Here is a 57,671-nt window from a genome sequence, read left to right as displayed (position 1 = left end):
TCAAAATCCCGGGTTTCTTGGCCGATTGTTTTGCAGGCGCAATGGCCATTCCGTTGAGTTTTTGCGAACCATCGGAGTAAGCCACAGTTTTGAGTTGGGCAAAAGTTGCCGTCGTAAGCACGAGCGCAACTGCCAAGGCGATTTTTTTCATGTTATTTCTTTCCTGAAATGGTGTCGGATGCGATCCGGCCTTTTACGTTTTTCTTGGTTTCTTCCATCTTGGCACGTTTTTCGGCACGAGCCTTTCTCATTTCCTCTTCGGCTTTCTGGCGGTTGGCCTGGCCTTCGGGAGTAGGTTCTGATTTTACGGACGGCTGCGGTTTTTCGGCTTCCGTCTTTTTCTTCGGCCTGTCTTGGGCTTGTACGGTGACGTAAGCGCCCAAAAGCAAAGCAGCTAAAAACAGCATCTTTTTCATATTGAGGATTTTAGGTTTTAAAAATAGCATTTTCAAAAGCACATAGTCAATTTCGATGCCAAATATTTTTGGTCCTGTCTTTGTCCCAAATATACCACATGCAGGCTAAAGTTTCCACGATAAAAGATTTATGTCGCGACTTTGATTCCGTATGGGTTTATAACGCAATTGGTCGACAATGACGCCTCGGTTCAATCTATTGCTGCCAATTCGTTTTGCAGCGAAGCGACTATTTGTGGCGACCCGTTTGGCTTTTTTCGGCATCCCAATCTTTGGTGCTGTCGCCTTGGTCGCGCACGTCGTCTTCGTTGATTTCTTCGACGAATCCGGCAGCATCGCGTTCTTTTCCGCCTTTTTTGTCTTCTTCTTCCGAACCTGTTTCTTTTTCGGGCGTTTTGTCGGCCAATGAAGCCGATTTTTCATCGATCTGCGGAAGCGGATCGGTCACATCGTCAAATGGTTTCTGGTGGAAATTGCGGTCTTGCTTTCCGTCGAAGGCGTGTTTGTGGTCAATATCGTTCATGATTTCTGGATTTTTATGGTTTTTCGGTTATTTGGATTGTCGGACTGTCGGTTTGTCGGATTTCAGTTTTTCAGATTTCGGATATACTGCAGATCAAATTTTATCGGCAGGCATTTCCGCTTCGGATTGCCTTGGCGGAATGACGTCAATTTTTTTTTCAACCTCATGTTCTTCCACGTAGACTGCATATTCCGCCGGACGGATTTTCGCTCCCGTGAATTCGCAGTAAACGCGCGTGAATTCGGCTCCGAAATAAAGGATCGCCGCCGTGTAGTAGACCCAAACGAGAATCACGATCATCGATCCGGCAGCGCCGTAAGCAGTTCCAGTGCTCGTCGTCTGAATGTAAAGTCCGATAAGGTAACGTCCTATCATGAACAGACAGGCCGTAAAAAACGCTCCCATTCTTACATGTTTCCAGTCGATGTAGGCATCGGGCAAAACCTTGAAAATGATTCCGAACAACACCATTATGACAAAAAACGTGATCCCGACGTTCAAAACCTGGAAGATCACCAAAGTGATTTCAGGGAAGAAACTTTTGAGCCAGTCGTTGAAAGCCATCAGCGCGCCGTTCACGACCAGCGAAACGACCATCAGAAACCCGAGTCCGATAATCAAAGAGGAAGACAAAAGCCTGTCCTTGAGCAGTTTTACCCAACCGCGTTTCGGTTTGGCCTTGACTTTCCAGATGATGTTGATCGAGTCCTGGATTTCTCCAAAAACCGTCGTCGCACCAACGATCAAAGTCACGATACCGATGATGAGCGCGACGTTGGTCTTGCCCGAAAGTTCCATATTGGTGATGATTTGCTGGATTTGTATCGCGGCCTGGTTCCCGATCAATCCGTTGATTTCCTTGAATACGTGGCCTTGCACGGCTTCGCGTCCGAAGAAAAATCCGAAAAGGGAAATCATGAGCAACAGCAAAGGCGCCATCGAAAAAACGGTATAATAGGATAGGGAAGCGCTCAGTTTCAGCGCTCTGTCGGCTATAAAATTCTGGAAAGTGCGTTTGAACATTTTCCAGATTTCGATCAAACCCTGTTTTTTTGTGATAAGCATATCGGTCAGATTAAATGAAAAACACCGAATGAATGACTCGATCCGGTGTTCCTTTTTGGTGTTTTATCGGCTTAATTCAACGCCGCTTTGGTCGTGTCGATGTTGTGTTTGAAGTCTGTCACGTCTTGGCTGATCATATTTTCGAACAAAGGATTCAGCAGTTTTGCGGCGGCTTCCCCGGCGATTCCGAGCGGTGCGTGATAAGAGATCGTGACCTCGATTTCGGTTTGTCCGTTTCCTATGTCGTTGAACGTGACTTTTCCGGCGTTGTCGATCGTCGAATCAGGAAGCGAGTGCCAACTCAGGACTTTTCCCGGTTCCTGCATCAGGATTTCGGCTTTCCAGCTGATCTGTCCGATTCCCGCCGGACCTTTCGCCGTCCATTGCGAGCGCAGGTGATCGATCTCTTCGACCTTTGACAGATGTTTCATGAATTTCGGAAGGTTACTCAGATCTCTCCACTCGTTATAAGCTTGGTCGGGCGTTTTGTCGACTGTCACTTTGGTGTTGATGTTCACGTTTTTTCCGGACAGTTTCGGGTTGCTTCCCACTACGTCATAGACCGGACAATAGCCACTGATGCCGCGCGCCAGCATCGTTCCGCCGGCGATCCCTTGTGGAATGCTTTTCTTTTTGCCCGATAAGGCCTTGTACAAAAGATACGAACCTGCCGCGATCATCGCGATTCTTTCTACGGTCGAGACGTTTGGCTTGTATCCGAAATTATTTTTGATTTCCCCGAGGTAAGTCCTGGCTTCGTCAGAATTGGAAACACTTGCATATCGGTTTGGATCGGTTCCTGAAGAATCGATTTTCGAGAAGTTTCTCTTGGTGTCGGTTGCGGTTTTCATAATGGTCTGATTTGTTGTTGTTACAAATTTAGACCTGACCCCGTGCGATTGCCTTACAGGATAATATGGTTTTGTTGTAGGTTTTTTTCGGATAACCCTTTCATTTTTCGCCCTTTTTCCTAAAAAAAACCAAAATAACATAGGGGTAATGTTGCCAATTCGACCCTAATGCTAACTTTGTTATTCCAAAAACCAATTATTTTCCACTAAACCTAAAACGACTATGCTGCGCCTCTTTGCTGCCGAAACGTTTGAGGAAATCGTTATTGACGCGCCACTACGCAAGCGTTATGCGGTTTCCAATTATGGACGTTTGCTGAGCTTTACCGAAAAATTCGACGACGGTACGATACTGAAAGGTAGTTCTACCGAAGGATACCGAGTCCTTGCCTACAAAATCAACAACGGTGAAAAAATCACCAACAAGATCATTTTCCTCTACAAGCTCGTCGGACAATTTTTCGTCGACAAACCGTCAGAAGAACATGTTCACCTGATTCACCTTGACAGACAAAGGGCGAACGATCACCACAAGAACCTGAAATGGGTTACCAAAGAGGAATTCCTCGATTTCTACAAGAAAAGTCCTTACGTTCAGGCCGCCAAGAAGAAGCAGCTTGAAGACCGAAAGAAGTCAGACGGCCACAAGCTGACTATCACTCAGGTCATCCGCCTCAAAAAACAAATCATGGATCCGAACCGCAAGACGCGCCTCAAGATTCTCGCCAAACAGTTCGGCGTGAGCGAGATGCAATTGTATCGCATCAAGAGAGGCGAGAATTGGGGACACATCGAAGTATAAGATTTTTTGCAATACAATGGAAAGCAGGTTTTTAGCCTGCTTTTTTTATTTGACATAGTCGGTAAACGGTAGCTTGATTTGCGTAACTTGTGGCTTCCGAAAACACGGTTGGCAGGCGGAGCGTTCCTCCTCAAATCCAAGTCAGTCAAAAATCTCCAGATATGAAACCATTCCGAATCGGTCTCTGCATGGCCGGAGCCGTATCAGCGGGCGCATACACGGCGGGCGTCATGGATTATTTGCTCGAAGCGCTCGAAGATTGGGAGAAAAGGCGCGGTCAAGCCGATGTGCCTTCGCACCAGGTCACGATCCCGATAATGGGCGGAGCGTCGGCCGGCGGAATGACCGCGATGCTTGCGGCAAGTACGATCAACCGCGAAATCAAGCCTGTTACGGTTCCCGAACCTTCGAAACTTTTCGACGAACATCCAGAGAACAAACTCTACAACAGTTGGGTCGATCTGACGCACCGCGACATGTTCCCGAAAATGCTCGAGAATTCCGACATTTCCGAAGGCAATATCGTATCGCTGCTCAATTCGAGGTTCATCGATGAAGTCGCCGAAAAAATGCTGTCGGCCAACAAGGGCAATCTGCGTGCCACTCCCAACTATTTCGAATTGCCCGTTAAGGTTTTCACGACGCTGTCGAACCTTGGCGGATTTCACTACAATGTCGATTTCGTATCGGGAAGGCACAAGGAAAAATACAATATGTCGGTACACAACGATTATGCGTGTTTTGAGGTAACCGATGCCGGAAAACCCACGAGTCCAGGTTGGATTCCGCTCGATTTCTCGAAGGACAATCCGAGCCTGAAAACGGCGAAAGATGCGGCAATGGCAACGGGCGCGTTTCCCGTCGGACTCCAATCGAGAATCGTTGAACGCGAGACCAAATATGTGCAGGAAATTCCGTGGCTTCGCGACATCTTCAAAAACAGTCCGCTCGTTGGGCAAACCGTGAAAACGCTCAACGTCGACGGCGGAATGATCAACAACGAACCCTACGAAAAAGTGCGCGATTTGCTCGACGACTTCACGATCGAGACGCGATCGCTGCAAAATGCCACGATGGAACAAAGGCAGGAAACGCTCACGACGGTCAATTCGATGTACGAATCGTTTGAAAACACTGTGTTGATGATCGATCCGTTTCCAAGCAAAGATCCCGAGGAATTCAAGTTCAGCCAGGGACTTTTTTCGGTGATTGGAAAAACGTTGTCGGCCATGACCTCGCAAATGCGCGCCAAACCAATCGACTATCGCGCGGTGATGCTTATGTCGGACGCAAGTCGTTTCATCGTTTCGCCCGCAAGGGAAATCCGCGACAAGAACGGCAACGTGACCAACGAACTCTTTGGCGAAAAAGCGATCGCTTGCGGCACTTTGTCGGGTTTTGGAGGCTTTCTTTCGAAGGAATTCCGAATCCACGATTATTATTTGGGACGCTACAATTGCGAGATTTTCCTGAGAGACTATTTTACGATTCCAGAAACCGCTCTCGAACAGAACCCGATTTTCGCCCAAGGTTATGCCAACGTCGACAAATCGCGATTCGCCTCGAACGCCACCGGGGAAATGCGGTATCAGATCATCCCGATTTTCACCGCGAGTCCGGCGCCGGGAACGATCAAAATGCCAGTGTTTTCCAGTGGATCGACCTGGCCAAAAATCAAGGAATCCGAAATTGACAAATTGTTGGGTCCGATAAAGGACAGAATCCAGAAAATCCTCATGAATGCGACGGAACTCAATTGGTTCACCTCGAGTTTGCTGTGGATTGGCGCCAAAGTCGTGCTTAACAAATTACTCGGCAAAAAAGTCCTCGAGGCCATAAAATCGAGTCTCAAAGATTGGGAACTTTTGAGATAGGCTGTTAAGTTTCTGGGCATTTCCGATCGTGAAGTTTACCTTTGCAACAATGGATTCCAAAACGCAACTTCGCTTGAAACTGCAAAGCATCAAATGGGCAAAATTGCTCGGAGTGGCTTTGCTCATCGGATTTTTGTCAGGCTTCGTGGCAATCGCCCTAAAATGGATTACCGAACATTTCGAGGAAATCCTGTTCGAAAAGGCTTTTCACCACCAAATCCTGTTTTTCTTATTCCCGATAATCGGGCTAGGACTGATTTATCTCTTGAGACGAAATTTGTTCCGAAACAAGAAAAACAAAGGAATTTCGGAAGTTTTCGACAGTCTGGAATCGGGCAAAGGTTTGCCATTGTACAAAATCCCTTCGCATTTCGTGAATGGTTTCCTGACCGTGATTTTTGGCGGACCGACCGGAATCGAGGTTTCGACTGTTGTCGCCTCGGCCGCTGTAGGATCGGTCACGCACGACAGGCAGCATTTCTTCCGAAAGTACAAGACCGAGATGATCTGCGCGGGCATCGCATCCGGCTTGACCGCACTTTTCAACAGTCCGTTGGCCGGAATCTTGTTTTCGATCGAGGTCGTTTCCAAAAAGAAAACCTTCAAATCATTGCTGATCATGGCCTTTGCGTGTCTGTCGGCTTTGATTTTGAGCCATTTTTTGTCGCCCGCAAATTTGTTCGACGTAAAGGTGACGCGTTGGAACCTTTCCGCATTGCCATACTTCGCAGTCTTCGGATTGTTTGCCGCGCTGAATTCGGTTTACATGACCAAAAGCGTTTTGTGGTTCAAATCGAGATCGGAGATTTTTTCGCGTGCCGAATATAAGATTTTGCCCGCGGCTTTTCTCATCGGACTCGGACTTTTGGCGTTGCCGCAACTTTACGGAGACGGTTACCACGGACTCGAACAGTTGTTTGTTGCGAGTTCGGGCGCATTTTCTGTCGGATTCGTCGTTTTGCTCATCGCACTTTTGCTGGCGAAACCACTTTTGACCGCAATCGCGCTTTGGGCAGGCGGAGACGGAGGCGTTTTTGCACCAAGTCTCGTCACTGGCGCGGTTTCAGGACTTTTGTTCGCCTTGGTCTGCAACCACTTTTTTCACGCCGACCTGATTGTCGTGAATTTTATGTTGGTTGGAATGGCGGCCGTTTTGAGCGCGACGATACAAGCGCCGTTGACCGCGGTTTTCCTCGTTTGCGGCATCACCGGAAATTACGTTTTGCTTTTGCCGTTGCTGCTCGTTTGTACCCTGAGCGAATTTTCGGCCCGAAAACTTTATCCGTTTACGGTTTACACTTATAAGACGAACTGATGCCGATCGAAAGACTAAAACGCACTTTCCGAAAGACGAAATATGTGTTGTATCGCGAAACTTTGGTCGATTTCCGCGAGCATTTCTGGGCGTTTTTGGGCGCGTTTGTAGGAATGGGAATCATTTCCTATTTGCAGTATCGCGCATTTCCGAATGAAGATTATGTATTTCTCATCGGGTCGTTCGGAGCTTCCTGTGTGTTGGTTTATGGTGTGATTCAAAGTCCTCTGGCGCAGCCTCGCAATTTAGTCGGCGGACATCTGGTTTCGGCAATCGTGGGCGTCACAGTCACGAAACTGATTCCCGAAGTCTGGATCGCCGCACCGCTCGCGGTTGCCTTGTCAATCGTTTTGATGCAGATTACCAAGACGTTGCATCCGCCCGGAGGCGCGACAGCCTTGATTGCCGCAACGGGTTCGCCTCAAATCAAGGCGCTTGGATTTTACTATGTTTTGTCGCCCGTTTTGAGCGGTGCGCTGCTTCTGCTTTTGGTGGCTTTGGTTTTTAACAATGCTACGAATCGTCGGCACTATCCAAATCATCACAAGGTTTTGCTTTTGAAACGGAAATACCTTTTCCGATCGAGACGTAGTTCTGCTTCGAATTGATTTTTACCGCGGATCGGCGATTTACGTGAATCTTTACCACAGATTTTTTCGCCACGAATTTTTCGATGTTTTGGCCACGAATGCACGAATGATAGCGATAAACGATAACTCGTTGCTTTAGTAAATTAGGGAGACGTTTTTAGCGCTTATGTTTAAGCCGCGAATTCGCGAATTTTATAGGCGATCCGAAGCCAATTTGGCGGGAAATTCTACGAAAAAGTGGGCTTACATCTTTCCCATAAACTGTTACAACGCCTTGTTTGCGGCAAACCGCATCTGTAATTTAGCCCAAAAAGATTACAGATATGAAAACCCAATTCCCCAAAATCCTATTTGCGCTTTGTGCCTTTCTTGTCCTTTCGTGTAAGAAAAATGACGGACAACTTTCGCAAGATCCAAAAGACAGATACGAACTCGACTCTCAAAAAGTTACCGAATTCTATTCCAAACATCCTGAATTCAAGAACAGCGAACCAAAAATCGGGCAGCTTTACAAAGCCAGCGCCAACAAAATGCTTTGGTATGACAAAGACGGGCGTATCGACTTCTCTGAAGTTTTGTACGACAAAGCACTTCAGGTTGAAAAAGAAGGCGTCGTGGTCGATTTGCCTTATAAATCAGAATATGCCGATCTGTTCGACACCCGCGATACCAAAAAACCTACAACCGAAGACGACCTGTTGATTTCGGCACTTTATATTTTTTATGTGGACAAGGTTTACGCCGGAGTTCCACCTGCCGAAAGCCGCAAAATGGGTTGGTTTTTGCCGCGCCAAAAAGTCTCTTACGTGGCTTATCTGGATACTCTGATGAAAGATCCGGGTTTGCTCAAGGACGACAAACGCGAGACTTTTTCGCAATATGACAATCTGCGAAAAGCGCTCGGAAAATATCGCGAGATCGAGAAAAAAGGCGGTTGGGCAAAAATCGAGCTGCCAGCGAAAAAGACTTTCAAAAAAGGCGATTCCGATGCGATCGTGGCCCAAGTTCGCAAGCGTTTGGTGGCTTCGGGCGATCTGAAATCAGATTCCCAAAACCAGACTTTTGACGAGGAACTGGAAACGGCGATCATCGGCTATAACAACAGACGCTTTATCGACAACAAAACTATCGACGCCGATCTTGTCAAGAATCTAAATGTTCCGGTGGCCGAAAGAATCAAGACGTTGGTCGTGAACATGGAGCGTTGCCGCTGGATTTCACCCGATTTCGAGAAAGCTCCTGAATATGTGGCGGTGAACATTCCGTCTTATCATTTGAGTTATGTCAAAGGTGGAAAATCGGCTTTGGAATCGAATGTCGTAGTGGGCAAAGCGCTCAACAAAACCGTGGTTTTCAGTGGGAAAATGAGCTATCTGGTTTTTAGCCCATATTGGAATATCCCGAAATCCATCGTCAAAAAAGAGATCGAACCGAATATCGCCAAAAACGGAAATTACCTCGAAAAGGAAAACATCGAGAAAGTGGGAGCGAACTATCGCCAGAAACCTGGCCCCAAAAATTCGCTCGGCCTGGTCAAATTCATGTTTCCGAACCAAAACAACATCTATCTGCACGATTCGCCTGCGAAAAGTCTGTTCAACAGGGATGAACGAGCCTTCAGCCACGGTTGTGTGCGGGTGCAGAAAGCCAAAGAACTTGCCTACCTCATTTTGGATGACGACAAGAAAATGTCGCGTTCGAAAATCGACGAGTACATGAATTCCGGAGAAGAAAAGCAATATCCGTTGAACCGAAAAATTCCGGTCTACATCGCATATTTCACAGCGACTGCCGATGCCAACGGAAACGTTGCGTTCTTTGACGACATTTACAATCGCGACGGACGACTGGCAAGTTTGCTCTACCAATAAAAGTATTGACATATTAAAAAGCCGAAACGAATCTGGATGGATTGGTTTCGGCTTTTTCGTTTTCACGGATTTGCGGATGCGGAAATTATTTTGGTTGATTCCCAGAATTCCGGGCGTACGCGCGAGGGATGCCGCCTTTGTTTAAGCTCTTTGGCCAGCCCTTGAAGCTGGACAAAAGCGAGTGGCTGCAGCCCGACGGCAGCTTTTTGAACTTGCTTCAAAGCCAATGTGAAACTGCAACTGCCACTGAAAAACCGCTGCCGGCGCGCCCTAAAAATTCTTCAAAACTTCCTTCAGATCAATCGCATCTTCGAAAAAATTCGCCCACAAATCACCTTTTTGCTCGAGTCTTTTTGGCAACGTGTTGATGTTGAAAGCCTTTAAATCGAGTTTGTCGTTGATTTCGTCCCAATCGAGAGGCGTGCTCACACCGGCGCCTTCGCGTGGACGAAGCGAGTAGATGCTTGCCATGGTCTTTCCTTTTCCGTTTTGTAGAAAATCGAGGTAAACCTTGCCCTGACGTTTTGATGGCATGCGTTCCAGACTCGTGATTTCGGGTAAATCGCGGTGCACGATCTGACTGACCAAATGCGAGAATTCGCGCGTTTGCTCGTAAGTGTATTTCGGCTTGACCGGAATGAAAACGTGCAGTCCGTTTCCGCCCGATGTTTTTATGTAGGCCGGAACGCTCAGTTTATCAAGCACTTCCTTGACTTTTTTGGCTGTTTTGACGATATTTTCTGGAGGCGCACCTTTCGGGTCGAGGTCGAAAATGATGTAATCGGGATTGTTGAGCGAACCCACGCGCGAACTCCAGGGATTGATCTCGATGCAACCCATGTTGGCCATGTAGAGCAGCGTGTCCTTGTCGTTGCAGATCAGCCAAGTCACCGATTCGCTTTTGGAGTCTGATTTTATCTTGCGCGTCTTGGCCCATTTCGGAGCCGAACCTTCGACATTTTTCTGGAAAAAACCTTCCGATTTTATGCCATCGGGCGTTCGCCGCATCGATTGCGGACGGTCTTTGAGATAAGGCAGGATGACGTCTGAAATCGAATTGTAGTACGCGATTACGTCGCCTTTCGTGATTTTTTCGGTCGGCCAAAAGATTTTGTCCAAGTTCGTGAACTCGACTTTATCGGACAAAGATTTGAGGTCGGAAACTTTGGTTTTTTCGATTTTCACGGCAGTTGATTTAGCGAATTTTTTTGAGACCGATTTGGGCTTCGGTTCGTGCTCGATTTCTGATTTTGCTTTCGAATTTGGAATTTTGGTATTGGAATTTGCAACCTGTGGCAATTCCAGTTGTACGTCCGAAGCTTTTTTATCCACACGCAAACCCTGGTAAACCGGATGGCGCATCGAATTCGTCTCGGTAAATTCCGAAAACTTGATATTGGCGACGAGTTTCGGCGTAACCCAATGCACGTTTTTTTCCTCCGGCGGATTTTTGAAAGCCGGCGTCTTTCGTTCGAGTTTGTCGAGTTTTTCCCGCAAATCACGAAGGATGTCTTCAGTATATCCACTTCCGACTTTTCCCGAGTACATAAAATCGTCTCCGTCGTAATAACCGCAAAGCAAAGCACCAATTCCCACGCGGCTTCCCGAAGGTTCGGTGAATCCGCCAATGACCATTTCCTGTTGTTTTTCGGTCTTGATCTTGAGCCAGTCTTTGGTGCGTTTTCCGGTTGCGTACCTTGAGGCGATCCGCTTGGCGATAATACCTTCACCTTGGGCTTTTTCGGCTTTTTGGAACGCTTTTTTTCCGTCGCCGATGGTATGATCGGAGAAGACGATATTTTTCTTTTTCGGAAGGACAGCGTTTAGGATTTTCTTTCTCTGAAGCAAATCGAGTGCGCGCAGATCGTAATTTCCGAAGTACAAAATGTCGAAAACATAGAACTTCATCACGCCGCGATCTGGGTTTTCATCGCGATTCTGCAGCCATTGGAAGTGACTTTTTCCCTTAGAATCCTCGATCACGATCTCGCCGTCGAGAATCATATCGGTTGGGACATCGGAAAGCAAATCGACGATTTCGGGATACTTTTTGTTGAACGAAATCCCGTTTCTCGAGACGAGCTCGCATTTGCCGTCGTTGATTTGTGCCAGGGCGCGATAGCCGTCAAATTTCGTTTCGAACAACCAGTCGTTGTCGTCGAAAGGTTCGTCGGCCAACGTCGCCAATTGCGGACTCCAACTTGTCGGGAACTTGTCGATTTTTTCGGCAGACGCGAGATCTTGTGCAGAAAACGCTTCTTTTTTGACCGATTTTTTTTCGGAAACCGCTTTAGGCAATGCCGCTTTTTGTTCCGCCGCCGATTTTTTCGTACCGTCTTTTTTTCGGTCGGACGTCCAGATTTCGTCTCCTTTCGCAATTTCGTCGAAGTCGCGTCCGCTAATGATCGAATAAGGATTATACTCGATTTTCGCGCCCGAGAATTCGTCTTTGTGCTTGATCAGCAACCACTGGTTTTCACCTCGTCCATGCATTTGGACAAGCGCCCAACTGCCCTTGAGTTTTTCGCCATGAAGTACGATCTTTATGGAACCCGATTCGTGCATTTTCTTCATCTCGGACATTTGCTTCGCAGCCGGAAAATCGCCTTCAGGTTCGTACGTTCCTATGTCCCAAACCATGACAGTTCCTCCTCCGTATTCGCCTTTCGGGATTGTGCCTTCGAAGTCCATATAGTTCATCGGATGGTCTTCGACGTGCATTGCCAGACGCTTGTCGGCAGGATTCGCAGACGGCCCTTTCGGAACGGCCCAACTCACGAGGACGCCGTCGATTTCCAACCTGAAATCATAATGCAGATGCGAAGCCGCGTGTTTTTGGACCACGAATCGCAGTTTTCCGTTCGAAGGCTTTTTGACGCCTTTGGGTTCGGCGGTTTTCTTGAAATCGCGCTTTTGGTTGTACTTTGACAGTGTCATTTTTGGGAGTTTTAAAAATGCTATCTAACTTATAGGAACACGTAGCGGAAGATTTTAAACTTTAACAATTTTTACGGATTTTCTGTAATCGGGCTATTTTTTTATTTTGTAGGGATATGCATTCGCCCCTTCCCTGAAGGTAATTTCGGGATTTCCCAAATACCGTCATTACAGAAAAAATGTACATTTTGTTAAATTTTATTTCATACCAAAAAGTATCCTGATTGCCGCATTGTGCTAATTTTTGATCGCCTCAAGACTCGCTCTCAATTGATCGAGCAAATCATCCGCCGGATGCCGTTCTTTCTTGGCTTTGGGTTCGGCAACGGCGACTTTTTTGCCCTTTGCGGCCGACTTCTTTTTGATAAGCTTGATCAATTCGGCTTTGTACGTGTCTTTGTATTTCTCGGGCTCGAATTTGTCGGTGAGCTGGTCGATTATCGTCATGGCCATATCGAGTTCTTTTTTGGTGACCGATATTTTGGCTGTCGGAAGTTTGAGCTCGTTGGGATCGCGCAAGTCTTCCTCGAACCTGATTTGCACCAGGACGATAGCGTCGTCTTGCGGCGTAAGGATTCCCAGGTGTTCCGACGATCTGATGATGAACTTGCACAATCCGACCTTTCCCGACTTTTTCAAAGCGTCCCGCAACAAAGCGTAGGTTTTCATCGCGATTTTGTCCGGCTCGATAAAATACGGTTTCTCGAGATAGCGAGACGGGATTTCGTCTTCTTTCACGAACTCGAAAATGTCGATCGTCTGGGTTTTTTCGGGCATGGCGCTCGCGATATCGGCTTTGTCCAGAATTACGTAATCGCCGTTCTCCTTTTTGTAGCCTTTCGCAATTTCATCCCAAGGCACTTCCTTTCCGTCTTTTTTGCAGACTCTCACGTATTCGATTTGGCATTGGTCCTTCTTTCTGATCATGTCCAAATCGACGCGATGCGACTGCGATCCGCTGTATAATTTTACGGGAATGTTTACCAGCCCAAAGCTGATTCCGCCTTTCCAAAGTGCTCTCATCTGTCAAAATTTTTCCAGACAAAGTTCTGACTCTGAACAAAATTCGGCTTATATCGTTCGCATCAAAGCTTGCACCTTTAGCGGTTGATGCCGTAATCATGCAACGTGCGACAAGAATCCTGTAAGAAGTTTCAAAATTCGAAGCCTCAACTTTGCATTCAACCAAAAACAAAGGTCATGAATGCCAACAATCCACTCAAGGTCATCGGTTCGAAACTATGGTTGCAAACGAGAATCAGTTTGCTCAAAGTAAGATTTGCCGCTTCCGGAATGATGCGAAGTTAGCGTTCGGCCTATCCTAAAAAAACGTATTTTAGTACTACTCAATTTAATCCCCACCAAGCAAAATGGCTTCCCCAAGGCGATGTTTGTTTATCGATGACGATGTGGACGACCAGGAATTCTTTTGCGATGCGGCAACGACCATCGATCCTGAAATCCTGTGCACGTTCGCCTCAAACGGAGTAGAAGCGATCGCCAAGCTCAAGGACGATTCTTTTACGCCCGATTTCATCTTCATCGACATGAACATGCCAAAAATGAACGGGAAAGAAACCTTAGAGGAAATAAGAAAAATGGAGCGACTCAACGAGGTCGCCGTTTTCATTTACTCGACGGCTGCCGCTCCAAGAACGACAGAGGAAATGATGGCCTTAGGCGCCACGGATTTTCTCATAAAACCGTCGTCTGTGCAAGGTTTACAGGATTTATTGGGAAAAATACTAAAATAACCTATGACTTCACATCCTGGCGCATCTTTCCTTCAAAGCGGAGGAGAACTTGGCGAATTGATCCGCAACAAAGATTGGGGAAAAACGCCTTTGGGAGAACCATCTTCTTGGCCACAGCCGCTTAAAACCGCCGTCCGGATCATCCTGACATCCCGTCAGCCGATGTTCGTTTGGTGGGGAAAAGAACTGATCAACATCTATAACGACGCTTACAGATCAATTGCAGGAGGAAAACATCCGGAGTCGCTCGGGCAGCCCGCGTTCGAGGTCTGGAAAGAGATCTGGCACGAAGTCGAGCCGCGCGCCAAGCAGTGTATCGAGGAAAATATCGGTACGTATGACGAAGCTTTGTTGCTGATCATGGAGCGAAACGGTTATGCCGAGGAAACCTATTACACTTTTTCATACAGTCCGATCGCAGACGAAGACGGAAAGCCTCAAGGCATCATTTGCGCCAATACGGACGATACGGCCAAAATCATCGGGGCACGCCAAATGCGGACATTGCGCGATTTGGCCAAAAATCTCAACCACCAGAACAACCACGACATTTATCGGTCGACGCTTGAGATCTTATCCGAAAACCCAAAAGATTTCCCATTTGTTACTTTATACGAAGTGAGCGAGGACGGAAGCGAATTGCGCCTCAAAGGCAAGTTGCCGCAAAATTTGCCTGACAGTCTTTCGCAATCGTTCGTGCCTTTCGGAAAAGAACGGCAACGTTTCCCGGAACTTACGCGTGCCATTCGCGAAAGTTCAATCGAATCGGTTGGCGATTTGCGCAACAGGTTCGGAAATATTCCAACGGATATTTGGACGGAATCGCCAAACGAGGCGTTATTGGTTCCGATTTTACAGACAAACCACGAATTTCCTTTTGCCCTGCTTTCCATCGGACTCAATCCATATCGATTGCTCGACGAGGAATACAAGGATTTTTTCAGGCTCGTGGGCGACCAGATCGCGGGCGCACTGACGAACGCTTACGCCTTGAAACGCGAGCGGAAAAGGGCAGAGGCGCTGGCCGAAATAGACAAGGCAAAGACGATTTTCTTCAGCAACATCAGCCACGAATTCCGCACGCCGCTCACTTTGATGCTCGGTCCGCTCGAGGAAATGCTGAACAATCCGAATTCAAAGCAATCACAGGACGATCTCAAAAATATCGAAATCACGCACCGGAATGCGATGCGACTTTTGAGGCTCGTGAATTCGCTCCTGGATTTCAGCCGGATCGAGTCCGGGCGCGTGCAGGCCAAATTCCGTGCGGTTTGCCTGGGACAATTCACCAAAGATCTCGCGAGTTCTTTCCAATCGCTTTTCGAAAAAGCCGAACTGGAATTCGAGGTTTTCACAAATGTCAGGTCAGCGGCTTATGTCGATTCCGAAATGTGGGAAAAAATCGTGTTGAATTTACTCTCGAATGCTTACAAATACACGCTTTCGGGCAAAGTTTCCATAGCTGTCACAGAGAGAAGCAACATCGTCGAAATGAAGATTTCAGACACCGGAATCGGAATTTCGCAAGAAGAGATGTCGCGGCTTTTCGAGCGTTTCCACCGCGTCAGGAATTCGGGCGGACGCAGTTTCGAAGGCACGGGCATCGGACTTTCGCTCGTAAAAGAACTCGTCAAACTGAATCACGGAGCGATTTCCGCCCAAAGCGAATTGGGAAAAGGCACGACTTTTACGGTGACGATCCCAACGGGAAAAGCACATCTGGACGAATCGGACATCATCGATTCAGACATTGCGGCTACCGAAATCAGTCCGAACAGGTATGACGACGACGTGATCCGGTCGATCGCAACCGAATCCGAATCAGAACAAAATCCAGGAGATTCCAACCAATTCCTCAAAATCCTCGTGGTCGACGACAACGCCGACATGCGCGATTATGTATCCAAACTGCTTTCGAGCCAATACATCGTGGCCAACGCGACCAACGGAATCGACGGTTTGCAAAAAGTGCGCGAATTTAATCCGCATCTCATCATAAGCGACATCATGATGCCCGAAATGGACGGCATCGACATGATGCGCCAACTCAAGTCTGACAAGGCATTTTCGCAGATTCCCGTCGTGCTTTTGTCGGCAAGGGCCGGAGAAGAAGCCAAGATCGAAGGCTATGAACTCGGTGCAGACGATTATCTCGTCAAGCCTTTTTCGGCAAAGGAATTGCTCGCCAGGGTAAAATCGCAGTTGCAGCTTTCAAGTTCGCGCGAGCACGTGAATTCGCAACTTCGCAACGTTTTTCTTCACGCTCCCGTGGCGATATGCTTGCTCAAAGGACGCGACTTTGTGGTAGAAATAGCAAACGATCGCATTCTCGAGATTTGGGGAAAACCCCGAGAGAAAGTGCAGGACAAGCCGCTTTTGCAAGGTTTGCCCGAAGTGGAAAATCAGGGTTTCCGCGACTTGCTGGAATCGGTTTTCGACACGGGAATTCCGTTCGTAGCCGACGAAATGGCTTTGGAAATCATCGAAAACGACGCCTCGAACAAGATTTACGTCAAATTCGTCTACGAACCTTATCGCGATGAAAACGGCAATGTGGAAGGAATCATGGTCGTGGCCGACGAGATTACCGAAAGCGTCATGGCACGCAAAAAAATCGAGGCCGGCGCCAAGCGATTCCAGCTCGCGATAGAAGGCGCGAACATGGGGAATTTCGAATGGGATTTCACGTTGGACGATTTCAGTTATTCGGGTCGTTTGGCCGAGATTTTCGGCTATCCGGATTCGAACGATTTCCATCATACCGATTTCATCGGGAAAATCCATCCCGAAGATTTGCCATTGCGCAATGTCGCGATAGCCGAGGCGATAAAATCGGGCAAATTGTTCTATGAGGCGCGCATCATTTGGCAAGACGGAAGTTTGCACTGGATTCGCCTGAACGGCAATGTGGAAACCGATGCCGATGGAAAACCCCTGAAAATGTTCGGAACCGTACTCGACATCACCGACGAGCGACTCCAAACAGCGATTCTCGAAGAAAAAGTGCAGCATCGCACAAGCATTCTGGCCGAAAGGAACCGCGAACTCAAACAAAGCGAGGAACGCTACCAGCGCATGACCGAGGAAGTCCAGGATTACGCGATATTGTTGCTTGATACCGACGGGACAATCCTGAACTGGAACAAAGGAGCCGAAAAGATTAAAGGCTATTCGGACAAGGAAATCGTCGGGAAGAACTTCACGATTTTCTATTCGCCAGAAGATCAGGCAAGCAAATTGCCGCAATCGCTTATAGAAGAAGCCCAGAAAACCGGACGCGCGACCCACGAAGGTTTCAGGATTCGCAAGGACGGCACCGTTTTTTGGGCGCTTGTCGCAATCACGGCCTTGCACGACGACCAAAACAACGTCATCGGATTCTCGAAAGTGACGCGCGATCTCACCGAACGAAAGCTGGCCGAGGACAGAATGCAGAGATACAACGCCGAGCTCGAGTTCCAGAACCGGGAACTGGAACAATTCGCCTATGTCGCTTCTCACGACTTGCAGGAACCTTTGCGCAAGATCCAGATGTTTTCGGGCATGCTCGAGCGCAACCTGCACGATGCCGAGGTTGCCGCGAGATATTTCGACAAGATCAATTCGTCGGCGGAAAGGATGAGCGAACTGATTCGCGCGGTGTTAAATTACAGCCGATTATCGCGCATCGACGAGCATTTCGTAAATGTCGACCTGAATGAGGTTTTAAAGAACGTCTTGGTCGATTTTGAGTTACTCGCGGAAGAAAAAGGCGCGGAAATCAAAGCCGATCTTTTGCCGACGATCACCGCGATCCCGTTGCAGATCAACCAACTTTTTTCGAACCTGATAGGAAATGCGCTCAAGTTCACCGAAGTCGCGCCTGTGATTACGATGAAGGCGCGAAAAGTTTTGGGAGCCGATCTCAATTTCGAGAACGTGCATTATCCCGAAAAAACTTATGTGGAACTTGTTTTTTCGGATAATGGAATTGGGTTCGAGCAAAAGTACGCCGATCAGATTTTCACGATTTTCCAGCGACTCAACCAACGCACTTCGTTCTCCGGAACGGGAATCGGGTTGGCTTTGTGCAAGAAGATCGTCGAGAACCACCAAGGTTTCATCAAAGCCGAAAGCCAGACCGGGAAAGGCGCCTCCTTCTATATTTATCTTCCAGCTCAGGATTTTTGACGTTGGGAACTGATTTGCGTGTACCGTTATTTTCTTACGAAGAAGTTTTGGTTTTTTGAGACCTATCCAGCCCCGATGCTGTGGATAGCCTTTTGAAGGAAACGCCCTGTTTTTGCCTTTTGGCCAAAGCGACCAACGGAAGCTCTTGGGCAAAAGTCTGCAAAAACCGGCGGTTTCGAGAAAGCTAGGAGCAGGCAGCGGGATTGGCTTCAAAAAAAATCAGATTCAGTTCGAGATCCTGTTGAAAACATTTCGGTCATTTTAAAATGTTTCTTGGATTCGAATCCCCAAATTTGCATAAAACACGAAAGATGGATTGGATCGTTTTGATTGTCGCAGGCTTGTTTGAAGTCGCTTTTGCGTCTTGTCTTGGAAAAGCCAAAACCGCCTCGGGAACGGAAATGTATTTGTGGTACGCGGGATTTCTGGTGTCGCTAACCGTTAGCATGTTGCTCTTGATGAAAGCCACCGAAACCTTGCCGATTGGCACTGCTTATGCGGTTTGGACCGGAATCGGAGCGGTCGGGACCGTTTTGGTCGGGATTTTCGTGTTCAAGGAACCGGCCACTTTTTGGCGTATGTTTTTTATCGCGACTTTGGTTGGATCGATCGTTGGATTAAAGGTTGTTTCGCATTGATAAGCACTTGCTGAATCTCAGAAAGGATAGCCGATGGCGAGGTTGAAAACTAGATTTTCCTTGCGCCAGCCCGCGTTCCCGAATTCGATCTGGTCGATTACCCAACGTTCGTTTTGCGGAAGCCACGGTTTTCTGAGCGGAAAGGCCAGATCTGTCCGGAGCACCAGAAAAGAAAGGTCGAATCTCAAGCCAAGTCCGGTTCCGACGGCCATTTCGCTAAGGAATTTGCTTGTGAATTTTGCACCCGGAAGCGGATCGTCTCCCGTGCCGTTGTTTCTCAGCCAGATATTTCCCGCGTCGACAAAAACCGCTCCGTGCACGATACTGAAAAGTTTCTGACGGATCTCTGTGTTCATCTCGATCTTGATGTCGCCCGATTGATCGGGCAGGAATTCGTTGGTGTCGGTCTCCGCGCGATACGTTCCCGGCCCGAGCGATCTGGCGCGGAATGCCCTGATGCTGTTTGTTCCTCCGATAAAAAATTGCTTGATGAAAGGAAGTGAGGTCGAGTTGCCGTAAGCGTAGCCAAAACCTCCAAAAATGCGGCTGGCGAGCTGTGTGTTTTCGCTGAATTTCCAGTAATGACGGAAATCGGCTTCGACTTTTACATATTGGCTGAACGGCACTCCGAAGACTTTTGTGGTATCGCCTTTTTGCACGTTTGCGCCTGTCGCGACTCCGGCAATGGTTCCGGCCACGTCCAAAATGCCTTTGAAATAGATTTGGTGTTTCAGGCGTTGGCGCATTGTATTGGTGTAGGTGTAACTGTACGAAGGCCCGAAAATGAGTTGTTTTTCAATGACTTTTTCAAGCGTTCCCGTATTGTCTTCGCGAATCCTTTCCATGTATAACTCCGTTACGTTTCCGGGATTTACGTAGGTGATTTCGGTGAGCTTGAGTTCGTGGTCGCGTCGCGGATTGTCTTTCCACAGGTAACTGAACGAGCCCTTGAACGAATTGAGTGAGTACAATTGCTGGCGCATCTGGTATTCGTAACCCAGCGTGGCTTTGGTTCTCGGCATGAATCCGCTTGGCGTATCGAGTTTGAAAGGCGCGACAAAACGCGGCCAGACGAGATTCGTTTCGCCACCGACGCGATAGACGTTGAAGCCTTTGTTCTGTCCCGAAACCTGTACTTCGAGTCCGCCGAAGGCCGTTATCTGAAGTAATTCGGCACCTTTGAACGTGTTTCGGTTGCTCCAGTTCACGTTGAGTTCCGTTCCTGTGTAATTGGCCGAATTCGTTTTGGCGAGTATTTCCACGCGGATCGATTTCTTCGGAAGCGGCGTGAGGTAGTAGAACGCATCGAGTTTGTCGCCGGCCTCGTCGTCCACGACCTTGAAATCGTTCTTCACGAACTTGAAAACGCCAAGGTTCGTGAGTCGGCTCAACGTCAGATTGTGGTTGTTGCGGCTGTAAGTGTCGCCTTTCTTGAAATACATCGTCCGGTCGAAAATGCGCGGCCTGAACATGTTTTGTTTGTCGATTATGACAAAATCGTGGTAATAAGTCACGTCAGTCGAGTCGATTCCGACCGTGTCCCGTCTCACTGAAAAACTCGGATAGATGAAAATGTCGTTGATCTTGTAGACTTTCTTGGCGGCGTCGGGCGTTTCGTCCTTGACCTTGACGAAAAGGTCGACTTTGTGTTCGCCAATCGTGCTGTCAACCTGGACTTTGAGGAAATCGGGACTGAAAAAGAAATAGCCTTTGTTCTTCAATCGCGTGTCGATGCGGTCGCGCTCGTCCTTGATCACGTCGAGGTCGAATCCGTCACCGACTTTGAGCAAACTGCGGCGTTGCGTCCTGGCGATCGTGCTGTCGAGATCGGAGTCGATCGAATCTTCAGGGAACGTCACGCTTTTGATCGTATATCTTGGACCGGGCGTAATCGTATACCTGGCCTTGGCTTTTTTGCCGCGACGCGTGGAATCGGCCGATACGACAGCTTTAAAATAGCCTTTGTTCTGGGCGTAACTCTGTAGAACTTCGGCGTTGTAATCGAGGTCGACCTGATGGAAAAGTACAGGCTCTTCGCCTACTTTGTTGCGAAGCCAGTTACGGAAACCTTTGTCTTTCTTGGGTTCGCCGGCCAAATTCCAGATGTAGAGCTTCGGGCGCAATCCCAAAATGGCTTTGTTTGGCCGCGGACGCGTCAGTCCTTCGAGGTCTTTCTTGAGTTGCTTGCGGTTCTTTTTGGGCATGGAGTCGGACTTGATTTCGACATCGGCTCCCAAATACAGCAATTCGCCTTCTTTGAGATATTTGGTGTTGGAACACGATGCGACAACGAGCAAGGCCAGTGTCGCCGCGATGTTTTTTAGGGTCGGACGTAAATTCACGGTCGGGATTTTAGTCGGTTTTGCTGGCGGATTTTGTTTCGCCTCGGAATTCTTGCGCCACGCATGTGGATTTAAAGTGGATACAAATTCGTGCATTGTTTGCGCCAATTGGCGTCGCACGGGTCGCAACTCAATGGGTTTTGGCCACAAATACACGAATATTCTGTTCGTGAGGCTATCTGACGGATTTCTTTTGCCGGATTCTTTTAACCGCGAATTTGCGAATTTATGCTCGTTACGGTTATCGGACGAATTTTCCGCCTCGCTTCCGGATCTATGCGAATATTGTTCCGCGAAAGCTAAACCGTCGCTACAACTGTTACTGCAACTGCAACTGCTTCCTCCACTGCAACTGCAACTGCAACTGCGTCCGCCACTGCCACTGCAACTGCCACTGCCACTGCAACTGCGTCCGCCACTGCCACTGCAACTGCCACTGCCACTGCAACTGCAACTTCTCCTGAACAGACTAATCCTTATCCTCATCCGGCTCGGTGTTTTGGATTTCCTGAAGCTTGGCATCGTTCGCGGCTTTTTTGCGTCTTTCAGCTTCCTTCAATTCCTGTTTCTTGCGTTTTTCGTCTCTCAGCATGCGTTTTTCTTCGGCGCTTTTGTGGAAAAGTTCACGGAATTTGTTGTAATCCATCGTGATCGTGAAGGCAACTCCGGTTTCGATGACCTGGCCTTGCAACGCCATTTGGTACTCGTTTTTGCGGTAAGCCCGAACGGCGTAGCGCCCGTCTCTCGTGAGTTGGTATTCGGCCGACAAATCTCCGGCGATGTTGTTGGCTTCCTCGTTTACCTGTTGCGGGCCTTCGAGTCCGAAGTTGCTTCCGACGGTGACCTTGAGCCTGTCGTTCAAAAGCGTTTTGGAAACCGCGACGTTCAGGTCAGTTCGGTTTTCTCTAGCGCCTGTCGTGTAATCGTCGGTTGATTCCAGATCGAAATTCACCTCGATTCCACCAATCAGTTCGGCGGCGAGATTGTTCAATTGCTGCGACAGAATCTTGCTGACCGATTGTCTGGCGAAAGTTTCACCCGAAAGTCCGCCGGCTTGGCTGGAGAAAGGATTTTCCCCGATGAATCTGTTCAAAAGCAGCAAAGCAAAAACCTGTTTGTTCAACTCGGCCGGATCTTGCCGCAACTCGGCCAATTTGGTTCGGGCCGCGTCGACAATGTCCGATGAAACGCCGTAGTTCTTGTCCGGAAGGTCAATGTCAAATGAGATTTCGGGTTTCAGAAATTGTCCCTTCATCATCAGTTTGGCCTGAAACGGAAGTCGTTGTTTGTATGTATTTCGCATAGAAGCCGATGTTTCTCCGCCCAATTGGTTTCCGACCAAATCGATAGGAGCGGTGTTCGCCGTGTAAATCGCGGTGATGTTGATGTCTGCAGATGTCGGATCGCCCGTCCAAAGCAGATAACTTCCGTCGGCGATCTCAAATCTGCGTCTGATCAGATTGAACGACATCTCATACGCACCTTCGGACAATTCGTAACGTCCGGTAAGCGTCGTTTTCCCCGACGGATCGATGCCACCGTTGAGTCGCGCTTCGCCTTTGAGCTCGAGATAGTCGCCGTTTCCTTTGTCGATCACAAGCGACAATTTGGCTTCTTTGTTGACTTCGATATTCACGTCGACGTCCATTCCCTTAAAGCGCGATGTTTTTAACGAATCGGCTTCCGTCATGAGTTTTTCGGTCAATTCGGGATTGTCGACGTCGATGAATTCCACGATGCCTTCGCGGTCGGCGATTCCCGGATCAGGTTGCGGCAGGACGACGGTAAAATCGGTTTTTTCGTTGATCTTGAGTGAACCTGTCACCACCGGCTGGTTCAAATCTCCGGCGACTTTTAGGTTGGTGTCGAAATACAGTTTCCCGTAAAACAGGTCGTTGTCCTTTTCGGTGGAATTCACCGCACGGAAATCGTCGGCGCGAATCGTCATGTCGAATCCGAAATCGCGATAATTCGAGGTCAGGATTTTCCCGTTCAGGTTGAGCGTGTTCTTTTCCTCGTCGGTAAACGAGAATCTGTTGAAGACGATGCCTTCGTCGGTAAACGAGATTTTCTCGTCATTCACTGCCAGCGCCGAACCCAATTCGGTAACGGTAAATTTGGTGTCGTTGAAGACCAGATCGCCGTTTACGTCTGGATTGTCAGCCGTTCCCGTGATCTTGAGTTTGCCCGACAAAAAGCCGCTCGATTTGGCAATCTGTCCGAAAGAAAAAGCCTGCACGCTTTGCATCTGCAGTTTGTTCAAATTCAGGTTCAGATCGAAAGTCTTGGCGGCGCTGTTGTAATTCCCGTCGAGTTTCACGTCGTTTTCGTTGCCCGAAATCGTCACGTCGGCGCGATAGGTGTTGGCGAGTGTGTTGTCGACCTTGATGTTCACGTTTCCAACCGTGTCCTTGCTGATCTTGAGGTTTTCGATAGTCAGATCTGAAGTGAAAACCGGATTCGTCTGCAAGTCCTTGAGATTGGCTTTGCCGTTGAGATTTCCGCCGAGCGAAAAACCGTCTTTCGTTTCCTTGGAAATCATCTTGGTGATCGTCTCGATCTTGAAATCGGTGAAAGTAACGTCGACCGGAGCGTTCATGTCCTGGCTCGCCGATTGCAGTTTGATGCTGCTTCCGTCTTTGGAAAGCTCGAAATTCTGCGCATTCACGCCGCCGTTGGCAAGTTTGATCTTGTTTTCCGGACTCAGATTCCAAGGATCGTAATTCAAAGTCAATCCGTCAGGATTCAGATGGATTTCGTTGATCTGGTCAATCGATTTCAGGTCGCCCGCAATCTTGTAGTGTTCTTTTCCTTCGAGATCGCGCACCACAAGGTTGTAGGCGATCGTATTGTCTTTGAGGCTTCCGCTCAAATTGGTGTCGGGAAGCTGGAAGGTCTTGTTCTCGATATTGTCGATATTGATGTTGTAGACGATCGAATCGTTTTGGGTCTTGATGTCGATTGCGCCTCCGGAAATCGTGTTTTCGCCGTAAGTCAAACGCGGAATCGTGCCTTTTACCGAAATACTGTCGTTGGCCGATGCGTATCCGCCTTCGATGTGGATCGGTTCGAGGCGTTTGAGCTCGGGAACCAACTTCTGCAAAACCGGATCGTTGTGGACGTCGGCCCGGAATTCAAACGATTGGTCGCCCACGTCTTCCTTGCGCGCCTCGGCATTCGGTTTGGTGTTGTAATATTTTGCCACCGATTGGTTCAAAGCTGTCCCAACCTTGGTCAACTTGAATTTCCCGTTCATTTCGGCTTTCACAAATTGGGAATTTACCGCAAGTTTCGTGGAATCGGCAGTGGATTCGGCCGTCGCGTGGATGGAATCGAGCTGAAACTGGTCTTTCTCGGTCGCGATCACGAAATGGTAAGCCGAGACTTTTCCGTTAAGCATGTCGGGATTGGCATCGGCCACATCGGCTACGACTTTTCCTTTGAGTTTCATCGGGCCGGCGTGAAGATTGAGTTTCTCGAGATCGGCCATGTCGACGTTGAGTTTGAGTTTTACGTTCGACGGATATTTGTCCTTGAAATTCCCGCTCGAAACCAGATCGAACGTCAAATTCGGATCGCTCATATCAGCAATGGCGTTGAACTGGCCATTTTTGATGTCGCCTTTGAGGTTGAGATTGCGATAGGTGTAACCGTTGAATTCGGCTTTTTGAAGTTTGCCGTTGAGTTTTGCGATGGCGGTTTTGGGATCGAATCCGGTTCCGATGACTTTCGCTTTGAGGCTGATTTTCCCGATCGAATCGTTCTTGATGAGCTTTCCGACATCGAAATTGTCAAAAGTCACATCGGCGTCGTATTTCTCGCGATTTTTGATGCGACCGTCGAAAAAGCCTTTGACTTTGGCATTTCCGAACGAAGTTTTTACATCGAGATTGGCCACGAGGTTTTCGGCCGAACCTTTGAAAGTCCCGGCAAGATTGATCTTTGACGGCAATTGGATGTTTGCCGGAATCGTGCCTTTCGGAACAAAGCCGTAAATGTCTTTCGCGGTTGTCTGGACTTGTTTGATGTTCAGGTCGAAACGCGCCGTCTTGGCATCGGGCAAACCGACAATCCGTCCGCTGGCCGCGATTTTTGTGCTTCCGATTCCGCTAACTTCCAAATTCGGAATCTGTAAATCCTTGAGTTTTCCGTTGATTTTCCCGTTGATGAAAACCACGGCTTTTGGATTGTCCTTGAACGGATTCGTGTCTTCCAGAGTCGGGACGAAAAGCAAAATGTCTTCAAAAGCGATTTTGGAGTTTTTGAGATCGGCGTCCAAAGTCAGTTCGCCCGGATTGGTTTTGAGCGATTCCAAAGACGGATAACCCGCGATGAGTTTGTCGCGAACCTCGGTTTTTGGCGTTTTCAGATACAGATTTTTGGCGTAAGCCTGTTTTGGACCGTAATAGAAGTCGGTTTTGAGTTCCTCGATCGCAACACCGCTTTTGTCGCGCATTCTGAGCGTTTGGACATTGCCCGAAATGACTTCCGGATTGTAACTCAGATTAGTCGCCTTGAGATTGAATCCGGTCAGGTCGAGATGTTTGTAGTCGATTCCTTTGGTAACTTTGGGCGCGTTTTCGTCGTCGAACCTAAAGTCGATGTCAGACAAATCGGCTTGTTTCAGCTTCACGTTCCAGCCTGTCGTGGCCGCCTCCGACTTGAGTTCGATTTCGCGATTGACCTTGGCGACCTTGACTTTCCCGAGCGTAAATCCGCCTTTGAGCCCGTTCATTTCCATAGCCGAAATTTCGAGCGTCTGGCCTTGGATGTCGGTCTTGTCGAACTTCATCCTGAGTTTTTGGAGCGTCAGACCCGAGTTCAGGTTCGTTCCGGCATTGTCGTATCCGATGGCGATTCTGGTAAGGTCGACTTCGCCAAGTTTGATCCGGAAGTTTTGCTTCTGAGCAAGCGAATCGGCGACTTCGGCTGTTTTTTGTCCGATCTCGCGTATCAATTCGCCTTGTTTCAGCTTTAGTCGAAGTCCGTCCAAGACCACTTTCGGAACCTCGAAATCGAGTTTGTCCAAGTCGAATTTCTTGATTTTGGTGTCAAAATGGAAAAGTGAAACTTCGAGATCGTTTTTGGAAATCGCATCGGCGAACCGTACTTTGACGCGATCCAGATTTACGTTCCTGACCGAAATTTTCATGGGTTTGGAATTGGGATCGGACGGTTTTCCCGAATCGAAAGCCTTGATGATATAGTCGAAATTGAAAATGGAATCCTTGGAACGCGAGACATTGGCGTTGATGCCTCTCAAATCTACCGAGTTGATCTCGACCTCGCTCGACAACAACTTGAACAGGCTGATGTCGACCGAAATTTTTTCGCCGTGAAGCAAGGTATCGCCTTTTTGATCCTGCAGATAAATGCCTTCGACGATGACTTTTTTGGGAAGTCCGATCTCGATCCTGTCAATCCTGACGGGCGTTTTGATCTTGTCCTGGAGGTAATTTACGGCTTTGTCCTTTATGTAGTTCTGAACCGCCGGAACCTGGATCAGCAAAACCAAAAGCAAAAATAACCCAACGATCGAACCGACCGTCCAGGCGGAGATTTTCAGGGTTTTGCGTACATATTTATTCAACTCGTGTGTGTTTGCTTAAAGGTAAAACAAGCTTGGGCGATTTCAATGTTTGCTTGGAAAACTTTACGATGAAATCACTTACAAAAGTCTGTTTTAAATATGAATTCGGCTTGTAAAAATGGAAAGGAATATTACACGATTCGCATTTGGCCACTATTCGTATAACATCAAATTTTGTCTGGGATTTCGCCGCGAATTCGCGAATTTTGATTTGATGAAGATGTCGGAAGATGAGCCCGAGCTAGGAAATTCATTTTGTTTTCGCTGCTAAATTAGATTCGTGCATTCGTGGCCAAATAGTCACACGCGAAAAAGTCGCTATAAAATGTGCTCGGGTGAACTGAAATGAAAACCACGACTGAAAGTAACACGACGGCGTAAAATGCGCGAAATTTTTCAGCATTGTAAAGGTAAAATTCGCGAATTCGCGGTGAACAAAAAATACGGTTACAAGAAAATTTATACGTCCGCGGTTAACTAGCCAACAAAAAAAAACCTCCCGAAAACGAGAGGTTGCTATAAAAACGGAAAAGTTTTATCAGATGTTCAAAAGGAAAGTCTCCTTGTTCAAAGCCGATGTGTGGAACTGCCAGTTGATCGACAAAACCTCGGTGAGGACTTTCTTGAGTTGCGTGAAATCGTTCGGTTTGCGGATGTAGATGTTCGCTCCATTGATGAACGTATCTTCCATATCCTTTTCGGAATTCGAAGTTGAGTAGATCGCTACTGACAAATCGCGGAATTTCTCGATCTGGCGGATGTCTTTCAAACATTCCACACCTGATTTATAAGGCATGTTCAAATCGAGGAACAGAATATCCGGCCTTTTATTGTTGCGGTCTTCCAGATAATTTACCAGTTCGCGTCCGTCTTCGAGCAAATTGAGGTTCGTCTCGATCTTGAGCTCGCTTAGCGCATCACTGAAAATACTTCTGTCGTCCTGGTCATCGTCTACCAGCAAAATTTCTACGATGTTTTTGTCGTGGATCATAAAAGGCCTTTAAGCGGTAAAAGTAATAATTTATGGGTCGGTTGTAACTTAATTAAAACTTAATTTTAACAGGAATATAAACGTTGAACGTCGAACCGATTCCCGTTTCGCTCTCGGCTGTGATGAAACCGTGATGGATCGTGGCAATCTTTCGACAAATCGCGAGTCCGATTCCCGTGCCTTCATATTCCATCTTTCCGTGCAGACGCTGGAAAAGTTCAAAAATCTTGTTCTTGTATTCCATGTCGAAGCCAATGCCGTTATCGCTAACCGAGATTTTCCAGAATTCCTGATTGTTTCGTTCCGGAACGTCGACTTTTTCAGCAGAAATAGTCACGATAGGAGCGACGTCTTTCTTCGAATACTTGAGCGCATTGGAAATAAGGTTGTGCAAAAGCTGCTGGAATTGTACCGAAACGACCTGAATCGAAGGCAATTCCTCGTTGGTGATCGTTGCGTTTTTCTCTGAAATCACTTCCTCGAGACTCGATTTGACTTCCTTGACGAGCTTGTTCAGGTTGGTTTTCGTGAATTTGATTTCTTCGGAATTCATGCGAGAATATTCCAAAAGTGCCTGGATCAGGTTTTGCATCCGCGTCGTGGCCGAAACCAATCGGTCAAAATAATCCTTGGAATGTTCGGACAGGTTTTTGGCATCGCGGTCGAGAATGCGCCCGGCGAACATCGCCACTTTTCGCAAAGGTTCCTGTAAATCGTGCGATGCGATATAGTTGAAAGACTCCAGATCTTCGTTGCTCGTTTGCAGATCGATGTTCTGGTTTGTGAGTTTTTGGTTCAGATTTTTGAGTTCGGATTCGATTTTCACCCTTGCGGAAATGTCGCGTCCAACGACCAAAACCGCATAAACCTGATCGTTTTTTTTCAATGGGATCAGGAAATTCTCGTAATAGATATCGGTCACCGCCGATTTGTATTCGAGGTTGTGGATGGTTTCGCCCTCGAGCGCTCGGTCGAGATCCTTCAACCCATCGGAATTTTGTGCCGACGGAAAAATCTCCAAAACACCTTTCCCGATGACTTCGTCCCCGAAGCTATAATTTTTCTTGGCGGCCTGATTCACGAAAAGGAATTCGCGATTTGTTCCGTAGACGACCAAAACATCGATCGTCGCATTGAAAATCGTGTCGTAGAATTCGGTCTGTTCGACGATTCTTTGGTTTTGGGACGAAATTTCAGATGTTCCGGCCGCGATCCTTTCTTCGAGAATGGCGTTATTGGTCTTGGCTTCGTGAACGTCCGTGCAACTTCCTATATAACCTTGAAAATGGCCGGATTCATCGAACACGGGATTGCCTTTGTCGAGAATCCATCGGTAGAGACCGTCGTGGCGCAAAAGCCTGTATTCCATTTCGAAAGGCTTACGTACATCGAAATTGCTGTTGTAAATGTCGAGGCAACGGTCTGAATCTTCGGGATGAATACCTTTTGTCCAACCTTGGCCAAGTTCTTCCTCAATGGATTTTCCGCTGAATTCGAGCCAGCCTTTGTTGAAAAAAGTACAGCCTTTGTCTTGTCCGGACGCCCAAATCATGGCCGGGACCAAATTGGCCATTTCGCGGAAACGGACGTCTGTTGCGGGATTTTTTTGTCTTTCGGAATCAGACATGTGAAGTTCAGTGAATCGAGGTTCACCGACAAATATAAGTATAGAAACTGTTTAACGTCTTAAAAAAATTATAAAACAAGGTCGGACAAAAGACGTTGCAGGGTCGCTTCCGGATCTTGCGTAAAACCGGGATGCGGACGCGAAGTCTGGATCACTGTACTTCTCACGGCCGTAAGCCATCGGAACCTTTCGGCGATTTCCATCTGGCCTATCGGACCCGAATTTTTATCCGCGCAAGCGATCTTTTCCAAAGACGAAAGGTTCGCCAGGACTTGCTCTGCATCGGTTTCCGAACAAAAAGCACGCAGTTTCGATTCGCTCAAACGGCAAACTGCCTTGAGGAATTTCCGGCGTTTGCAATACAGGATGATTCCGGCGTTGACGAATTCCTCACGCTCGACTTTGGGAACGACGCGAATCACGGCAAATTCATAGAGCTGCTCTTGCATCGTTGGCTTTTTTGATGAATACTTCGGAATTGTCTCTTCGGATTTTAAGGAATTTCAGGTAAACCGAGCGGATCTCGTCCGGCAGCAAATCTGATTCTTCCCAATGCAACCAATCGTCAGGCAGCAAATTCACGATGTTCGACAAAACTTCATCGGTCAAAATCGCCTTGAATTCCTTGTCGACAGTTTCCAATTCGGACGCATCCTTGAGCAGCACGTGATCCTTTATCATCGTAAAAGGACTTTTCGCATGGCCTTCGGGATCGTCGAACGAATGGTGAAAATACAGCGATGCGCCGTGATCTATCAACCACAATTCCTTGTGCCAGATCAACATGTTCGTGTTTCGGAAAGTGCGGTCGACATTGGTCAGGAATGCGTCGAGCCAAACGATTTGGGAAGCCGATTTCGGGTCGACATCGGTCACGACAGGATCGAAAGTGATCGCACCTGACAGATAATGCATCGCCAGATTCAATCCTTGGGAAAACTTGAGCAAGTCCTGGATTTCCTCGTCAGGTTCGGTTTGCCCGAACGCTTCGTCGAGAAAGGCGAAAACCAGTTCTGGCGTCCGCAAACCCAGCACACGCGCCACTTCGCCTCCTATCAATTCGCCGATCAGCATTTTAACGCCATGGCCCGCGCCCCGAAATTTGAGCACGTACTTGAAATCGTCGTCGCCTTCTGCCAAGGCCGGAAGTGATCCGCCTTCCCGCAACGGCAGGATATATCGGGTAACCGTAATCGTTCTTAGACTCATAAGACAAAAATAAGGATTGGAGATTTAGTTTGGAGCCGTTGATCGTGTAAATCGGGAAGTTTTTTGTTTTGATGCGGTGATTTGTCTACAGGTTTTAGACCTGTCAGGTCTTAAGAGGTGACAGGTCTGTAATTTCAAAAACCTTTTTCGCCACTGCAGAATTCCAAAGTATCGTCGCAATAAATCATACCAAGCAAAAAATCCTCAAAACAGAATTCCACAAAACGTTCCTGCGCTTTCTTGAAGTAGTTCAAGTTTTTTGGGCTATAGCTCAAATAGCTTTGTATCAACAAATTGATCAACCAAAAAATCTTATCATGAAAACAGTTATTATCGGCGCCACCGGACTTATCGGAAGCCAAGTGAAAGCAAATCTCGAAAAGGAAAACCAAGTGATCGCGGCCTCGCCAAGTACGGGCGTCAACACCTTGACAGGCGAAGGATTGGACGCAGCGTTGCAAAATGCCGATGTCGTGATCGACGTATCCAATTCGCCATCGTTCGAGGACAAACCCGTCATGGACTTTTTCTCGACTTCGACCGGCAACATAATCGCTTCGGCAAAAAAAGCCGGAGTGAAACACTATATCATTCTGTCGGTCGTCGGCACGAAAGGACTTCAGGGCAGCGGTTATATGCGTGCCAAATTGGTTCAGGAAGATTTGGTGAAGGCTTCTGGAATTCCGTTTACGATCGTCGAGGCGACACAATTTTTCGAGTTCGCTTCCGGAATCGTCTATATGAGTACGACGTCTGACGGAAAAATCGTGTTGCCAAAAACGAATATCCAACCAATCGCGAGTGCCGACGTAGCGCGATTCATTTCGGAGCGCGCGGTTTCCAAGCCGATAAATGCGACGATCGAGATCGCAGGTCCGCAAAAATGGCCAATGCACGAATGGATTTCGGAGTTTGCGAAACGCACGGGACATACCGCGGAGGTTACTTCCAGCGATGACGCCAAATATTCCGGAGCGACGGTTACCGAGAATTCTCTTGGTCCGAATGGTGATTTTCAAGCCGGAAAGGTGTCCTTCGAGGATTGGTTCGCGAAGTTTACTGGAATCGCGAAATAACTTTTGGAGTTATAAAGTGATGATCGGAGTTGGATTTTTCAGCTCCGATTTTTTGTAGGTATTTGCAGAAGCTTAAAATTTTATTAATTGCTTGTAGGTATTTAGGTAATTACCTAAATTTGTGCCATGGAATTATTGGAAGTCATCAAATCCCTGTCAAATGAAACGCGTCTGAACATCCTAAAATGGTTGAAAGAGCCATTTGCGCATTTTCCAGCCGAAGAACTCAGCGAGGAAACGCCGGAATTGGGTGTATGCGTATCGGACATCGCCAAAAAAGCGGGAATGTCGGTGCCAACCGTTTCCGACTATCTAAAAACAATGTCGGTCGCCAATGTGTTGATTGCCACAAGAAAAGGGCAATGGACCTATTATAAGAGAAACGAACAACTACTCCAGGAATTGGCGACACATATAAAAGAAGTATTGTAAAATTTTTTTATTCATAATTTAGGTATTTTCCTAATTAACTAAATACAAGATGAAAGCAGCAATAATTAAAGAATTCGGTTCAGTCGATACTTTCGAAATAGTGGAGCTACCAATTCCAAAGCCCGGTTTTAGGGAAGTTTTGGTCAGAGTATTTGCAACCTCCGTAAACCCCTTGGACATCCAGGTGCGCCGCGGCGATTACAAAAATGAACTACAACTTCCTGTCGTCACGGGTCACGATATTTCCGGTGAGATCGTGGAAGTCGGAGCGGGCGTCGAAAATTTCAAGGTCGGGGACGAAGTCTACTACACGCCGGAAATTTTTAACGGGCAAGGAAGTTATGCGCAATATCATTGTGCCCACGAGTCGATCATCGGACTAAAACCAAAAAACATCAGCCATCTGGAGGCGGCGACACTTCCTTTGGCGGCGGGAACGGCTTGGGAAATGCTGGTAACGAGAGCGCAACTCAAGATCAACCAATCCATTTTGATTCACGGCGGTGCCGGAGGCGTAGGGATTCCTACTATCCAAATCGCGAAAGCCATGGGAGCGACCGTTTTCACGACGGCACGAAAAGTCCACCACCAATTTCTTACGGAACTTGGCGCCGACTACGTGATCGACTACGAAAATGAAAATTACATCGACGCCGTCCTGAAATTGAGAAACAACGGGGGAGTCGATGTGATAATAGATACCATAGGAGGAGATACGCTTTCCCAAAGCGGGAAAATCCTAAGCCAAATGGGACAAGTCGTCACCTTGGTCGATATTGAAAAACCACAGAATCTCATCGAAGCCTGGGGAAAAAATGCCACCTATCATTTTGTATTCACGCGACAGAACCGAAACAAACTCGACGAATTGACGAAATTGGTGGAAAACGGGAAGCTCAAGCCGATCTTGAACAAAGTTTTCCCATTGTCCGAAATAGGCAAGGCGCACAGTTTATTGGAGACGAAAGCCGGGAATAAGGATTTTTATGGCAAGATCGGAATCGACACTAAATAACTATTCGTCCGGAGCAACAAAATCAAGAATTGCGCGCGACCAAAGCGACTTTGATGACCTCATTTGCGGCAATCGCATAAACCACATCATTCTCGGTCGGATCCAAAGTCCATTTTCCGGTAAATTCGCCAAACGCCGGTAAAATCAGCTGGTTTTTTGATTGGAAAAAACACGGCAGGTTGAGTGATTGGCGTCCGGAACCGCGCAGGTTGACTCCCGGATGAATGTGTCCGCAAAACGTGAAGTAGCCGTCGCGTTCCTCGGGTTCGTGCGTGAAAAGGAAGTTTCCGACTTTGAGTTCCGATGCGATCGCCATTCCGACCGAAGCATATTTTTCGGGTTTCAAAATGTCGTGGTTTCCGATGATCAGCAGGAAATTTTCAGGCCTGTCGTTGATCCAATCGGCAAAAACATCCCATTCCTTATTGAGTTTGGAGTGGAAGAGATCGCCCAGAAAACAAATGATTTCCGCTTCGAAATAATCGGCGACAGCGGTCAATCGATCGAAATTTCCCGAAAAAGCCGTTTTGGGCAACGCAATGCCGTGTTTGCGAAAATGCGAGACTTTCCCCAAATGCACATCGGAGATCAAAAGCATGTTCTTTTCCTTCCAGAAAATCGCGCCCGAAGCGTGCAAAACAAAGTGGTTGCCGTGAATTTCAATCTCCAGAATCATGTTATCCCTTTCATGTATGAGGCCGTCATTTTGGCGATGCGCTCAGCCAAAGTTTCGCTTGAAAGCTTTTCGCGCAATCGGTCGGTGATGATCGGGAAACTGAATGGTGTCGGCCTTTCGCACTGTTTCCAGACGATAGTTTGCGACTCGATTCTTTCCAGGGATTGAATCAGTCGGCCTTCTTCCAACTGGTGTTCGAACGTTTCCCGATACGCCTGTTGCAAAAGTAAGTTATCGGGTTCGTAATCCCGAAAGACTTCGAACAAAAGTTGCGTCGAACTCTGCAAGTGTTTGGCCTTGACGATCTTGCCCGGATAACCGCTGAAAACCATTCCGGCAATGACCGAAATATCCCGGAATTTGCGCCTGGCCATTTCGGTCGCATTCAAGCTCGTCTGTAAATCCTGATGCACCAGACGCGTCGTGAAAAGGTCGTTGTCGATCACCGATTGCATGTCGATTTCCTTGTCGGATAAAAGCTCGAAACCGTAGTCGTTGTAAGCGAGCGAAAACGTGATCGGTTCCAGAAGCGAGATGCGATAGGCGAGAAGCGAGGCCAAAGCTTCATGGACGAATCTGCCTTCGAACGGGTAGAAGATCGCGTGATAGCCTTCGCGCGTCTTGAAAGTCTCGATGAGAAATTGGTCGGATTCGGGCACGATCGATTCCTTGCGCTGCCGTTTGAAAACGGGTTCCATCGCATGCAGTTCCGGCGATTTTTTGCCGTGGTTGGCCGAATACAATTCCTGTCGCAGCAATTCTGACATTTGGGCCGACAAAGCCAATCGTCCGCCCATCCAGGAAGCGAATTTGGAAGGTTTTCTCGTGGTGGATTTTACCAGAACCTGCATGTTTTTTATCCGATACAACTCGAGTTGGCGACCCGCGAACTGAAAAACGTCTCCGGGTTTGAGTTTGGAAATGAACCATTCCTCGATCGATCCGATAAAACCGCCCGAGAAGAATTTCACCTGCATCACAGCGTCGCTCACGATCGTTCCGATGGACATTCTGTGCTGCGTCGCCGTTGTCCTTTTGTTGATTTTGTACCTGCCGTCAGCCTCGATCTCGACTTTCTTGTATTCGTCGTAGGCGTGCAGGCTTTGGCTTCCGTGCACGATAAAATTGAGACACCATTGGAAATCTTCGCGGCTCATCGCCTGATAACAGAAGGTGGATTTGACTTCGCCGAAAATCTCATCGGGGAAAAATCCGTCAGAAACCGCCAGCGTATTCAGATATTGGATCAGGACGTCCCAGGAATTCAGATACGGGATCCGATCTTCGACTACGTTGTTCTCGACCGCTTTTTTGAGTGCCGATGCTTCGACCAACTCGATGGCGTGCGTCGCCAGAAAGTAGATCAGCGATTCTTTTCCAGGCCTGTGATTCGAGCGGCCGGCGCGTTGCATGAAACGAGCGACGCCTTTTGGGCCGCCAATTTGGATAATCGTCTCCACAGGCGCAAAATCGACGCCCAGATCGAGACTCGAGGTGCAAACTACCGCTTTGAGTTTTTCTTCCCGGATGGCGTTCTCGACCCAGATCCTGACATCGCGATCGATACTACCGTGGTGCATCGCGATCTCGCCCGCAAACTCCGGATATTTGTCGAGCAGCCTTTGGTACCAAAGCTCGCAAGCCGATCTCACATTCGTGAAAATCAACGTCGTGCGGCTTTCCTTGACGATTCTTGCCACGTCGTCGATCAAATGGAAACCCATGTGACCGCGCCACGGATAACTTTCCATCTTGGTCGGAATGATAGAAATCACGTTGATTTTCTTGTGCAGCACCGCCTTGACCAATACCGAGTTTTCGTAAGCCTCGGAATCTGGACCAAGCAACACCTGGCGTGCTTGTTCGAGATTTCCGATCGTGGCCGAAATGCCCCAAATGCGCAGGTTCGGGGCGACCGTTTTGAGTCGGGACAAGCCCAATTCCATTTGGACGCCGCGTTTTGTGCCGAGCAATTCGTGCCATTCGTCTACTACGATCGCCGAGCAGTTTTTGAACGTATTCGGATAGTCTTTGGAAGCGAGCAAAAGTTGCAGGCTTTCTGGTGTCGTGATGAGCAGATCCGGCATTTTTTTGGCCTGTTTCGCCCTTTCGGCCGCTGATGTATCACCTGAACGGATCGCGACTTCGAACGGAACGCTCAAACCTTCGACCAATCGTTCGGCCGCTTGCTTGATCTCGACCGACAAAGCGCGCAAAGGCGTGATCCAGACGGCTTTTAAACCGGGTTTATGTTTTTTTGGATCGGGATTTTTTTTGAGGTAATCGAGAAGGATCGGAACCCATAGCGCGTAGGTTTTTCCACTTCCCGTCGGAGCGTTCAGCAGGCCGTGCTTTCCTTGCAGAAAGGCCGTCCATGTCTCTTTTTGGAATGGGAACGGCTGCCAGTCTTGGGATTCGAACCAGTTTTCGGCAATTTGGAAAAGCTCTTTTCTGTTGGACATTTTTGTTTTTTTTGAACGCGGATTTTCGCGGATTTTTTTTCGGCCAGGAGATAATTCGCGAATTCGCGGTCAATCTTTTTAGTCTTCGTCAAAACACAGGTCAGATTTTATTTGTGAATTGTCTGCGCCTGTTCGCGCTGCTAAAGTCTGAGCCAATCGAAATTGTTGTTATACGCATTGGTTATTTTTTAAGCCGCGAATTCGCGAATTTTCTTTGTGCCCGAATATAAATTCGCGAATTCGCGGTTGATCTTGTTAGGTAATTTTGACTTTTCGTCGCATCCTATCTTAATCGCTTTTATTCTTGTATTTCCTGTGCCAGTTGCGTTGCTCGCGTCGCGGCCAATTCAACTATTTTTCGGACGCGTCGGTAATTTTTTAAGTCGCGAATTCGCGAATTTTCTTTGTGCCCGAATATAAATTCGCGAATTCGCGGTTAATCTCGTTAGGTAATTTGACTTTTTGGCGCATCCTATCTTAATCGCTTTATTCTTGTATTGCCTGTGCCAGTTGCATTGCTCGCGTCGCGGCCAATTCAACTATTTTTTGGACGCGTCGGTAATTTTTTAAGCCGCGAATTCGCGAATTTTCTTTGTGCCCGAATATAAATTCGCGAATTCGCGGTTAATTTTTGAGCCAAGACTCAAGCAACGCGAATTCTCGCAAGCATTGCACAAGTTTTTTGCGGCTGTATTTAGATTTGTGAATGCGCAGTTTCTTTTATTCGGATACGCGACAAACTCAGCAAATCAGCGCCTTGAGATCGTCGATGGAATTCGCGTCGTCGATCTTTTTGTCGTGCCGCCAACGCAAAATCCTTGGGAAACGCGTCGCGACTCCGCTTTTGTGGCGTTTGGAAAAGGCGATTCCTTCGAAGCCAATCTCGAAAACGAGTTCCGGTGTTACGCTGCGAACCGGGCCAAAACGCTCGATCGTATGGCGTTGGATCCAATTGTCGACCTGGCGGAATTCGGCGTCGGTCAAACCAGAATAGGCCTTGGCGAAAGTCACGAGCTCTTTTTCTCCGTCCTCCTTGTCCTGCCAAAGCGCGAACGTGTAATCGGTGAACAGGTTCGAACGGCGTCCGTGGCCTCGCATGGCGTATGTCAGAACGGCGTCGATTGCCAACGGCTCGATCTTCCACTTCCACCAATCGCCTTTTTTGCGCCCAACCTGATAAGGCGAATCGTTCTTTTTGATCATCAGGCCTTCGGAATGGATTTCGCGCGAACGTTCCCTTTCGGCCGAGACCGCTTCCCACGAATCCAGGCGAATCCGCTCGGACAGTTGCAGCGGAATCGTCTCTGGTGCAATTTCCGAAAACAGGGTTTCGAGCAATTTGCGCCTGTCGTCGTATGATTTTTGTCGGATGTCTTCGCCTTTCCACTCGAGCAAATCGTAGGCTTTGATGATGCAAGGCGTCGATTTCAGGAGCGCTGCCGAAACGGTTTTGCGTCCGATGCGCGTCTGGAGATCGTTGAAAGTCCCGATCTGTCCGTTGGGAAAAGGCAGGATTTCCCCGTCGATCACCGTTCCGTCCGGAATCGCATCCGCGAAAGCGTGAAACTCCGGATATTTATCGGTCACCAATTCCTCGCCACGCGACCAGATGAACAGGTTTCCGTCGCGAATTATCGACTGCGAGCGGATGCCGTCCCATTTGTGCTCGATGCTCCAATCTTCGACATTTCCCAAATTTGAGACATCGCCTTCAATGGCATAGGCAAGGTAAAACGGATAAGGTTTCGAAAGGAAATCAGCGCTTTTTTCCTCGAGGATCAACTCCTGGAACGACACCGAATCAGGATTCCATTCGCCCATGAGTTTGTGCGCAATCAGATCTTCGTCGACCTCGACGGCTTTCGACAAGGCGCGCGTCATAAGTTTCTGGCTCACGCCGATGCGGAAACTTCCCGTAATCAATTTGGTGAAAACCAGGCGTTCGTAATAGTTGAGCGACAGCCAATTCTCGTGCAGATAGTCGCGTTTTTCCTCGTCCGATTTCTTTTTCAAGGCGATCATTTCCCGCATGTACTCCGTTAGCGATTTGTCGGAATGTTCTTTCGTGGCGGGAATCACAAGTGCGATCGTTTCGGCCAGATCGCCCACGATATGGTAACTTTCCTCGAAAAGCCAAAGCGGGATGTTCGCCAACTCGTTCGCCCAAAGTCGCAGAAGTGTCGTGTTCACAGGCCTTGGAGGACGTCGGTGCGACAGGATCGCGATCGTCCATACCTTGTCCTGATCGGACGCATTCCTGAAGTAATTCGTGAGCGCATCGACCTTCACCGACGTTTTGTTCGATGAATCCAGAGCTTTTATTAGGTTGGCGAAATTTTTCAATTCAATTAATTCAATTAAAAATTAATAGTTAATAATTGGCCGAGCGTTTGGCAACTCTCGCGTCACTACCTTCATTATTCATTATTCATTATTCATTATTTCAGAAGCGTGCGAATGCTTCTCTCCGATTTCAGGTTTTCGTCGACCGTGATTTCAGAAGCGTCTTCCAATTCCTTTTCGCTGTTTTCGTCACCTTCGTGGCTCGTGCCCATTTCTGCCGATTCGCCTTCGTATTGTGTTTTGGCAGTTCTCGCATCATAACCCAATTCCTCGCGTAAATACCGAGAGAAAATGTCCGAGTAGCCGTGGGTTGCGATCACTTTCTCGCATCCTGTGGCTTTTATCGAATCTAGTAATCCGTACCAATCACAGTGATCTGACAGCACGAAACCTTTGTCGATCGCGCGTCTTGCCCTCGCTCCGCGAAACGCCATCCAGCCCGAAGCTGTAGCGGTTACGAAAGGAGACATTTTTCGCAGCCATATCGAGCCGTGGGCGCTTGGTGGCGCGACTACGACATTGCCCAGCAAGTCTTCTTTTTTGGTGTCCCGGGTAATCAATTCGGTCGGCGGTAAATCGACGATCCGGCGAATCACCTGCGTCATGTTCTCGACCGCGCCGTGCGTGTAGATCTTGCCTATCGAAGTGTCGAGGTGTTTTATGATGTTCTGGGCTTTTCCCAAGGTGTATCCGAAGATTACCGATGTTTTCTTTTCGGCTTGGTTCTCGGCCCACCACGCGTTCACGTCGTCGAAAACTTCCTGTTGCGGCAGCCAGTTGAACGCAGGCAACCCGAAAGTGCATTCGGTGATGAAAGTGTTGCATTTCACGACTTCATAGGGTTGGGAAATCCCGTCGTCCTGCGTTTTGTAATCGCCCGTGAAAACCCAGACTTCGCCTTTGTGTTCCACCCTGACTTGTGAGCTTCCTATAATATGTCCGGCAGGAAAAAGCGAAAAGATCACGTTGTTTACTACAAAAGTCTCGCCCCATTCGACTCCGGCCACGTTTATATCGCCCAAGCGGTGCTTGATTATGGGAACATTTTGATGGTGCGTGATATAGTTTTTATGTCCCCAACGCGAGTGGTCAGAATGGCCGTGCGTTATTATGGCATTTTCCACAGGACGCCAAGGGTCAAGATAGACGTTGGCGACCTCGCAGTAAATTCCCCGGTCGTTGAAACATAGAAGTGGCTTTTTTCGAGTCTTGCTCACGGGTGTCGATTTTGATTAAAATTAGGCCATTGCCGCAATGCCGTGTCTTGCACAGTTTCAACTTTAACTTTACTTTATCAGATAATTCTGCGGTTTTCTGGATGTGTGGGGTAAATTTGGGTTTCAACACTATTTAAATCAGAAAACGAATTTGATATGAAAACTACTTTTACGTTAAGGAAGTTCTTTCTTCCCGCTTTTATCGCCATTTCTAGTATTGGCTACAGTCAGTATTGTACGCCGGATCCGCTCAATTGCTCAGTGGATGACGAGATCCAGAACGTAACCTTTGCGGGCATCAACAACAACAGCGGTTGCGGCAACGATGACGGTTATTCCGATTTTACTGCCACAGCTGCAGGAAATGTCGTGACAGGACAAACTTACACGCTTACTGTAACTGTAGGCGAGGGTCAAGGTGAAGTCGTAGCTGCTTACATCGATTTCAATGCCAACAACAGTTTTGAGGAATCAGAACTTATTTATGTAGGAGCGACTCCAGGTGGAACTGTTTCGACCACAGTACTTATCCCTGAAAGTGCAGTAACGGGTGCAACTCGAATGAGAGTCCGTAATGCCTTCAACGGATTCGAGGATCCGGAAGAAACACTTTACACCGATTGGGGCGACGGCGCTTGTATCGACGTAAGTATCGGTTTTGGTGAAACTGAAGACTATACGCTGAACATCACTGCGGGAACGCAATGTTCGGGAACTCCGGATATAGGGGCGGCTACGGCTAGCGTCACATCGGTTTGCGGCGGAACGGACTTTACGGTTTCGGCCGTGGTGTCTGGAACGGCAATCGGATTCTCTTACCAGCTTCAAGCTTCCACCGATGGAGGAACGACCTGGACAAACACAGGAACTGCCAATTCAACTGGAACTTTCACGGTGAGCCAGTCGGTTGCGACTTCTTACCAGGTAATCGCGACTTGTGTTGCAAGTAACCAAACGGACACTTCTGCTTCCGTTGCCGTTGCCCAAAACGGGATTGCAGATTGCTATTGTACGCCAACAGCGACGAATCCTTTGAATTGTGAGGATGGCGACATCATGACAAACGTTACTTTCGGCGCTTTGAACAACACTACGACATGCGGAGAGAACGGTTACACGAATTATTCGGCTGCGTTTGACGCGGTCGAGCTTACAGCTGGCCAAACTTACCCGATCTCTGTTGCAGTCGGACCTTCTGGAGACGGTTGGTTGGATGAATCAGTAGGAGTTTGGATCGACTACAACCAAGATGGTTCTTTCGATGCAGATGAATTTACTTACGTAGGAACAGGATTGGCTGAAACGCTTACGGGAAATATCGTGATTCCTGAAACTGCTTTGGACGGAAACACTCGTATGCGTGTGCTTGTATCTGCTACTACGGCAGCAGCTTTCAACACGACTTATGCTTGTAGCCCGCTTACACCAACCAACAACTACGGTGAAATCGAGGATTATGTGGTGAACATCACAAATGATCTGGCGACTGGCCAATTCAACAACGGTTTGGTTGGAATGTACCCGAATCCGGCTCAGGATGTGGTGAATTTCACGGTCAAAAACGGTGTTTCGCTTCAGTCTGCCGAAATCTACAACATCACCGGACAAGTCGTTGGAAAAGCGTCTTTCACTTCTGCTGCAGAAGGGAAAATGAACATCAGCGCTTTGTCTGCAGGAGTTTATATTGTTAAACTTACTACTGATCAAGGTTCGGTGAGCCAGCGACTGGTCAAAAAATAAATTTCTTTTTAGTTTTTTGGAGAAAACCGCTTCTGGATACAGGAGCGGTTTTTTTTTGGCTTTATCTGGGAGCGAAGTTTGCAACTTCGCGATTGGCGTTCCCGAGTCTGTGACTCGCAAAAAACTCAGGCACTCAGGCATTTGCACTCACGCACTCAAAAAAATGTTAACGTTATGTCAGAAAGTTCGTTATGCACTACTTAAAATCCTAACTTTAAGTAAACAACAACAAGTCTATTATGAGAAAATTTCTGCTTATCGCAATGTTGTCGGCCAGTGGCCTTGCACATTGCCAAACCGAAGAAGAACTGTGCCGCCAAGCCCAAACGGCAATGACCGACAACAATTATCCAGAAGCCATAAAAGCGGCCGGTAGGGCATTGACCAAAAATCCTGAGGCGCCTTGCAGAAGGACGCGTATCGATGCCGCCTTAAAAGCGGAACCTTCGTCGGCTTATTACCTGATGGCGATTTCAGACATCGACCATCTGATGGATAAAGGGGACAAATCTGAAAACACCGTGAGAATGTGGGCCGAGGCAGAAACCGGATTGGCAAAACTACATTTCGAGAACAAAAATTTCCCCGAGGCGGCCAAGCATTACCAAAAAGCAAAAGATGCTTACACCAAAGCGAAAGGCATGTCGAACAGCTCGAGTTACGACAGTCAGATCGCCAATGCTGACAACCAGATCAAGCAGGCCAATGCTCAAAAGAAGTAAGAAGCAGTCTTGATAATTTCTTTAAAATGAGCCATTTGTTTTGAAGGTACTTTTTTTCTGCCTATATTGAGACAAGTTTTTTCCAAAAGACAAGTTTGATCCTAACTATTTCGTGAATTATTCACCTCGATAGTTAATTAATCTAATCTTGTTTTTATGAAAAAACTTTTCTTGTTTTTGTCGGCTTCGGCCCTTTTCTTCGGATGTTCCCAAGATTCCGATCAGAACTCGGTTTCCAAAAAATCCGAAACCAAAGATTCTGACAGTACGAGCCGCGGGCCGGGTAACCCTTGCGTTCAATTCTACACTTATGCGATGAATTATGCGGGTCCTGGAGCGGCAGCCTTCACATGGGATACGAGCGATGCCGTTTATTGCGCTACTACGACGGTTACTTTGGAAGTCATTCCGTTCCACAATTGCACGGTTTCTCCTCCAACGATGCCTCAAACGCAGGTCAACTATGCGATCCCTAATTTTTTCAGCTCTGCTACTGGAAGTGTCAGCATCACGTCACTGGGATTGAACGCCAAAAAATGTTTCAAGTGGCGATTGGTAATCACCGGGAATTGTGAAAATAACGCAAGCTGCAATACGACTACGGCTTGGGCATATTACACCTTTTGATTTTTTCGCATACCGAATTACACAACCGGCTCCGGCCGGTTTTTTATTGTTAACAAACTGCCATTCCCGTTGCCGGCTCACGCAAAAGCGCCTAACTTTAAGTAAACACCAAAATATGCGATTAGTTGACAAAGCGGCTTTCATAACCGGAGCCGATTCGGGAATAGGACAGGCGATAGCGATAGCATTTGCGTCAGAAGGCGCTGATGTGGCAATCTGCTATCGGTCGGATAAAAAAGGAGCCGATGAAACTGCATCGATCGTGAAAAAGCTCGGTCGGAAGTGTCTCGTGCTCAAAGTCGATGTCACCAAAGAAAAGCTTGTCGAATCTGCTTTGGACAAAACCCTCAAACACTTCGGGAAACTTGACATCCTCGTGAACAACGCGGCCGTCAACGGATCGAACATTCCACTGCACGAAATGCCGACAAAGGTTTTCAAAACGACGATAGAAACGAATCTGTACGGTGTTTTTTATGCCTGCCGATGGTTTTCGAAAAACGTCGCCGAACTTGGAAATCGCGGTAAAATCATCAACATCTCGTCAATCCACGAAGACATTGCAGTTGCCGGCAATTCAGACTACAACGCTTCGAAAGGCGCGGTCAGGATGCTCATGCGCACGCTGGCTCTGGAACTCGCTCCAAAAGGCGTGACGGTAAACAACATCGGGCCTGGAATGATCCTAACGCCGATGAACCAGCAGGCGATGGACAACAAATCCATTCGGGACGAAATGGCGCAAAACATTCCGATGCACCGTCCGGGCGAACCTCAGGAAGTGGCCAAACTCGCGGTTTTCCTGGCTTCGGTCGAGGGCGATTACGTTACCGGAAGCACGTATTTCATCGATGGCGGTTTGATGATCAATTCGGGTCAGGGCGCTTGAGTTTGGTGGCGGTTGCAGGAGTAGTTGCAGTTGCAGTTGCAGTTGCAGCTGCAGTTGCAGAAGCAGTTGCAGAAGCAGTTGCAGTTGCAGAAGCAGAGCCCAAGGGCAAAAACTAGTATTGTGGCAGTCATTCACACAAGGAAATTGCTGCTAAAATTGGAAACGTATCATCGCAAATCTTGAATAATGAATAATGAATAATGAGTAAGGAATAAGGAATAACGAATGACGAACAACAAATAACGAATATTGAAGTTTTATGCCAGAAGGTCCAACTTTGAAAATAGTACACGAAGAAACCGCGCATTTCGAAGGCCATAAGGTTTTGGAAGCCACGGGAAATACCAAAATCGACATCGATCGCACGGTAGGGAAAAAGGTGATTTCGCTAAAGACCTGGGGAAAACATTTCCTCATTTCATTCGACGATTTCTACATTCGCGTACATTTTTTGATGTTCGGAAGTTACTCGGTAGACGAAACGCGAAAGGCCAAAATCAGACTCGGTTTCCGGTTTTCGAACGGCACTTTGAACTTTTACGCCTCGAACATCAAGCTCGTCGAGGGAAAAGTTGCCGACGACTACGATTTCACGTCAGACGTGATGAATCCGAAATGGAGCGAACCCAAAGCCAGAAAGAAACTGCTTGAGATTCCGCACGAGCTCATTTGCGACACCTTACTTGAGCAGGACATTTTCGCGGGCGTCGGAAACATCATCAAAACCGAAGTCCTGTATCGCGCAAGAATCCATCCGGAATCGGAAACTGGCAAGATCCCATCGGCCAAAAAAAAGAAAATGTTCGAGGAAGTCGTGGGTTATCCGAAGGAATTCCTAAAGTACAAAAAAGAGGGAAATCGTGCGTTGAATAAGCATTGGCAGGCCTATTCCCAGAAGACATGCGAGCGTTGCGACTTGCCGATGCACAAAAAGGAAACGGGTAAAAAACATCGGCGCAGTTTCTTTTGTACGAATTGCCAGATTAAGTATTGATTTCCGGATTCGGTTTTTTTGAACCATTAAGTTCATTAAGGGCATTAAGGTTTTTCTGCAATAGTTTCCGATAGTTTTTTGAACCATTAAGTTCATTTAGGACATTGAGGTTTTTCTGAAATAATTTCCGATAGTTTTTTGAACCATTAAGTTTATTAAGGACATTGAGGTTTTTCTGAGATGAATTTCGGATAGTTTTTTGAACCATTAAGTTCATTTAGGACATTGAGGTTTTTCTGAAATAATTTTGGATAGTTTTTTGAACCATTAAGTTCATTTAGGACATTGAGGTTTTTCTGCAATAGTTTCCGATAGTTTTTTGAACCATTAAGTTCATTAAGGGCAGTAAGGTTTTTCTGAGATGAATTTTGGATAGTTTTTTGAACCATTAAGTTCGTTAAGGGCATTAAGGTTTTTCTGCAATAGTTTCCGATAGTTTTTTGAACCATTAAGTTCATTAAGGGCATTAAGGTTTTTCTGAAAAATAATTTCCGATAGTTTTTTGAACCATTACGTTCATTAAGGGCATTAAGGTTTTTCTGAGATGAATTTCCGATAGTTTTTTGAACCATTAAGTTTATTAAGGACATTGAGGTTTTTCTGAGATGAATTTCGGATAGTTTTTTTGAACCATTAAGTTCATTAAGGGCATTAAGGTTTTTCTGGGATGAATTTCGGATAGTTTTTTGAACCATTTAGTTCATTTAGGACATTGAGGTTTTTCCGGGATGAATTTCCAGTGGTCTTTTGAAGCATGAAGTTTACTAAGGACAGTAAAGTTTTGCAGTAGGGATTTCCGTGAAAAAGACTAAAATAGTCAACATCGCCCTTGAACGTACCGCTTGACTTCCTTAACGTTTTTTAGCGGTTCAAAACTTCCACAAACGACTTTCGGTTCAGCGTCTTAATGTCCTTAATGCTCTTAATGGTTCATTTTTTTATATGAATGTGTCAGAAGTGAACAGGAATTTGGTTCCGATTGCTATCGGGATGGGATTTGAGTTTTGGAATTTGAGATCAACGGTTTGGAATTTGACATCCGAGCCATTACATTTACGCCATGAAACGTCCAAAAAACCTCAAAAAAGGAGATACGGTCTATCTTGTCAACATTGCGCGAAAAGGCGTTTACGACACGGCGTTCGTCACTAAAACTTTCGCCGATTGGGGTTTGGAAACAATAATAGGAGAAACGATTTCAGAAGGAAGTTTTTGCCAATTTTCGGCCAGTTCACAAGTGCGGCTGCGCGATTTCCAGACGGCTTTGGACGACGATGAAGTAAAGGCGATCTTCTTTCTTCGCGGCGGTTACGGAACGGTCCAGATTCTCGACAAACTCGATTTTTCCAAATTTGTCCAAAACCCGAAATGGCTCGTCGGATTCAGCGATATCACTTATCTGCATTCACACATAAACCGAAATTTCGGCATTGAGACGATTCATGCGACAATGCTTTTCGGATTCGCGACGGCCGGACAAAAAGATCTCGAAAGTTTGCGGAATATCTTGTTCGACGCAACCCGCGATTTTGAATTCGAACAACTTGAAAACCACAAATTGTCTGAAGTGGAAGGCGAGTTGATCGGAGGAAACCTATCGATCCTGCACACGGTAATCGGAACGGAATCCGACATAAAAACAGACGGAAAAATCCTGTTCATCGAGGACGTTTTCGAAAATCTGATGAGTATCGAACGCATGCTTTACGCGATGAAACGCTCGGGAAAATTCGACAGGCTCAAAGCCCTTTTGGTGGGCGATTTCATCATTCCGATAAAAGACAACGAAACAAGCAACTGCATGGTCGCCGAATTTCCGCAACCGGACGAAAACACGATCCAGTCCGCGTTTCGATCAATGGTGCTCAACTTCTTTTCCGAATATGATTTCCCGATCGTCTTCGGCCTACCCATCGGACACAAACCCGATCGCAATATCGCATTGCATTTCGGACGCCAAGCCAGACTCGAGATGTCAAAAACAGCACTTCGAATCACATATACCTGATTTTCAGGCGTAAAAAAAGCCGCCCACAAAGGCAGCCTTTAACAATTACAGGTACTTGGATATCTTAGATAACGGTAACGTTTACTGCGCTTGGTCCTCTTTTTCCCTGTTGTACTTCGTAAGTAACTTTGTCGTTCTCACGAACACGGCCATTCAATCCTGTAACGTGTACGAACAGGTCAGCACCGCCATCTCTTGGGGTGATGAATCCGAAACCTTTGGTCTCGTTGAAAAATTTGATGGTTCCTTCGTTCATTTTAAATGAAAATAAAGTGATTAAAGTTCAAAGATAAAATTTAATACAAAGTTTCCTAAATTTTTTTTTCGGATTTATTCCATTATTTTATTGGGTCGGAAATGACTGCAATCATGACCCCGAAATTGCCGTCGCCATCAACGCGATCTCCTGATGGAATGTAGGCGCGCGATACAAAGCCATCGAGATACAAAGCGTTCGCGCAACCCGCATCTTTGAAGAATCTGGCGAAGTCGTAGAAGTTTATCGGTTCCTCCGAAATCGCGAAAAGCACATTTCCGTTGGCCAAAATCCCGACGCCGTTCCGGATGTTGACATTTTTGGAACCTTCGCTGAATGCCGGATGGATTTTTCCGTCAACCACAAGCATCGGACCCGATTGCGTGGCATAGTTGACCTTGTCGGATGCGACAAATTTAGAGGTTTCGCGAACGTGGGCTTTTGCGTCGGAAGTGATGTAAAAAACGCCATTCGGTTTCAGGTAAAAATTCCCGGAAGCGTTTGAGACATCGAGTTTGGCCAGCGTTTTTCCGTTTTCGATATACAATCCCTGAGGCGAAAAATCCTTTTGGAACATGCCGCCGTTCATGATGCAAAGCGGCGTTTTACCTCTGGACTCGAGCTGTTTTTTGACCTTTGAAATCGAGTTGAAACGGTTGCCTTTCGCGTCTTTCCAAAAAAGCTGGATTTTTGTTTTGGACAGGTTTGCGGTGAAGGATGAGATCTTGGTTTGCGGCTTTTCGGAACTACAAAGCACAAACGCGGCAATGGCGGCAATCAGGAATTTGTTCATCAGTCGGGAATTAGCGAGAAAGATACGGGAGTTTGGAATGATTTCGAAACCAAACCTTTTTCTTCGAGAAAATGGCGCCAATCGCCCGACCTTTCGCGAATCGAACAGCCGTAAATACCACTGGAATTGCAAAGTTTTTTCGGATATCCCAAAGTAGTGGCGAACTTGATTTCCAAAAGTTTGACAATCATATAAACTGCTGACGTTTTGGTAGCGCCGCCCACAAATTCAGTCTGTGAATCGTACTTCAGGATGTCGTACATTTTTGCGAAGTCGAGTTCGCCATCCGTTTTACGGGAAATCCCGATTTCGTCGAGATAGTACTCGTACAACTCGTTTTGAGACATCGACCTGTAATTTTCCAAAAACCGTTTAGCGACGCCAGGTTGAGAAAAATCGATTGGATCGAACCCGAAATCGCGGTCCAGAAACTCATATCGGTCTTGTTCCCGGTCGAATTTGTAATTGGTCGCAATTTCAAACAGTTGTTCCATTTGATCGTAATTCCCGAGACTTAGCACTTTCTGAACATCAGATTCCAGATAGCGATTTCCAACCGAATCCTTGATTACTTTGCGATACAGTCCGACAAGATCGACTACAATCGTATCGCGGTTGTCCTCGCCCCATTTTTTTTCGACTTCAAAATAGATCGGGAGTCGCATTTCCAAAAGCGCTTTTTTGCGCGATTCCTCGATTTGTACATCCTGCGTCTTCAACTCTTTCAGCGTTTTGGCAATATTTCCATCGGCATGACGAAACTTCAGCAAGTAATTGCGACAGCTTCCGCTTATCTGAAATCTTTTGAACAACTCGGCTTTTTTGAGATACAATGCCAATTCCTGCTGGTTTTCCACCACTTCGTTCCAGTGTCGCGAATAAAATTTGTCGAGAATCCGTGAAACCGAAACCATCGAATCGAACGAATATAGACGAATCAGGAAATGGTATTCAAAAGCAGAAATTTCCGCCAAAGTCAACGAATTGATGAGATCGTCTTCAAGTTGCCGAGTCTGCCTTGCGTCCATTTTCGTCTCCAGTTTTCGACAAGACAGCAAATGCGATCGCGAAAGGTTGAGCGAGATTTGGTTCGCTTGACAATACGAAGTCAAAATGGACAATTGCTTCAAAAATCGGAACGGAAACAGCGGCAAAACATAATTCGCACGACTTACGCTGCTTATGGCCTCAAATTCGTTGCACAACGCGGCCACTTTCGCGGTATCGGATTGTGTTAAGATTGTAAAGGCTTCGAGCGCGTCTTTGTCGTTTCCCGAAAACAATTGATCAAAAAGTTCCCGTTCGCGATCGTTCTTTTCCATCGGTAAATCTTTCGTGGCGAATCTGTTTTCGGACGCGTTCCAGTAGAATTTTCGATAATTCCGGACGAAGAAAATATACAGGTTCAATTTCGATTCCGTGTAGAAATCCTCGTCGCTGTGAAAGTTGAGTTTGCCGACGTGATCCTTGACGCCAACGATCGTTCCGGCAAGATGTTGCAGGCGTTGCACGATCTCTTTTTCATCGTAGGAGCTGTTGCGTCTATACCGTTTTCGCAACAATTCGCTAGCGATTTCCGTGAGCAGTTTCGGATCTTTCGCGTCCCAAAGTTTTCGCTGACGCGGATTTTCGAGCCATTCGGAATTTTGGGCAAAAAGCGAATCCAAAAGCTTCCTACGCGCTTTCGTGAGTTCGCGCAATCCAAAAACGACCTCGCGCTTTTCGAAAGGCGTGATGTAAAATGCCTGAATTTCTGGGTCGTATTTTATCGATTTGGCGTTGGCTTTGAGAAAATCCTCAAATTTTTTGGAAGTCAACGAAGTGTCAAGTTTGATTTCTGCCTCGGTAAAAAAAGAACTTTCGGCAATCTTTCGCCTGGCTACGACATCTTGTCGCGTCTGAAGTAAGTGATAGCCAAGATTGTCCTCGATTTCCATTTTGCTGTCGAGATAATCGGAAATCTCGTGCAAAGCCTTGAAATCGCCCGCGATTAGGCGTTCGTCAAGTTTATCCATCGGACTTTCCCATTGTCCAAATGCGTACGAGGCCAAAACAAAAAACAGTGCAGTGTAAAAGTATTTCACATTTGTCGGGATTTAATCTTTTAAATTCGCTGGTGACAAAACAGTCTAATGGAAAACGGTTTAATCGCGAGTGTATTGTGTCTTTTCGCGACGTTCGGATACACACAAACCATCGGAAAATAATCCAAAACGACCCATATTTCTCCCCAAAATAGAGGTTTTGGCGGAAAACTTTATTTGGACAGAAGGTCCGGTTTGGGTTAGCGGCGGACATTTTTTGCTGTTTTCAGATCCTCGGCAGAACGCGATTTTCCTGTGGAAGAAAAGCAAAGGGCTCAAGCCATCGGGTTACACGGGCCACGGATTCTATTCGGACGAACCCGGTTCGAATGGATTGCTTATCAACCAAAACGGCGAACTCGTGACCTGACCTTGGGAAAGTGATCCCTTTCAGTTCTTGCTGTATTTGTTGCGATATTCGACAGGCGTCAAACCCGTAATTTTCTTGAAAACGTCGCGAAAAGACTTGGTATCGGTGTATCCGACATCATACATGACCTCATTTACATTCTTCATTGAAGCTTCGAAATTGCGTTTTGCCGACTCGATGCGAACGCGTTGGACGTACTCGTTCACGGTATTGTTCGTCGCGCTTTTGAACCTTCGCTCGAAACTGCGTCGGCTCACGTTTACGTTGTCGGCCAAGACATCGATCGTGATCTTTTCGACAAAATTGTCCTCGATGAATTGCTGCGCTTTGAGGATTTCCGGATCGCGATGGTCTTTTTGGGCGCGGAAAATCGTGAAAGCATTCTGGTTGTCGCGGTCAATGTCGATCGCGAAATATTTGGCGGACAAAATCGCGATGTCGCGGCCGGTGTGCTTTTCGAGCAGATACAAAAGCATGTTCCAGATAGAATTCGCGCCTCCGCTTGAGTAGATTCGTCCTTCGTCTGTGATGATCGCGCCGTCGACTATTTCCACTTTCGGGAACCGCTTTCGGAATTCGTCGTAATAAGCCCAATGTGTCGAACAACGTTTGCCGTCGATCAGTCCGGTTTCAGCCAACAGGAATGCGCCAAGGCAAAGCGAAACGACTTCGGCTCCGTTTTCGTGCATCCCGACAATCCAGGGAATGGCGCTTCTGTTTTGGTCGATGGCATTCGGCAAATCTCCGTAAAGCGCCGGAATGACGACCATATCGGTTTTTTTCACGTCGCTGAGCAACTTCGAAGTCGTAATCAGATATTCGCCATCCTGCGCCTTGATGTGGCGTTCCAGCCCGACGAATTCCACCTCGAACGCACGGTCTTTTCCCATGGCTTCGAGAAATTGGTTGGCCGTGTTGAACAATCTGTAAGCCGGCGTCACGGCTTCCATGACGGCGCTTTGGGGAACATAAACCGAGATTTTTTTCATCGCAGGCAAAGTTGGTTTTGCACAAATGTAGACAAAGAACTGTCACGAATGCCCCGCGACTTAGCCGTTATTCCATATCGCAACGCATTTCGTGATTTCGGAAATTTGTATCCTAAGCGAATTGGCATGAAGTTGTATCCGATGGTCTCGTTTCATGGAAATTGCCGCCAGGCGTTCGAATTCTATCGCGACTGTTTTGGCGGAAGCACGCATTTCGAGGGATTGCCGAATGCGGTCGGATTGGGTTTGCCGTGCAGCTTGCGAAAACTCGTCGTGCGCGCCAGACTCGATTGCGAACACTTCACGCTTTACGGATCCGATTTGGGCGCGAACACGATAAACGGGCGGATTTCGCTTGTAATCGAAGATTTGTCTGAGGCTCCTTTTTTGCAAATTTTCGCAAAGTTGTCGGCCGAAGCCAAATCGGCATCAAATCCAGACAATCTTAAAATCGGACAATTTGCATCGGTAACCGACAAATTCGGCGTCGAATGGCTGTTTCATCCGAACGCATAAAAAAAGCGCCCAATCGCGGACGCTTTCTGTATTTTGAAACTGGTTTTTACCAAACGTAACTTCCAACCGCACCTCCGGGAAGCGTCGTGGCTACCCATTTGCTGTTGTATTTGATGTTGAAAGTGATCGCATTGCCCGAATCGTTTTCCACGACAAGCACTTTTTTTCCGGCCGGCGTCCGGAAAGCGACAGTGTTGAGCCCGGCAGAGTTCGTGCTCGTGATGCGTTGCGAGCCCGTCGGAACAAACTTGGAAACGTGTCCGATGATGTAAAATGCGACGTTTTTCGAGTAATTCGAGGATGAACCGACCGTTATCGCGCCTTTGCAACTTGTACAGCCGCCATTTGTGTGCGGTCCATAAGCCGAATTTGTAGCGAGATTCCATTCCAGCGCATTCTTACTCCAGTTGCGCATGGAACCTATGATTACGTTCTTGAGGTGCCATTTGAGATCGCCTCCGAAATTTCCGTCAGATGCCGTGTATTGCTCCGTAAAATAAATATTGCGGTCGGGATGCGCATTGTGGACGTTGCTGATGGCACTGATGTCGCCCGCGTAAAGGTGAAACGCCGATCCGTCGACGAAAGACTTGGTCGTGGCATCGTTCAAAATCGTCAGCGGATAAGCTGTATTGTCGCAGTTGTGGTCGTAAACGATGATTTTGGAAATGATTCCGGCCGTTTGGAATTTCGGGCCGAGGTGACTTTTTATGAAAGTGTTCTGTTCGGCGGCAGACATCTCCATACTCGGATTGTTTCCACCGTGAAGCGGTTCGTTTTGAGGCGTGACGGCATCGATCGTGATTCCCGCGGCTTGCATCTGTTGGATATATTTCACGAAATAATCGGCGTAGACACTGTAATATTCGGGCGCCAGATGCGATCCAACGAAAGTCGGTTGGGCTTTCATCCATACTGGTGCAGACCAAGGTGTGGCCAAAATCTTGATGTTCGGATTGATCGCGAGGATTTCCGTGAGAAGCGAAATTACGGCATTGTCAGGAGCAAGGCTGAATTCCGACAAGTCCGGATCTGTCTGTCCGCTCGGCAAATCGTTGTAGGTGTAAGGCGCGGCACTCAAATCTGTGGCTCCGATCCCGATTCGTAGATAACTCACGCCAATTCCGGTTTCGGACGAAAAAAGTTCCTGTAAAAGTTGTTGTTTGACCGATGCCGACAGCGAATTGATCACTTGCGCGCTTCCGCTGGTCAATGTGTATCCGAAACCATCGATCGACTGGAAACCGGTGTCGCCAACATCGATGTTCGGATTCGAATTGGTCACTGTCCCAAAGCCCAAAACCGTATTTTGTTTGGTCAGTAAAACCGTTTGGTCGCCTTTGGTAAGCCAAAAATCGACCTCGTTCACGCCGGGTTCGGTTGGGTTCGTGGGTTCGGTCGGATTCGTCGGGTTCGGATCGGGATCGCTGTCCGAACTGCTCGAACAAGCCGTCGACATCGACAACGCAATTGCCAATGCGCCCAAAATAAAGTGTTTTTTCATAGTTTTTTTGAGGTTGTAACTGACTAATGTAGCGCTTTTGGAAGGTTCCGCCTGTCAGGTTTCGTTACTTTAACGAATGTTTACGTGAAGTTGGCTCAGGTTTATTTGGCGGAATTTGCTTGTTTCGTATTTCATGTTTCGCGATATGGTCTGAACCTTCATTTAACTTTTTTTGCGGAAAATCTGTAATCGCGGTGTGTTCGACTTCCTTACTTTTCTAAGCCTGTCAGGGTTATAAACCCTGTCACCGTTTTAAACAGTGACAGGGTAATTTGTGGTGAGAAAATACAATTTTGGTTTAAGTAAATCGCGTAAACACCTGTGAATCAATTAAAAAAAAACAAGATCTCAGTCAGCACTCAAAAATTCATCCTCCAGTTGAACAATAGCCCGTTTTTTACCACTCAGATAAGCCAAAGCCTGCGAATTTCCAAGCCCTTTGTAGTAATAAAAAAGGTAATATCCATAGACCGTGTCGATTTTTCTTTCGTCAGATTCATTGTTGTCAGCGACTTCTCCCGGCTGTTTCGGAAGTGCGACATCATTGGTATTCAGCACGAAATTGATGCGTTTTTTGAAATTTTGAGATTCGGCCAACAGTTCGACGGCGGCTTGATAGTCGTCGGTTCGCTTCAGAAATTCTTTGCCAATTTTTGACATTTTGTCGTTTTCAAAAAATATACCGGAAGACTTCTGAGCAATCTGTTTCTCGATCGTTTCCAGATATGAGACGTAATATTTCGTCAAACTATCGTATTTCCTGGCTTTTTCCGATAGATTTTTACCCGCAAGTTTCGTCTCGATATTCTGGTCCAGATACGCGATATAACGCTCATTATCCTTTATCAGGACTTCATAAGTCACCTCGACCTCATATTTGGATTTGGCCTTGTCGGAGTTGCACGAAAGCAACAGCAGCGAAAAAATGAAAACTAAGAATTTCATGGAAAGTTCTATTTAGCTTCCAATTATATAGTTTTCTCTTCAGGCCGATTTCAGAAATACGGGACAAAGGTGAATCAACCACGGACAAGGCTTGCGTGCAAGAAAGCTTTCGCTCCCGAATCGGTTTGAACGTGCAACCAATCTTTCGTCTGACCTAAAAGCGTCACGGTCTGGCCCGAAACGAGTTCGCCCACTTTTTCGAATTCCTTCGACGGCCCTTGCCTTAGTATCGCTTTCTGCATTTTTACGACGGCGACGTTTTTGGAGAAATTCCGCGGAAATGACTTTTGCGAAACAGATGCCGTGCGATAAATGAAAGGCAAAGGATTCACGGCTCCGTAACCGCTGTAAATCCCGAAATGCAAGTGATGCGCGCCGCCTTTCGCGTTTCCGGTATTGCCGACAAAACCCAAGGTGTCGCCGGCCTTGACAGAATTCCCGCTTTCGACCGCAATTTCGTCCAAATGCGCGTAATAGACCGATTTTCCGAAAATCCCGGTGCGCAGCCAAACCTGTTTTCCGCCAATTCCGTGATCTCCGGTGCGCGAGACGAATCCGTCCGAGACCGCTACGACAGGCGTTCCTTTTTTGGCGAAGATATCGACGCCTTCGTGGCTGCGTTTTCCGCCGTCGCGATCTTGTCCCCAAAAACTTTGGATGGCCGAATTTCCTTTTCCGGCCACGGGAAATCCGTAAAGCGGTTTTTTGTTCAGACTCAGGAAAAAGTTGCCGCTCACGCCAGTTTCGGGTTGCACGATAACTTTGAAGATGCCCGAATTCTCGCCCGCGGCCTCAAGTTTGTTTTGGCCCATTTCGCTTTTCCCGACAGAATGATATCCGCCCGAATCAAGTTCAAGAATCTCAATGAACACGCGTTGATTCGGATTTTCCTGAACGACTTCGACCGACAGCATTTCGCCTTCCTGAAGTCCGACGTTGTAGGTGTAGACGAGATTTTCCAAAGGATTGAAGGTCCCTTTTTCGCCATAAGGCAAAGTCACGGACAAATTTTCGGTCAACGCCGAATCATAGGCCAATTCCCAGTCTGACTTGACGTGCTTGCTCTCTATTTCACGCGAATATTGTTTCCTCGCATCAGGTTTCACGATGTTTTCGGCAAATTTTGGAATTCCCGAACAGGCATAAATGGCGATCACGACAAATGCTGCGATCGCGATGTAGTTGAGTTGGTTCTTTTTCACGACGCGTCAATTTGCAGGAATTGTGCCACTTTTGATCCATATAGTGGAACGAAAACAGATTAACGGATTTTTGTGAGTTGTTGTATTTTTGGATTTTATATCCGAAAATGGAAAAGATCAAAGTCGTAAAAGGCGACATCACAAAAGTCGAAACGGACGCTATCGTGAATGCGGCTAATTCGTCGCTGCTTGGCGGAGGCGGCGTCGACGGAGCGATCCACAGCGCCGGCGGCCCGCAAATTCTCGAAGACTGCAGAAAGATCGTCTCGCGCCAAGGCGGATGCAAAACGGGTGAAGCAGTAATTACGACAGCCGGGAATTTGCCCGCGAAATTCGTGATCCACACTGTCGGACCGGTCTGGAATGGCGGCAAGGGAAATCCGTCAGAAAAACTCGCAAACTGCTACCGCAATTCATTGGCGTTGGCGGTAGAAAACGACTGCAAATCGATCGCTTTTCCCAACATCAGCACGGGAATTTATGGTTATCCAAAACCCGATGCGGCAAAAGTCGCCGTGCAAGCCGTGCGCGAATTCCTATCCAAAAACCGAAGTGAAATCGAGGTGACTTTCGTTTGTTTTGACGACGGGAATAAGGCTGTGGTCGAACGGGAACTGAGTTTAGGAAATAGAGATTAAGATGCCGATATGGTCGCTCCATAGGAAATCTTCGTTCCAAATTTCAACGCCGATATTTTTGCCTAAAACCATTTTGCGGCTGATGAAAATATGGTCGACGTTTCTCGGAATTTCTTTCGTGGGAATTTCAAGATCGAGCTTTTCGCAAATGTCGAGGAAATCATTTCTGGCCATTTTACTCGGATAGGCGTGCCCCGAAAGCATGGTGTTGAAATCGCCTGCGATGCAAATGTTCGCGCCCGGAGCGAATTTTTTCCAATCTGATGACTGGTTTTCGAAATCAGACTTGAATCGCTGGCCAATTCCTCCAAAAATGCCCGTGATGCAACCGTAAACGATCAATTCACCCACAGGCGTTTTGAGTTTTGCGCAAACGGTAGTGAAGTTGTCGCAGGTTTCGATTTTTTCCGCAATCTCGAATTTCGTCCAGATCGTCGTTCGGTTTTCGCCTTCCGAATAGTCGATTCCGTCTGTTTTTTCGCCAAGTTTTTCAGAAGTGATACTGTTGAAGTCGCTTCCCGGATTTATTGCGGAATTGGTTTCCGTCAGAATCAGGATGTCGGCGTCAAGCGAACGGAGTTTTTCCAAAATCGGACGGATTCTTTTTTGGTTCAACTTTGGGCGCTCGAGATTCCAGACGGCTATTTTCATTGATGTACGGTTTTTGCCATAAATCTCCGCAATCTTGACTCAAAATTAAAGTTTATTTACAGTGACTACAACAACTCTCACGCATCGCAAAAAATTACTGAACTTCCTTAACTATCTCAATGGTTTAAAAATTTCCCGCGAAGGATTTCCAGTTCAGCGAAAGATGAAGCATCTTAATGTTCTTAATGTTCTTAATGTCCTTAATGGTTCAAAAAAATGAAGGTCTGTCGATTTCTGCAAATCTGACAATCTGTAAATCCGTAAATCTGAAATTTCAACAATCAAAAATACTTCGCAAAAAAATAAACCATTAATGACATTAAGTTCATTAAGCGTTGCGTTTTTGGCCCGATTACACAAACCTGGTTAATTTGGCTGCTCAATTTTTTCAGCCGCGAATTGGCGAATTTCTTTTGTGGTCCGCCCCATGATTTTTCGCCACGGAAACACGGATTCATAAACCGAAACGCGCCACCAGCTAAACTTCCTTAACTATCTCAATGGTTTAAAAATTTCCCGCGAAGGATTTCCAGTTCAGCGAAAGATGAAGCATCTTAATGTTCTTAATGTTCTTAATGTTCTTAATGTCCTTAATGGTTCAAAAAATGAAGGTCTGTCGATTTCTGCAAATCTGACAATCTGTAAATCCGTAAACCTGAAATTTTACCAATTAAAAATACTTCGCAAAAAAATAAACCATTAAGGGCATTAAGTTCATTAAGCGTTGCGTTTTTAGACCGATTATACGAACCTGGTTAATTTGGTTGCTCACTTTTTCAGCCGCGAGTTGACGAATTCCTTCTTGCGGTCGCCCGATGATTTTTCGCCACGGAAACAGGGATTCATAAACCGAAACGCGCCTCCAGCTGAACTTCCTTAACTATCTCAATGGTTTAAAAATTTCCCGCGAAGGATTTCCAGTTCAGCGAAAGATGAAGCATCTTAATGTTCTTAATG

Annotated in this window: 46 protein-coding genes (1 of these 46 running past the window's edge); 20 read left to right on the top strand and 26 right to left on the bottom strand. The window is 47.1% G+C overall.

The features are described 5' to 3' along the window. From EOO49_RS06825 to EOO49_RS06805, 5 genes are all read right to left on the bottom strand, one after another. Window positions 1-151 carry the beginning of a dienelactone hydrolase family protein gene (locus EOO49_RS06825; RefSeq protein ID WP_290844020.1) on the bottom strand. It extends 605 nt beyond the left edge of the window, so the window shows 151 of its 756 coding nt (coding positions 1-151); the start codon lies at window positions 149-151; its stop codon lies off the left edge, out of view. A gap of 1 nt (window position 152) precedes the next feature. After that, a complete protein-coding gene (locus EOO49_RS06820; RefSeq protein WP_290844018.1) occupies window positions 153-416 on the bottom strand; it encodes a hypothetical protein in 264 nt (87 codons plus the stop codon). A gap of 229 nt (window positions 417-645) precedes the next feature. After that, window positions 646-939, bottom strand: coding sequence for a hypothetical protein (locus tag EOO49_RS06815; RefSeq protein ID WP_290844017.1), 294 nt, complete (start codon window positions 937-939; stop codon window positions 646-648). Between the two features lie 93 nt (window positions 940-1,032). Further along, window positions 1,033-2,004, bottom strand: coding sequence for a YihY/virulence factor BrkB family protein (locus EOO49_RS06810; protein ID WP_290844016.1), 972 nt, complete (start codon window positions 2,002-2,004; stop codon window positions 1,033-1,035). Between the two features lie 71 nt (window positions 2,005-2,075). After that, window positions 2,076-2,855: a YgaP-like transmembrane domain gene (locus EOO49_RS06805; RefSeq protein ID WP_290844015.1), complete on the bottom strand. Its 780-nt coding sequence runs from the start codon at window positions 2,853-2,855 to the stop codon at window positions 2,076-2,078. 223 nt (window positions 2,856-3,078) lie between these two features. On the opposite strand from EOO49_RS06805, the gene EOO49_RS06800 reads away from it, so the two are divergent. The 5 genes from EOO49_RS06800 to EOO49_RS06780 all read left to right on the top strand — a co-directional run bounded on the left by EOO49_RS06800 (window position 3,079) and on the right by EOO49_RS06780 (window position 9,307). Then, window positions 3,079-3,657: an NUMOD4 domain-containing protein gene (locus tag EOO49_RS06800; protein ID WP_290844013.1), complete on the top strand. Its 579-nt coding sequence runs from the start codon at window positions 3,079-3,081 to the stop codon at window positions 3,655-3,657. 161 nt (window positions 3,658-3,818) lie between these two features. Beyond that, window positions 3,819-5,531 (top strand): patatin-like phospholipase family protein, encoded by a 1,713-nt coding sequence (locus EOO49_RS06795; RefSeq protein ID WP_290844011.1) that lies wholly within the window; start codon window positions 3,819-3,821, stop codon window positions 5,529-5,531. A 73-nt stretch (window positions 5,532-5,604) separates the two neighbouring features. Continuing rightward, window positions 5,605-6,846, top strand: coding sequence for a chloride channel protein (locus EOO49_RS06790; protein WP_290844010.1), 1,242 nt, complete (start codon window positions 5,605-5,607; stop codon window positions 6,844-6,846). Then, window positions 6,846-7,454, top strand: coding sequence for an HPP family protein (locus tag EOO49_RS06785; protein ID WP_290844009.1), 609 nt, complete (start codon window positions 6,846-6,848; stop codon window positions 7,452-7,454). Before EOO49_RS06790 ends, EOO49_RS06785 begins: the two co-directional genes overlap by 1 nt. Before the next feature lie 305 nt (window positions 7,455-7,759). Continuing rightward, a complete protein-coding gene (locus tag EOO49_RS06780) occupies window positions 7,760-9,307 on the top strand; it encodes a L,D-transpeptidase family protein (protein ID WP_290844008.1) in 1,548 nt (515 codons plus the stop codon). 270 nt (window positions 9,308-9,577) lie between these two features. On the opposite strand, the gene ligD is transcribed toward EOO49_RS06780, so the two are convergent. Both ligD and EOO49_RS06770 read right to left on the bottom strand, forming a co-directional pair. Then, window positions 9,578-12,244, bottom strand: a complete 2,667-nt coding sequence (gene ligD / locus EOO49_RS06775; RefSeq protein WP_290844007.1) for a DNA ligase D — start codon at window positions 12,242-12,244, stop codon at window positions 9,578-9,580. Window positions 12,245-12,481: 237 nt separating this feature from the next. Further along, complete coding sequence (locus EOO49_RS06770) at window positions 12,482-13,267, bottom strand: Ku protein (RefSeq protein WP_290844006.1); 786 nt, start codon at window positions 13,265-13,267, stop codon at window positions 12,482-12,484. Window positions 13,268-13,614: 347 nt separating this feature from the next. Here EOO49_RS06770 and EOO49_RS06765 point away from each other — a divergent pair, with 347 nt between their 5' ends. The 3 genes from EOO49_RS06765 (at window position 13,615) to EOO49_RS06755 (ending at window position 18,806) form a co-directional block, all read left to right on the top strand. Then, a complete protein-coding gene (locus tag EOO49_RS06765) occupies window positions 13,615-13,998 on the top strand; it encodes a response regulator (RefSeq protein ID WP_290844005.1) in 384 nt (127 codons plus the stop codon). A 3-nt stretch (window positions 13,999-14,001) separates the two neighbouring features. Then, window positions 14,002-18,168, top strand: a complete 4,167-nt coding sequence (locus EOO49_RS06760) for an ATP-binding protein (protein ID WP_290844004.1) — start codon at window positions 14,002-14,004, stop codon at window positions 18,166-18,168. 311 nt (window positions 18,169-18,479) lie between these two features. Then, complete coding sequence (locus tag EOO49_RS06755) at window positions 18,480-18,806, top strand: multidrug efflux SMR transporter (RefSeq protein WP_290844003.1); 327 nt, start codon at window positions 18,480-18,482, stop codon at window positions 18,804-18,806. Window positions 18,807-18,823: 17 nt separating this feature from the next. Here the strand turns inward: EOO49_RS06755 and EOO49_RS06750 are convergent, their stop codons facing one another. The 6 genes from EOO49_RS06750 to EOO49_RS06725 form a co-directional block, all read right to left on the bottom strand. Next, window positions 18,824-21,244 carry a BamA/TamA family outer membrane protein gene (locus EOO49_RS06750; RefSeq protein WP_290844002.1) on the bottom strand — a complete coding sequence of 807 codons (2,421 nt, stop codon included), beginning with the start codon at window positions 21,242-21,244 and terminating at the stop codon, window positions 18,824-18,826. Between the two features lie 373 nt (window positions 21,245-21,617). Further along, window positions 21,618-26,738: a translocation/assembly module TamB domain-containing protein gene (locus tag EOO49_RS06745; protein WP_290844001.1), complete on the bottom strand. Its 5,121-nt coding sequence runs from the start codon at window positions 26,736-26,738 to the stop codon at window positions 21,618-21,620. A gap of 538 nt (window positions 26,739-27,276) precedes the next feature. Next, a complete protein-coding gene (locus EOO49_RS06740; protein ID WP_290844000.1) occupies window positions 27,277-27,729 on the bottom strand; it encodes a response regulator in 453 nt (150 codons plus the stop codon). A 52-nt stretch (window positions 27,730-27,781) separates the two neighbouring features. Next, window positions 27,782-29,356 carry a PAS domain S-box protein gene (locus EOO49_RS06735; protein ID WP_290843998.1) on the bottom strand — a complete coding sequence of 525 codons (1,575 nt, stop codon included), beginning with the start codon at window positions 29,354-29,356 and terminating at the stop codon, window positions 27,782-27,784. 68 nt (window positions 29,357-29,424) lie between these two features. After that, window positions 29,425-29,805, bottom strand: coding sequence for a DUF3037 domain-containing protein (locus tag EOO49_RS06730; protein WP_290843997.1), 381 nt, complete (start codon window positions 29,803-29,805; stop codon window positions 29,425-29,427). Next, entirely contained in the window at window positions 29,786-30,565 is a 780-nt protein-coding gene (locus EOO49_RS06725) for a HipA family kinase (RefSeq protein WP_290843996.1), read from the bottom strand. The genes EOO49_RS06730 and EOO49_RS06725 overlap by 20 nt, the downstream gene beginning before the upstream one ends. Before the next feature lie 317 nt (window positions 30,566-30,882). Between EOO49_RS06725 and EOO49_RS06720 the strand changes: the two genes are divergently transcribed. The 3 genes from EOO49_RS06720 (at window position 30,883) to EOO49_RS06710 (ending at window position 33,088) form a co-directional block, all read left to right on the top strand. Continuing rightward, on the top strand, window positions 30,883-31,641 hold the full coding sequence (locus EOO49_RS06720) for an SDR family oxidoreductase (RefSeq protein ID WP_290843994.1): 759 nt from the start codon (window positions 30,883-30,885) through the stop codon (window positions 31,639-31,641). Window positions 31,642-31,767: 126 nt separating this feature from the next. Continuing rightward, a complete protein-coding gene (locus EOO49_RS06715) occupies window positions 31,768-32,073 on the top strand; it encodes an ArsR family transcriptional regulator (RefSeq protein ID WP_290843993.1) in 306 nt (101 codons plus the stop codon). A 49-nt stretch (window positions 32,074-32,122) separates the two neighbouring features. Further along, window positions 32,123-33,088 carry a zinc-dependent alcohol dehydrogenase family protein gene (locus EOO49_RS06710; protein WP_290843992.1) on the top strand — a complete coding sequence of 322 codons (966 nt, stop codon included), beginning with the start codon at window positions 32,123-32,125 and terminating at the stop codon, window positions 33,086-33,088. A 22-nt stretch (window positions 33,089-33,110) separates the two neighbouring features. On the opposite strand, the gene pdeM is transcribed toward EOO49_RS06710, so the two are convergent. The 4 genes from pdeM to EOO49_RS06690 all read right to left on the bottom strand — a co-directional run bounded on the left by pdeM (window position 33,111) and on the right by EOO49_RS06690 (window position 39,786). Next, the gene (gene pdeM, locus EOO49_RS06705) at window positions 33,111-33,764 is read right to left on the bottom strand and encodes a ligase-associated DNA damage response endonuclease PdeM (RefSeq protein ID WP_290843990.1); all 654 of its coding nucleotides are present in this window, start codon (window positions 33,762-33,764) and stop codon (window positions 33,111-33,113) included. Beyond that, window positions 33,761-36,226: a ligase-associated DNA damage response DEXH box helicase gene (locus EOO49_RS06700; protein ID WP_290843989.1), complete on the bottom strand. Its 2,466-nt coding sequence runs from the start codon at window positions 36,224-36,226 to the stop codon at window positions 33,761-33,763. The genes pdeM and EOO49_RS06700 overlap by 4 nt, the downstream gene beginning before the upstream one ends. A 741-nt stretch (window positions 36,227-36,967) precedes the next feature. Then, complete coding sequence (locus tag EOO49_RS06695; protein ID WP_290843987.1) at window positions 36,968-38,569, bottom strand: ATP-dependent DNA ligase; 1,602 nt, start codon at window positions 38,567-38,569, stop codon at window positions 36,968-36,970. Window positions 38,570-38,664: 95 nt separating this feature from the next. After that, complete coding sequence (locus EOO49_RS06690) at window positions 38,665-39,786, bottom strand: ligase-associated DNA damage response exonuclease (protein ID WP_290843986.1); 1,122 nt, start codon at window positions 39,784-39,786, stop codon at window positions 38,665-38,667. Between the two features lie 156 nt (window positions 39,787-39,942). On the opposite strand from EOO49_RS06690, the gene EOO49_RS06685 reads away from it, so the two are divergent. The 5 genes from EOO49_RS06685 to EOO49_RS06665 all read left to right on the top strand — a co-directional run bounded on the left by EOO49_RS06685 (window position 39,943) and on the right by EOO49_RS06665 (window position 44,758). Then, entirely contained in the window at window positions 39,943-41,526 is a 1,584-nt protein-coding gene (locus EOO49_RS06685; RefSeq protein ID WP_290843985.1) for a T9SS type A sorting domain-containing protein, read from the top strand. Between the two features lie 239 nt (window positions 41,527-41,765). After that, window positions 41,766-42,248, top strand: coding sequence for a tetratricopeptide repeat protein (locus EOO49_RS06680; RefSeq protein ID WP_290843984.1), 483 nt, complete (start codon window positions 41,766-41,768; stop codon window positions 42,246-42,248). A 156-nt stretch (window positions 42,249-42,404) separates the two neighbouring features. Next, window positions 42,405-42,875, top strand: a complete 471-nt coding sequence (locus EOO49_RS06675; protein WP_290843983.1) for a hypothetical protein — start codon at window positions 42,405-42,407, stop codon at window positions 42,873-42,875. Window positions 42,876-42,990: 115 nt separating this feature from the next. After that, entirely contained in the window at window positions 42,991-43,764 is a 774-nt protein-coding gene (locus EOO49_RS06670) for an SDR family oxidoreductase (RefSeq protein WP_290843982.1), read from the top strand. 259 nt (window positions 43,765-44,023) lie between these two features. After that, window positions 44,024-44,758, top strand: a complete 735-nt coding sequence (locus EOO49_RS06665) for a DNA-formamidopyrimidine glycosylase family protein (RefSeq protein WP_290843981.1) — start codon at window positions 44,024-44,026, stop codon at window positions 44,756-44,758. 155 nt (window positions 44,759-44,913) lie between these two features. Here EOO49_RS06665 and EOO49_RS06660 read toward each other — a convergent pair whose 3' ends face one another. Then, a complete protein-coding gene (locus EOO49_RS06660; RefSeq protein ID WP_290843980.1) occupies window positions 44,914-45,453 on the bottom strand; it encodes a hypothetical protein in 540 nt (179 codons plus the stop codon). A 365-nt stretch (window positions 45,454-45,818) separates the two neighbouring features. On the opposite strand from EOO49_RS06660, the gene EOO49_RS06655 reads away from it, so the two are divergent. Further along, window positions 45,819-46,766: an LD-carboxypeptidase gene (locus EOO49_RS06655; RefSeq protein WP_290843979.1), complete on the top strand. Its 948-nt coding sequence runs from the start codon at window positions 45,819-45,821 to the stop codon at window positions 46,764-46,766. Window positions 46,767-46,830: 64 nt separating this feature from the next. On the opposite strand, the gene EOO49_RS06650 is transcribed toward EOO49_RS06655, so the two are convergent. The 3 genes from EOO49_RS06650 to EOO49_RS06640 all read right to left on the bottom strand — a co-directional run bounded on the left by EOO49_RS06650 (window position 46,831) and on the right by EOO49_RS06640 (window position 49,899). Continuing rightward, a complete protein-coding gene (locus tag EOO49_RS06650; protein ID WP_191018835.1) occupies window positions 46,831-47,022 on the bottom strand; it encodes a cold-shock protein in 192 nt (63 codons plus the stop codon). 82 nt (window positions 47,023-47,104) lie between these two features. Continuing rightward, the gene (locus tag EOO49_RS06645; RefSeq protein ID WP_290843978.1) at window positions 47,105-47,815 is read right to left on the bottom strand and encodes a phosphodiester glycosidase family protein; all 711 of its coding nucleotides are present in this window, start codon (window positions 47,813-47,815) and stop codon (window positions 47,105-47,107) included. Further along, window positions 47,815-49,899, bottom strand: coding sequence for a hypothetical protein (locus tag EOO49_RS06640; RefSeq protein WP_290843977.1), 2,085 nt, complete (start codon window positions 49,897-49,899; stop codon window positions 47,815-47,817). Before EOO49_RS06640 ends, EOO49_RS06645 begins: the two co-directional genes overlap by 1 nt. A gap of 160 nt (window positions 49,900-50,059) precedes the next feature. Here EOO49_RS06640 and EOO49_RS06635 point away from each other — a divergent pair, with 160 nt between their 5' ends. Next, window positions 50,060-50,269 (top strand): hypothetical protein, encoded by a 210-nt coding sequence (locus EOO49_RS06635; protein ID WP_290843975.1) that lies wholly within the window; start codon window positions 50,060-50,062, stop codon window positions 50,267-50,269. A 20-nt stretch (window positions 50,270-50,289) separates the two neighbouring features. On the opposite strand, the gene EOO49_RS06630 is transcribed toward EOO49_RS06635, so the two are convergent. Continuing rightward, window positions 50,290-51,258: a helix-turn-helix domain-containing protein gene (locus EOO49_RS06630; protein WP_290843973.1), complete on the bottom strand. Its 969-nt coding sequence runs from the start codon at window positions 51,256-51,258 to the stop codon at window positions 50,290-50,292. 126 nt (window positions 51,259-51,384) lie between these two features. Here EOO49_RS06630 and EOO49_RS06625 point away from each other — a divergent pair, with 126 nt between their 5' ends. Next, a complete protein-coding gene (locus tag EOO49_RS06625) occupies window positions 51,385-51,774 on the top strand; it encodes a hypothetical protein (RefSeq protein ID WP_290843971.1) in 390 nt (129 codons plus the stop codon). A gap of 46 nt (window positions 51,775-51,820) precedes the next feature. Here EOO49_RS06625 and EOO49_RS06620 read toward each other — a convergent pair whose 3' ends face one another. The 3 genes from EOO49_RS06620 to EOO49_RS06610 form a co-directional block, all read right to left on the bottom strand. Continuing rightward, a complete protein-coding gene (locus tag EOO49_RS06620) occupies window positions 51,821-53,278 on the bottom strand; it encodes a glycoside hydrolase family 30 beta sandwich domain-containing protein (protein ID WP_290843969.1) in 1,458 nt (485 codons plus the stop codon). 348 nt (window positions 53,279-53,626) lie between these two features. Further along, window positions 53,627-54,223, bottom strand: coding sequence for a hypothetical protein (locus tag EOO49_RS06615; RefSeq protein WP_290843967.1), 597 nt, complete (start codon window positions 54,221-54,223; stop codon window positions 53,627-53,629). Between the two features lie 74 nt (window positions 54,224-54,297). Beyond that, window positions 54,298-55,425, bottom strand: a complete 1,128-nt coding sequence (locus EOO49_RS06610) for a M23 family metallopeptidase (protein WP_290843965.1) — start codon at window positions 55,423-55,425, stop codon at window positions 54,298-54,300. Window positions 55,426-55,532: 107 nt separating this feature from the next. Between EOO49_RS06610 and EOO49_RS06605 the strand changes: the two genes are divergently transcribed. Further along, window positions 55,533-56,063, top strand: a complete 531-nt coding sequence (locus EOO49_RS06605) for an O-acetyl-ADP-ribose deacetylase (protein ID WP_290843963.1) — start codon at window positions 55,533-55,535, stop codon at window positions 56,061-56,063. Here EOO49_RS06605 and EOO49_RS06600 read toward each other — a convergent pair. Next, the gene (locus EOO49_RS06600; protein ID WP_290843961.1) at window positions 56,046-56,714 is read right to left on the bottom strand and encodes an endonuclease/exonuclease/phosphatase family protein; all 669 of its coding nucleotides are present in this window, start codon (window positions 56,712-56,714) and stop codon (window positions 56,046-56,048) included. The two genes, EOO49_RS06605 and EOO49_RS06600, sit on opposite strands and share 18 nt — an antisense overlap. Window positions 56,715-57,671: the final 957 nt, after the last annotated feature.

The sequence above is a fragment of the Flavobacterium sp. genome (genome assembly GCF_004295795.1).
GTDB lineage: Bacteria > Bacteroidota > Bacteroidia > Flavobacteriales > Flavobacteriaceae > Flavobacterium.
The sequence above is the reverse complement of the archived record's forward strand: the minus strand, read 5'-3'. Positions and strand labels throughout refer to the sequence as shown.

Excerpts from the sequence above, each read along its gene's own strand:
- EOO49_RS06630 (WP_290843973.1), bottom strand. The coding sequence starts at position 51,258 with ATGAAAAAAATCTCGGTTTATGTTCCCCAAAGCGCCGTCATGGAAGCC.
- EOO49_RS06755 (WP_290844003.1), top strand. The coding sequence starts at position 18,480 with ATGGATTGGATCGTTTTGATTGTCGCAGGCTTGTTTGAAGTCGCTTTT.
- EOO49_RS06800 (WP_290844013.1), top strand. The coding sequence starts at position 3,079 with ATGCTGCGCCTCTTTGCTGCCGAAACGTTTGAGGAAATCGTTATTGAC.
- EOO49_RS06810 (WP_290844016.1), bottom strand. The coding sequence starts at position 2,004 with ATGCTTATCACAAAAAAACAGGGTTTGATCGAAATCTGGAAAATGTTC.
- EOO49_RS06725 (WP_290843996.1), bottom strand. The coding sequence starts at position 30,565 with ATGAGTCTAAGAACGATTACGGTTACCCGATATATCCTGCCGTTGCGG.
- EOO49_RS06770 (WP_290844006.1), bottom strand. The coding sequence starts at position 13,267 with ATGAGAGCACTTTGGAAAGGCGGAATCAGCTTTGGGCTGGTAAACATT.
- EOO49_RS06645 (WP_290843978.1), bottom strand. The coding sequence starts at position 47,815 with ATGAACAAATTCCTGATTGCCGCCATTGCCGCGTTTGTGCTTTGTAGT.
- pdeM (WP_290843990.1), bottom strand. The coding sequence starts at position 33,764 with ATGATTCTGGAGATTGAAATTCACGGCAACCACTTTGTTTTGCACGCT.
- EOO49_RS06765 (WP_290844005.1), top strand. The coding sequence starts at position 13,615 with ATGGCTTCCCCAAGGCGATGTTTGTTTATCGATGACGATGTGGACGAC.
- EOO49_RS06655 (WP_290843979.1), top strand. The coding sequence starts at position 45,819 with ATGAAACGTCCAAAAAACCTCAAAAAAGGAGATACGGTCTATCTTGTC.
- EOO49_RS06670 (WP_290843982.1), top strand. The coding sequence starts at position 42,991 with ATGCGATTAGTTGACAAAGCGGCTTTCATAACCGGAGCCGATTCGGGA.
- EOO49_RS06785 (WP_290844009.1), top strand. The coding sequence starts at position 6,846 with ATGCCGATCGAAAGACTAAAACGCACTTTCCGAAAGACGAAATATGTG.
- EOO49_RS06605 (WP_290843963.1), top strand. The coding sequence starts at position 55,533 with ATGGAAAAGATCAAAGTCGTAAAAGGCGACATCACAAAAGTCGAAACG.
- EOO49_RS06680 (WP_290843984.1), top strand. The coding sequence starts at position 41,766 with ATGAGAAAATTTCTGCTTATCGCAATGTTGTCGGCCAGTGGCCTTGCA.
- EOO49_RS06780 (WP_290844008.1), top strand. The coding sequence starts at position 7,760 with ATGAAAACCCAATTCCCCAAAATCCTATTTGCGCTTTGTGCCTTTCTT.
- EOO49_RS06685 (WP_290843985.1), top strand. The coding sequence starts at position 39,943 with ATGAAAACTACTTTTACGTTAAGGAAGTTCTTTCTTCCCGCTTTTATC.
- EOO49_RS06735 (WP_290843998.1), bottom strand. The coding sequence starts at position 29,356 with ATGTCTGATTCCGAAAGACAAAAAAATCCCGCAACAGACGTCCGTTTC.
- EOO49_RS06710 (WP_290843992.1), top strand. The coding sequence starts at position 32,123 with ATGAAAGCAGCAATAATTAAAGAATTCGGTTCAGTCGATACTTTCGAA.
- EOO49_RS06795 (WP_290844011.1), top strand. The coding sequence starts at position 3,819 with ATGAAACCATTCCGAATCGGTCTCTGCATGGCCGGAGCCGTATCAGCG.
- EOO49_RS06615 (WP_290843967.1), bottom strand. The coding sequence starts at position 54,223 with ATGAAATTCTTAGTTTTCATTTTTTCGCTGCTGTTGCTTTCGTGCAAC.
- EOO49_RS06815 (WP_290844017.1), bottom strand. The coding sequence starts at position 939 with ATGAACGATATTGACCACAAACACGCCTTCGACGGAAAGCAAGACCGC.
- EOO49_RS06720 (WP_290843994.1), top strand. The coding sequence starts at position 30,883 with ATGAAAACAGTTATTATCGGCGCCACCGGACTTATCGGAAGCCAAGTG.
- EOO49_RS06625 (WP_290843971.1), top strand. The coding sequence starts at position 51,385 with ATGAAGTTGTATCCGATGGTCTCGTTTCATGGAAATTGCCGCCAGGCG.
- EOO49_RS06805 (WP_290844015.1), bottom strand. The coding sequence starts at position 2,855 with ATGAAAACCGCAACCGACACCAAGAGAAACTTCTCGAAAATCGATTCT.
- EOO49_RS06700 (WP_290843989.1), bottom strand. The coding sequence starts at position 36,226 with ATGTCCAACAGAAAAGAGCTTTTCCAAATTGCCGAAAACTGGTTCGAA.
- EOO49_RS06675 (WP_290843983.1), top strand. The coding sequence starts at position 42,405 with ATGAAAAAACTTTTCTTGTTTTTGTCGGCTTCGGCCCTTTTCTTCGGA.
- EOO49_RS06820 (WP_290844018.1), bottom strand. The coding sequence starts at position 416 with ATGAAAAAGATGCTGTTTTTAGCTGCTTTGCTTTTGGGCGCTTACGTC.
- EOO49_RS06760 (WP_290844004.1), top strand. The coding sequence starts at position 14,002 with ATGACTTCACATCCTGGCGCATCTTTCCTTCAAAGCGGAGGAGAACTT.
- EOO49_RS06750 (WP_290844002.1), bottom strand. The coding sequence starts at position 21,244 with ATGCACGAATTTGTATCCACTTTAAATCCACATGCGTGGCGCAAGAAT.
- EOO49_RS06620 (WP_290843969.1), bottom strand. The coding sequence starts at position 53,278 with ATGAAAAAACACTTTATTTTGGGCGCATTGGCAATTGCGTTGTCGATG.
- EOO49_RS06650 (WP_191018835.1), bottom strand. The coding sequence starts at position 47,022 with ATGAACGAAGGAACCATCAAATTTTTCAACGAGACCAAAGGTTTCGGA.
- EOO49_RS06730 (WP_290843997.1), bottom strand. The coding sequence starts at position 29,805 with ATGCAAGAGCAGCTCTATGAATTTGCCGTGATTCGCGTCGTTCCCAAA.
- EOO49_RS06665 (WP_290843981.1), top strand. The coding sequence starts at position 44,024 with ATGCCAGAAGGTCCAACTTTGAAAATAGTACACGAAGAAACCGCGCAT.
- ligD (WP_290844007.1), bottom strand. The coding sequence starts at position 12,244 with ATGACACTGTCAAAGTACAACCAAAAGCGCGATTTCAAGAAAACCGCC.
- EOO49_RS06660 (WP_290843980.1), bottom strand. The coding sequence starts at position 45,453 with ATGGTTCAAAAAACTATCCGAAATTCATCCCAGAAAAACCTTAATGCC.
- EOO49_RS06600 (WP_290843961.1), bottom strand. The coding sequence starts at position 56,714 with ATGAAAATAGCCGTCTGGAATCTCGAGCGCCCAAAGTTGAACCAAAAA.
- EOO49_RS06715 (WP_290843993.1), top strand. The coding sequence starts at position 31,768 with ATGGAATTATTGGAAGTCATCAAATCCCTGTCAAATGAAACGCGTCTG.
- EOO49_RS06740 (WP_290844000.1), bottom strand. The coding sequence starts at position 27,729 with ATGATCCACGACAAAAACATCGTAGAAATTTTGCTGGTAGACGATGAC.